This window comes from Fusicatenibacter sp., from assembly GCF_977045365.1.
In genome coordinates this window covers 1-57,671 of record NZ_CDRRUH010000010.1, presented here as the reverse complement: position 1 = coordinate 57,671, position 57,671 = coordinate 1, and the positions used below count along the sequence as shown (strand labels likewise).

47 protein-coding genes, 1 tRNA gene, 2 pseudogenes and 1 other annotated feature (1 of these 51 running past the window's edge) are annotated in these 57,671 nt (G+C 47.1%); of the genes and pseudogenes, 41 read left to right on the top strand and 9 right to left on the bottom strand.

Annotation, left to right across the window (positions count from 1 at the left end; all coding sequences use genetic code 11):
• The 4 genes from ACY2VW_RS04105 to ACY2VW_RS04090 form a co-directional block, all read left to right on the top strand.
• Positions 1-823, top strand: partial view of a hypothetical protein gene (locus tag ACY2VW_RS04105; protein WP_461877147.1) — the end only. The gene continues 9,515 nt to the left of window position 1, outside the view; only the last 823 of its 10,338 coding nucleotides appear in the window; its start codon lies off the left edge, out of view; it ends in the stop codon at positions 821-823.
• A gap of 140 nt (positions 824-963) precedes the next feature.
• Entirely contained in the window at positions 964-2,127 is a 1,164-nt protein-coding gene (locus ACY2VW_RS04100; RefSeq protein WP_461877146.1) for a hypothetical protein, read from the top strand.
• 37 nt (positions 2,128-2,164) lie between these two features.
• On the top strand, positions 2,165-2,872 hold the full coding sequence (locus ACY2VW_RS04095; RefSeq protein WP_461877145.1) for a hypothetical protein: 708 nt from the start codon (positions 2,165-2,167) through the stop codon (positions 2,870-2,872).
• Between the two features lie 156 nt (positions 2,873-3,028).
• Complete coding sequence (locus ACY2VW_RS04090) at positions 3,029-3,286, top strand: hypothetical protein (RefSeq protein ID WP_461877144.1); 258 nt, start codon at positions 3,029-3,031, stop codon at positions 3,284-3,286.
• A 171-nt stretch (positions 3,287-3,457) separates the two neighbouring features.
• Here ACY2VW_RS04090 and ACY2VW_RS04085 read toward each other — a convergent pair whose 3' ends face one another.
• The 3 genes from ACY2VW_RS04085 to ACY2VW_RS04075 all read right to left on the bottom strand — a co-directional run bounded on the left by ACY2VW_RS04085 (position 3,458) and on the right by ACY2VW_RS04075 (position 8,084).
• Positions 3,458-5,158, bottom strand: a complete 1,701-nt coding sequence (locus ACY2VW_RS04085) for an ABC-ATPase domain-containing protein (protein ID WP_461877142.1) — start codon at positions 5,156-5,158, stop codon at positions 3,458-3,460.
• 293 nt (positions 5,159-5,451) lie between these two features.
• On the bottom strand, positions 5,452-6,795 hold the full coding sequence (locus ACY2VW_RS04080) for an MATE family efflux transporter (RefSeq protein WP_461877141.1): 1,344 nt from the start codon (positions 6,793-6,795) through the stop codon (positions 5,452-5,454).
• A gap of 275 nt (positions 6,796-7,070) precedes the next feature.
• Positions 7,071-8,084 carry a LacI family DNA-binding transcriptional regulator gene (locus ACY2VW_RS04075; protein ID WP_461877140.1) on the bottom strand — a complete coding sequence of 338 codons (1,014 nt, stop codon included), beginning with the start codon at positions 8,082-8,084 and terminating at the stop codon, positions 7,071-7,073.
• Positions 8,085-8,434: 350 nt separating this feature from the next.
• Here ACY2VW_RS04075 and ACY2VW_RS04070 point away from each other — a divergent pair, with 350 nt between their 5' ends.
• From ACY2VW_RS04070 to ACY2VW_RS04005, 14 genes and pseudogenes are all read left to right on the top strand, one after another.
• The gene (locus tag ACY2VW_RS04070) at positions 8,435-9,835 is read left to right on the top strand and encodes an L-fucose/L-arabinose isomerase family protein (RefSeq protein ID WP_461877139.1); all 1,401 of its coding nucleotides are present in this window, start codon (positions 8,435-8,437) and stop codon (positions 9,833-9,835) included.
• Between the two features lie 5 nt (positions 9,836-9,840).
• Positions 9,841-10,674, top strand: a complete 834-nt coding sequence (locus ACY2VW_RS04065) for a transketolase (RefSeq protein WP_461877138.1) — start codon at positions 9,841-9,843, stop codon at positions 10,672-10,674.
• On the top strand, positions 10,671-11,603 hold the full coding sequence (locus ACY2VW_RS04060) for a transketolase family protein (protein WP_461877137.1): 933 nt from the start codon (positions 10,671-10,673) through the stop codon (positions 11,601-11,603). The genes ACY2VW_RS04065 and ACY2VW_RS04060 overlap by 4 nt, the downstream gene beginning before the upstream one ends.
• Positions 11,604-11,922: 319 nt before the next feature.
• Complete coding sequence (locus ACY2VW_RS04055) at positions 11,923-13,410, top strand: FGGY-family carbohydrate kinase (RefSeq protein ID WP_461877135.1); 1,488 nt, start codon at positions 11,923-11,925, stop codon at positions 13,408-13,410.
• A 527-nt stretch (positions 13,411-13,937) separates the two neighbouring features.
• Positions 13,938-14,330, top strand: coding sequence for a response regulator (locus ACY2VW_RS04050; protein WP_177269185.1), 393 nt, complete (start codon positions 13,938-13,940; stop codon positions 14,328-14,330).
• Between the two features lie 151 nt (positions 14,331-14,481).
• Positions 14,482-15,171: a hypothetical protein gene (locus ACY2VW_RS04045; protein WP_461877133.1), complete on the top strand. Its 690-nt coding sequence runs from the start codon at positions 14,482-14,484 to the stop codon at positions 15,169-15,171.
• A gap of 72 nt (positions 15,172-15,243) precedes the next feature.
• Positions 15,244-15,843: a metallophosphoesterase gene (locus tag ACY2VW_RS04040; protein WP_349142068.1), complete on the top strand. Its 600-nt coding sequence runs from the start codon at positions 15,244-15,246 to the stop codon at positions 15,841-15,843.
• An 84-nt stretch (positions 15,844-15,927) separates the two neighbouring features.
• Positions 15,928-16,047, top strand: a tRNA-Phe gene (locus ACY2VW_RS04035).
• Positions 16,048-16,084: 37 nt separating this feature from the next.
• Entirely contained in the window at positions 16,085-17,554 is a 1,470-nt protein-coding gene (locus ACY2VW_RS04030) for a DUF2828 family protein (RefSeq protein WP_461877132.1), read from the top strand.
• A gap of 90 nt (positions 17,555-17,644) precedes the next feature.
• On the top strand, positions 17,645-17,959 hold the full coding sequence (gene tnpA, locus ACY2VW_RS04025) for an IS66 family insertion sequence element accessory protein TnpA (protein WP_461877131.1): 315 nt from the start codon (positions 17,645-17,647) through the stop codon (positions 17,957-17,959).
• Positions 17,952-18,305, top strand: a complete 354-nt coding sequence (gene tnpB, locus ACY2VW_RS04020) for an IS66 family insertion sequence element accessory protein TnpB (RefSeq protein WP_287486114.1) — start codon at positions 17,952-17,954, stop codon at positions 18,303-18,305. The genes tnpA and tnpB overlap by 8 nt, the downstream gene beginning before the upstream one ends.
• 152 nt (positions 18,306-18,457) lie before the next feature.
• Positions 18,458-20,103: pseudogene (gene tnpC / locus ACY2VW_RS04015) on the top strand (IS66 family transposase).
• Between the two features lie 64 nt (positions 20,104-20,167).
• Positions 20,168-21,811: an AAA family ATPase gene (locus ACY2VW_RS04010; protein WP_461877130.1), complete on the top strand. Its 1,644-nt coding sequence runs from the start codon at positions 20,168-20,170 to the stop codon at positions 21,809-21,811.
• Positions 21,812-21,819: 8 nt separating this feature from the next.
• Positions 21,820-22,232: pseudogene (locus ACY2VW_RS04005) on the top strand (transposase); the annotation flags it as partial.
• Positions 22,233-22,462: 230 nt separating this feature from the next.
• Here ACY2VW_RS04005 and ACY2VW_RS04000 read toward each other — a convergent pair.
• Together ACY2VW_RS04000 and ACY2VW_RS03995 are read right to left on the bottom strand one after the other, a co-directional pair.
• The gene (locus ACY2VW_RS04000) at positions 22,463-24,169 is read right to left on the bottom strand and encodes a sensor histidine kinase (RefSeq protein ID WP_461877129.1); all 1,707 of its coding nucleotides are present in this window, start codon (positions 24,167-24,169) and stop codon (positions 22,463-22,465) included.
• A complete protein-coding gene (locus ACY2VW_RS03995; protein ID WP_461877127.1) occupies positions 24,166-25,275 on the bottom strand; it encodes a response regulator in 1,110 nt (369 codons plus the stop codon). Before ACY2VW_RS03995 ends, ACY2VW_RS04000 begins: the two co-directional genes overlap by 4 nt.
• A gap of 195 nt (positions 25,276-25,470) precedes the next feature.
• On the opposite strand from ACY2VW_RS03995, the gene ACY2VW_RS03990 reads away from it, so the two are divergent.
• The 4 genes from ACY2VW_RS03990 to ACY2VW_RS03975 all read left to right on the top strand — a co-directional run bounded on the left by ACY2VW_RS03990 (position 25,471) and on the right by ACY2VW_RS03975 (position 31,576).
• Entirely contained in the window at positions 25,471-26,388 is a 918-nt protein-coding gene (locus ACY2VW_RS03990; protein ID WP_461877125.1) for an ABC transporter permease, read from the top strand.
• 12 nt (positions 26,389-26,400) lie between these two features.
• The gene (locus ACY2VW_RS03985; protein WP_461877124.1) at positions 26,401-27,294 is read left to right on the top strand and encodes a carbohydrate ABC transporter permease; all 894 of its coding nucleotides are present in this window, start codon (positions 26,401-26,403) and stop codon (positions 27,292-27,294) included.
• Between the two features lie 131 nt (positions 27,295-27,425).
• Positions 27,426-29,102 carry an extracellular solute-binding protein gene (locus tag ACY2VW_RS03980; protein WP_461877122.1) on the top strand — a complete coding sequence of 559 codons (1,677 nt, stop codon included), beginning with the start codon at positions 27,426-27,428 and terminating at the stop codon, positions 29,100-29,102.
• 68 nt (positions 29,103-29,170) lie between these two features.
• Entirely contained in the window at positions 29,171-31,576 is a 2,406-nt protein-coding gene (locus ACY2VW_RS03975) for a glycoside hydrolase family 31 protein (RefSeq protein ID WP_461877121.1), read from the top strand.
• Between the two features lie 215 nt (positions 31,577-31,791).
• On the opposite strand, the gene ACY2VW_RS03970 is transcribed toward ACY2VW_RS03975, so the two are convergent.
• The 3 genes from ACY2VW_RS03970 to ACY2VW_RS03960 form a co-directional block, all read right to left on the bottom strand.
• Positions 31,792-32,979 carry a pyridoxal phosphate-dependent aminotransferase gene (locus ACY2VW_RS03970; protein ID WP_461877119.1) on the bottom strand — a complete coding sequence of 396 codons (1,188 nt, stop codon included), beginning with the start codon at positions 32,977-32,979 and terminating at the stop codon, positions 31,792-31,794.
• Positions 32,980-33,181: 202 nt separating this feature from the next.
• A complete protein-coding gene (locus ACY2VW_RS03965) occupies positions 33,182-33,838 on the bottom strand; it encodes a glycerol-3-phosphate acyltransferase (RefSeq protein WP_461877118.1) in 657 nt (218 codons plus the stop codon).
• 5 nt (positions 33,839-33,843) lie between these two features.
• Positions 33,844-34,959, bottom strand: coding sequence for an MGDG synthase family glycosyltransferase (locus ACY2VW_RS03960; RefSeq protein WP_173816361.1), 1,116 nt, complete (start codon positions 34,957-34,959; stop codon positions 33,844-33,846).
• A gap of 315 nt (positions 34,960-35,274) precedes the next feature.
• Here ACY2VW_RS03960 and ACY2VW_RS03955 point away from each other — a divergent pair, with 315 nt between their 5' ends.
• Positions 35,275-37,704, top strand: a complete 2,430-nt coding sequence (locus ACY2VW_RS03955; protein ID WP_461877116.1) for a glycoside hydrolase family 3 protein — start codon at positions 35,275-35,277, stop codon at positions 37,702-37,704.
• A 200-nt stretch (positions 37,705-37,904) separates the two neighbouring features.
• On the opposite strand, the gene ACY2VW_RS03950 is transcribed toward ACY2VW_RS03955, so the two are convergent.
• A complete protein-coding gene (locus ACY2VW_RS03950) occupies positions 37,905-39,278 on the bottom strand; it encodes an MATE family efflux transporter (protein ID WP_118719722.1) in 1,374 nt (457 codons plus the stop codon).
• Between the two features lie 278 nt (positions 39,279-39,556).
• On the opposite strand from ACY2VW_RS03950, the gene ACY2VW_RS03945 reads away from it, so the two are divergent.
• The 18 genes from ACY2VW_RS03945 (at position 39,557) to ACY2VW_RS03860 (ending at position 57,423) form a co-directional block, all read left to right on the top strand.
• Positions 39,557-40,117 (top strand): biotin transporter BioY, encoded by a 561-nt coding sequence (locus tag ACY2VW_RS03945; protein ID WP_461877115.1) that lies wholly within the window; start codon positions 39,557-39,559, stop codon positions 40,115-40,117.
• A gap of 292 nt (positions 40,118-40,409) precedes the next feature.
• A complete protein-coding gene (locus ACY2VW_RS03940; protein WP_070103231.1) occupies positions 40,410-41,165 on the top strand; it encodes a transglycosylase domain-containing protein in 756 nt (251 codons plus the stop codon).
• Between the two features lie 22 nt (positions 41,166-41,187).
• On the top strand, positions 41,188-41,325 hold the full coding sequence (locus tag ACY2VW_RS03935; protein ID WP_156327580.1) for a hypothetical protein: 138 nt from the start codon (positions 41,188-41,190) through the stop codon (positions 41,323-41,325).
• A gap of 156 nt (positions 41,326-41,481) precedes the next feature.
• Positions 41,482-42,054 carry a M48 family metallopeptidase gene (locus ACY2VW_RS03930; RefSeq protein WP_461877113.1) on the top strand — a complete coding sequence of 191 codons (573 nt, stop codon included), beginning with the start codon at positions 41,482-41,484 and terminating at the stop codon, positions 42,052-42,054.
• A 17-nt stretch (positions 42,055-42,071) separates the two neighbouring features.
• On the top strand, positions 42,072-43,031 hold the full coding sequence (locus ACY2VW_RS03925) for a hypothetical protein (protein WP_461877112.1): 960 nt from the start codon (positions 42,072-42,074) through the stop codon (positions 43,029-43,031).
• 83 nt (positions 43,032-43,114) lie between these two features.
• Entirely contained in the window at positions 43,115-43,555 is a 441-nt protein-coding gene (locus ACY2VW_RS03920) for an SseB family protein (protein ID WP_461877110.1), read from the top strand.
• Between the two features lie 147 nt (positions 43,556-43,702).
• On the top strand, positions 43,703-44,047 hold the full coding sequence (locus tag ACY2VW_RS03915; RefSeq protein WP_117509828.1) for a putative signal transducing protein: 345 nt from the start codon (positions 43,703-43,705) through the stop codon (positions 44,045-44,047).
• A gap of 21 nt (positions 44,048-44,068) precedes the next feature.
• The gene (locus ACY2VW_RS03910) at positions 44,069-44,869 is read left to right on the top strand and encodes an MBL fold metallo-hydrolase (protein ID WP_461877109.1); all 801 of its coding nucleotides are present in this window, start codon (positions 44,069-44,071) and stop codon (positions 44,867-44,869) included.
• Positions 44,870-44,979: 110 nt separating this feature from the next.
• Positions 44,980-45,200, top strand: a binding site (T-box leader).
• A gap of 95 nt (positions 45,201-45,295) precedes the next feature.
• Positions 45,296-47,947, top strand: a complete 2,652-nt coding sequence (locus ACY2VW_RS03905; protein ID WP_055220009.1) for a valine--tRNA ligase — start codon at positions 45,296-45,298, stop codon at positions 47,945-47,947.
• A complete protein-coding gene (locus ACY2VW_RS03900) occupies positions 47,948-50,164 on the top strand; it encodes an LTA synthase family protein (RefSeq protein ID WP_461877107.1) in 2,217 nt (738 codons plus the stop codon). It abuts the gene before it with no gap.
• A 182-nt stretch (positions 50,165-50,346) separates the two neighbouring features.
• The gene (locus ACY2VW_RS03895; RefSeq protein ID WP_461877106.1) at positions 50,347-51,642 is read left to right on the top strand and encodes a bifunctional folylpolyglutamate synthase/dihydrofolate synthase; all 1,296 of its coding nucleotides are present in this window, start codon (positions 50,347-50,349) and stop codon (positions 51,640-51,642) included.
• Between the two features lie 26 nt (positions 51,643-51,668).
• Positions 51,669-51,842, top strand: coding sequence for a hypothetical protein (locus tag ACY2VW_RS03890; RefSeq protein WP_022461761.1), 174 nt, complete (start codon positions 51,669-51,671; stop codon positions 51,840-51,842).
• 9 nt (positions 51,843-51,851) lie between these two features.
• Positions 51,852-53,267 (top strand): tetratricopeptide repeat protein, encoded by a 1,416-nt coding sequence (locus ACY2VW_RS03885; RefSeq protein WP_461877104.1) that lies wholly within the window; start codon positions 51,852-51,854, stop codon positions 53,265-53,267.
• 154 nt (positions 53,268-53,421) lie between these two features.
• Positions 53,422-53,745, top strand: coding sequence for an anti-sigma factor antagonist (locus ACY2VW_RS03880; protein ID WP_461873772.1), 324 nt, complete (start codon positions 53,422-53,424; stop codon positions 53,743-53,745).
• A gap of 38 nt (positions 53,746-53,783) precedes the next feature.
• A complete protein-coding gene (gene spoIIAB / locus ACY2VW_RS03875; RefSeq protein ID WP_461877150.1) occupies positions 53,784-54,251 on the top strand; it encodes an anti-sigma F factor in 468 nt (155 codons plus the stop codon).
• Positions 54,252-54,267: 16 nt separating this feature from the next.
• A complete protein-coding gene (locus tag ACY2VW_RS03870; protein ID WP_055220004.1) occupies positions 54,268-54,984 on the top strand; it encodes a SigB/SigF/SigG family RNA polymerase sigma factor in 717 nt (238 codons plus the stop codon).
• A 193-nt stretch (positions 54,985-55,177) separates the two neighbouring features.
• Entirely contained in the window at positions 55,178-55,732 is a 555-nt protein-coding gene (locus ACY2VW_RS03865; RefSeq protein WP_461877103.1) for a helix-turn-helix domain-containing protein, read from the top strand.
• Positions 55,733-56,205: 473 nt separating this feature from the next.
• On the top strand, positions 56,206-57,423 hold the full coding sequence (locus ACY2VW_RS03860; protein ID WP_461877102.1) for an aspartate aminotransferase family protein: 1,218 nt from the start codon (positions 56,206-56,208) through the stop codon (positions 57,421-57,423).
• The last annotated feature ends 248 nt before the right edge of the window (positions 57,424-57,671 follow it).

The following is a 57,671-nucleotide window of genomic DNA, read 5'->3' as shown; positions in this document are numbered from 1 at the left end:
TGAAACGATGTCGCTTCGATATGGAAGCAGCAAGTTGAAAAGTGCATTGGAAAAGGCCGACAGTGAGAAGAATGCGATAACGGTTACAGCTGAAATCATGCTTACTTATGATGGCGTGGATGATTTTCCGGTGAGGGGAATCGCAGATACAGATAGTGGTACATCCGTTGTTGGTGTGTCACGGATTGCCAATACATCCACGCAGCTGCCGATTACAGAAAATAAAAAAACGGCAGACGATAAAAATCGTTATTACATTACAAACCCATCCAAAGCCATCCTCAGATATTCCAGCGTAGATGGAACCGGAATCGGAGATACGACGCAGCAGCTTGGAGTCAACCCGAGTGATGCAGCAAAGAACCGTTCCGACATGATCTATACAAGAGCAGATTATGATTATTCCAATGTGGATGCAGAAACTCTTTCCAAGGCTGCAGCCATCCGCTATAAAATGGAATTGTTCCAGAAAAATGAGAATGGAACTTATGATGAAACAAACCCGTTGGAAATTGGAGCTTATCTCCAGAATATTGTCAAAGATGCAAAATCAGATGATGCTTCCGGAAATGGTGATAAAGCATATCAGTGGAAGAACGATTTTGTCTCGGACGATACGAAGCACCAGTTTGCGCAATTTACCTTTACGCCATTGACCGGCGAGAAATTTGAACAAAATAGCTATACTTATGCAAATTACAGAGTGCGCCTGACTGCGGTTCTGCTCGATAAAAACGGAAATGAACTGGATGGTACGAAAGCAACGGATTATATCATCTATACCAATGCCCGGATCTATCAGGACATGATAGACCATAATTAAGATACCAGGGTCAAAAGGTCAAAAAGCCTTTTGCCCCCAACATCTAATTAAGCGATCTGGCAACAGACAAAATGTTGCCGTTCGCCGGAAAGTGGCGGACGGTAACGATAAAAAATGGGACAGAAGCGAGGTAAAAAGGGATGCACTGGAAAAGAGAAAAAGAAGAGCTGACGGCAGAAGAATACCGGCAGAAAGCGCAGAAACAGATAGAACTTCTGAAAAACCAGTGGAAAATCTTTTTCCGGACGGGAATCATTGTTGTTGCAGCTTTCATTGTGATGATCGTTGCAAGTATTGCATGGTTTGTCAGCAATACCAGGGTCGATGCGACTGGCGTTGCTATCCGGCCTGCGGATATGCCCTTCGATCTTGCCGCGGCAGGGACAAAAAGTGATGCATCTGCAGATCGAGGCAGGTATGACGAACTGCTGACAGTATCCCCTGGAGCCTCAAGAGAGATATACGGGAAAAAATACTGGTCTACCGATGGAAGCCACACTTCCATCTGCTGGGCTGTTACATCGGAAAGCAATATGAACAATACGGGTGAGGATGGAAAGCCGACAGGGATTGAGCCGGGGTCTTATGGAAAAATGACATTTTACATCATTCCCAATAAGGATGGTCCGCTTAAAGTAACGTTAGATCTGGTTCTGACCGGATATCAGATAGCGGATAACAAAAAGAATGAGGAGAATGTGACAAAAAATGATTTAACGGAAGTTACGGATCCGTCGCTGCAGCAATTGCTGGAAGGACACGTTCTTTTGTTTGCGGGATACAATGAAGCGGCGGGTTGCTATAAAGGCTGGATATCCCGGGATGCAGGAGAGTGGAGTATGAAGTCTGACAGTGAAACGGAAGCGGCTGTCCTTGAAGTAAAGAGTGGAAAGCTGACCTGGAACAATGCGAATGCCAAAAAAAACACTGCTTATCCGGTTACGATATACTGGATCTGGCCGGAAAGGCTGGAGTCGTATCTGAGAAAAGCAGATGGCTATAGCGGAAAGAATCCGCTGCTGTTTCCGGAAGATCCATCAAGTGAGGAGAATGCACTTTCTGCATTGCCGGAGAACCTGTTTGAGACGATGGGCAAAGTGGAGGAGAATTCATCGTCGAACCGTTATTTCCGGTGGGAAGATTCTGCAAAATTTCAGGAGAATGTTACAAAAGATACGCTTTCACAGATACGGGAGAAATTCAATCCGGCTCTCTATTCTATGGTCGCGGCTTATTATGATTCGGCAGACCAGTACCTTGGGAAAAATGTCCAGTATGTACAGCTGAAACTGGATGCGCAGTAAAACCGGACAAAAACGTGGCAAAGAAGGAGGTGCTTCCATGAAGGAGCAGACAGAGAGACAGCAGGATGAGGGCAGGCAGGGGAAGCACAGGATGCGGCTGACGCGGAAAAAACGGGTTGTCATATCTGTGATTCTGGCGTTTTCTGCCCTTCTGGCGCTGCCGGTTTTTGCCTGGCTGTATATGCATCGAAGCATGGAGACGATAACGAAAGTAAATATGCCAAACGCATTGCTGATCGGAGCCGGAGATGCAAAACCGATCCAGCAGCTGGAGCTGAGCAATATTGACGTTTCCGGGGCGCAGAAGTATAAAGATGTTGTATTCTGTGTGTACAGCACAAAGCCGGGACTGGATTATCATCTTCAGCTGGCACATACTACGAATATTGGATTTTCGTATGAAATTGATAAGGCATCTATAGAAACGGAGGCAATGGATGGAAGCATTTTTTATCTGGGGGATTACTATAGAAAAGATAGTGAGTTGGCAGGAAACTATTTAAATAAAGAGACAACAAATAACTATGCAACAAAAGATTATCATAGGAAAACGTATGGAGAATATAGTAATGTTCAGGTGTCAGCAGAGCCTCTTTATTGGAAGACAACCAGTCAGGAAAAACTTCCGGATGAAATACCAGATAAAAATGGGAATTATGTGAACTATTATATTCTGCATATCACCTGGGATGAAACGGTGCAGAACAACAAAGAAACGGATATGATTTATATTATGGCGGGCTGAGTAACAGCAAAATCTCTGCATGAAATGATGGAGTGGCCGGATGTCCACTTATAGCAATCCCCGAAAATAATGCAAAAAATTCAGCACCGCAGAGCGTGAATTTTTTGCATTATTTTCGGGGATTGCTATAAGGATAAGAAAAAGCTGAGAAAGCTTGTGGAAAATAATCCACGGATGACCATGGAGATAAACGCGGCGAGAGTCATTCAGGCGGTGACAGGAACAAAATTCAGAATTTCAGAAGAAACGGAGGTAGTAGACATGTGTCAGGCAATTGATGAAATGATGGCAGACAGCAGAGAAGACGGGATGAAAGAAGGCATGGAAAAAGGCAGGATTGAAGCACTATCCAACTTATTAAAAAAGGAACGATCAGCATTCAGGATGCCGCCGATTGCATGGCAATGTCTGTAACGGAATTTAAAAAGCTGGTCAATACGTATGCTGTCTGATTCTGAAAAACCAGCTGACAAAAAAAGCGTGTTATAGCAAAAATTGAAACGATTCAGAGCCACATCGAGATGCCGCTGTGTTGCATCTCGATGTGGCTTTTTGACATAAAAAATGGAATGGTTACAAATTTTCTCAGAACCGCAGCTCCCTGCACCGGTTCAGGCATGCAAAGATCTCCTGCCGTCTCGGCCGTGCCAGGTCGCCTGGCATTCCCGGAGCGAGAAGAGAAGCAAGGCCTTTTTCGTCCATCTGTTTTTCCAGCAGATCCACCACCTGCACCAGTGTTTTCTTACCGTCCATTTTGTGTCCGGCGGCTTCTAAAAGGAGCGCAGCCAGCCCGTTCAGCTGTTCACTGTCCGTGAGCTGTTCCACGGCGCGCAGATCCGTCAGAGACTTGTTGATGAGAATGGATTCCCGTCCCATCACTTTGACTTTCGTGCGGTCACTTCCCGTCAGGCCTTTGCCCGGCTGCGGGCGGCGTTGGAGGGATGGAACGGAAAAAGGGCGCACGGAGGCAGTAAACGGCGGAAACTCTGCGGCTGTGGTTTTCGCGCGATCCGTAATGTCATAAGGAACGTATTCTTTCATCTGAATGACAGTGTCCGCCACGTGGAAGTAGGAACCGGAGCTTCCGGCAACGAGAATCGACGAGATGCCGAGCTTCTCATACAGATCCCGCACGCGGCTGATAAACGGTGTGATCGGTTCCTCGCTGTCTGCAACGACGCGCTGCATCAGCTCATCGCGCACCATAAAGTTGGTGGCGGACGTGTCCTCATCGATCAGAAAGAGGCTCGTGCCGGATTCGATGCCCTCGATGACATTGGCAGCCTGTGAGGTGCTTCCGCTGGCATCGGCAGTCGAAAATGAGGTGGTGTCGCTCTTTCCGGGAAGATCGTGGATGAAGAGGGAGATATCGACATTGCTGATGCTTCTGGAGTCCTCGGAACGGAGCTTTATGGCGCTTGCATCGGTGATGACGTATTCGCGGCCGTCCCCGGCGATATGGTTGTATACGCCGCGCTCAAGAGCCTGCAGCAGGGTGGATTTTCCATGGAAGCCTCCGCCGACGATCAGGGTGACACCGAGTGGAATTCCCATGCCGGAAACAGGTCCGCGGTTCGGAAGATCGAGGGTAACACGCAGGGATTCCGGTGAGGTGAACGGAACGGCGTGCTTCATCGGCAGATCGGAAACACCGGTCTCGCGCGGGAGAATGGAGCCGTCGGCGATGAAGGCAGTAAGCCCTTTTTCTTTTAATGCGGAACGGATCGCCTGCTGGTCCTCACAGAGACGGGCGACATTGGCGCATGCTTTCGGATCCAGAGCGCGGTAGAACAGCGATTTTTCCACGCAGCCGGGCAGAAAGTCGAAAAGAATGCGGATCAGCTCCTGCGAGGCGATGGTGCGGCCGTTGGCCGGAAAGCCGATCTCCATGTTGACGACAAGACTGCCGTCGGAAGCATTCAAAACGCAGGCTGTGCGTTCCAGAATCTCCTGGCCGCAGCGGCTTATCCCCAGCAGACCGCTTTTGCCGGAACCCTTTGCGCGGAACGAATACGGTGCGATGGCGCGCGCAAACTGGCGCAGCAGGTAATCCTGGAGGGCGACGCGCTTTTCATACGTGTCGTAGAGAAAAGCAGGAAACGCAGCGGTTTTGCCGCTGACATGAACGCTGACCCGCGACGGAGCGGCGAACGGATCGCCCTGCACGTGGTCGATGGAGAGTGTGTAGCGCGGAAACTGATAGGTACCGCGGGTGGTTTTATAGGCAGGATAGCTTTTGTGATTGATACTGAATAAAAGCTGTTTCAGGTCATTTGCAGACTGCATGAGAAAAACTCCTTTCGAAAACAGACGATGACAGAAAGTGCTGACTTGCGGCACAGCCTGAAGGGCTTCTGCCATCTGATTTTTGAGAACAGACGGAACATTGCAACTGGGGTCCAGACATTTGGAACAGAATATATGGTTCACATCCATGCGTGTAAGATTACTATAGCACAGCAGAAGGAAGAAATGCAAAAAAAAGAGCAGAGAGACGAACCAGAAAATCACAGTCCGCAGGGAACCTGTGAAACAGGATGTCTTTCTGCTTTTTAGGCAGATGAAAAAAACAATCTGCGTTATGCCGTCTGCTTTGCACGCCGCGTGCGCTCAAAGTGGATCAGGTAAACGATATTCAGAATAATACCGAACAGCGTCGCCAGCGGTGTTGCAAAACCGATCTGGAACAGCGTAACACCGGCGATTTTACTCATACAATACGAAACCGGAATGCGCACCAGGAATGTACTCAAAATTCCCTGCAGTGCCACAAAAAACGTTTTTCCGTTTCCATTCAGATATCCCATCATCGAGAAGTTGATGCCGACGATTACGCAGTCCACCGCGTAGGAGCGGAGATAATCGGCTGCGGCCGCGATGACTTCTTTGTCATCCGAGAAGAGGCGGGCAAGAAGCGCACCGTGGGTGAAGCTGAACAAAAAGACGGCAAGCCCCACAGCGACAGTCCAGATCATGCCAAGGTACATCGCTGAGCGGGCGCGTTTGTATTCTCCGGCACCGATATTCTGTGCGGAGAACGTGGAGACAGCGGCCATCGCAGCTCCGGGGATCAGGAACATCAGTGCACAGATCTTCTCGGCAACGCCGACTCCCGCGGATGCGACAAGCCCGAAGCCGTTCAGGATGGCAAGAATCACCATAAAGGAAACGCCGGTCAGCGCCTCCTGTGCGGCGATCGGCAGGCCATAGCGCAGGATAAAGGTGGACTCCATCCGGTCAATACCAAAATTTTTCCGGCCAAAAGGAAATCCGAGACCATTGTTCAGAATCATCGGAATTGCAAAGGCAACGCTGACCGCCTGTGCAAGTACCGTCGCGAGCGCCGCACCTGCAGCACCCATGTGAAACGGTCCGACGAGAACGAGATCGCCGATGATGTTGATGATACAGGCAATCAGCATCAGGAGAAGCGGCGTTCTGGAATCGCCGATGCCGCGGAAGATACCGCTAGAGGCATTAAACAGGACAATCGCGAGAATGCCGATGCCGCAGATGCGGATATAGCTTACCGTTGCTGGAAAAGCGTCGGCAGGCGCATTCATAACGGAGGCGAGTGGCCCTGCAAAAATACAGATCAGGACAGCAAGCAGAATACCGAGGCCGAGAAAAAGTGAAAGTGTGGTTCCAACAGTATAAGCGGCCTTTTCCTTGTTTTTCTGGCCGATCAGGTGGCCGATGCGGACGGTACAGCCCATCGTAAGGCCGGTAATGATACCGGTGATGGTCTGCATGGTCATGCTGCCTGTGGAAACAGCGGAAACATCTGCTGTGGAGGCAAACTGGCCGACGACCATCAGATCGACGGTTCCATACAGTGCCTGAAGCAGATTGGCGCCGAATACGGGAAGCATGAAAAGCAGAAGCTTTTTCCATACCGGGCCGGTTGTCATGTCATGATTCATAAGAAAAACCTCCCATATGTAAATGTATGTAAAAGAAGCGGAGCAGCAGAAGAACTCAGATCTGCACATCGATCTGTGAAATTTCAGAAGAAAACACGCATGTAAACAGGATTTGTGTTCTTTTCGGAACTTTCGCATGGATCTGAAAAAACAAAAAGCCGGATAAGAAATACAGGAATTTCACCTGACTTCTTATCCGGCAGACCTATCATGATTGTTTCATGTATTCTTGCCCTCCGACAGCAATGCTATCATACAGGATTTTTGTGAAAATGTCAACGTCTGGAAACACTCTGGCGCTTCACCAGCTTGGTTGCCATGCACATTTTCAGACACTCGCGTTTCGGATCGGCTACGCGGTCAAGCAGACGCTGGACGGCAGTGGCGCCAAGCTCGCGTTTTCGGACCTTCATGGTGGAAAGCGGAGGAACCATCATATCGCACATCGGAACGTCATCAAAGCCGATGATGGAGACATCCTCCGGGATACGGTAGCCGTTTTCACGCAGCGCACGCATGGCGGCCGCAGCGATGATGTCATTATCGGCAAAGTAAGCATCTGCGATCGGAGCTTTCGACTCGAGAAGGCGCAGCATGTCGCGGTAGCCCTCGTCCGAGGTAGGGGAAACCGGGTGGACATATGGATGCGAGGTGCTGATACCGTTTGCACGGAGCGCTTTGTAGTAGCCGTCGGCGCGTTCGGAGAAGTTGCTGATGTCGAGGTTCGAATGAAAGTAGCCCACGTTTTTGTGTCCGCACTGAATCAGATAATTCGTGGCATTGAACGCACCCTGAATGTTGTTGATCAGAACGCAGTCGTAATCAAGCTCATCGTAATAGCAGTCCACGACAACGATCGGAACAGAAAAATCGCGGAACTTGCGGAAATCGGACGGAGCCATTTCGGTTGCAAGAAGCAGAATGCCCTCACAGTCCACAGCGCGGAGTGCATCGAGCTGGCTGTCAATATCCATGGTCTCATAAAAATAGGAGATATGAAGCGCACAGCCCTGGCGGGTGCATTCGGTGGAAATTCCTTCGGTCAGCTGGGAGAAAAACGGTGTGTCGGCAGCAACCTTTCCGTGCTTTTTGTAATTGACCAGCTGAATAATGCGGGAGGAAGCGCCGGAGGATTCATTTTTTTTCGGCGCATAGCCATACTCGGCTGCGGTTTTTAAAACCAGCTCTCTTGTGGCATCGCTGATGCCGGGTTTGTTATTGAAAACCATAGAAACCGTGGCAGGCGATACGTTGATCAGCTTTGCCAGTTCTTTCGCAGAAATATTCATAAAATTTCAGCTCCTGTTCGATAAAATCAGCCCGCACGCTGCTTTCGTGTGTTTTTACATGCGGGATGTTGAAATTTATTTCAGTATTTATCTGAAAAATATTAAACTTATGCATTGATTTTAATATGAATTAAAAAAGAAGTCAACTTCTGAGCTGTAAAAAAATGAAATATGAAGAAATGCATAAAAACAGCCATTCTTTTTTGTATAAATTACTAAAAAAGATTTAATAAAGTTGAATTGATATTGACAAATTCAAAAGAATTTAGTAATATAAGAGCCATAGAAAGCAGGAAAATTTAGAATAAAGTTTAACAAAATTTAAAAACAATTAAGTGGAGGAAAAGAATATGAAATCAGTTAAGATCGGATTTGCACCTACAAGAAGAAGTATTTTCAGCGCTCCGGATGCTGTAAAATACGCCAACCTGACGAGAGAGCGTTTAAAAGAGCTCGGCGTTGAATTTGTTGATATCACAGACATCAACGAGGAGGGGCTGTTTTACGATGAGGCGGATCGTGAGAAAATCCAGGAGAAATTCCGCCGTGAGAACGTAAAGGGAATTTTCTTCCCGCACGGAAACTTCGGCACGGAATATGTCTGTGCAAGACTGGCAAAAGAAATGGGTCTTCCGGTACTCCTCTGGGGACCGCGCGATGAGAGACCGGATGAGAACGGTGTGCGTCTCCGCGACAGCCAGTGCGGCCTGTTTGCAACCGGAAAAGTGCTGCGCCGTTTTGGCGTTCCGTTCACCTACATGACAAACTGTCGTCTGACCGATCCGGAATTTGAGCGCGGCATCAAGGATTTCCTCGCCGTATGTAATGTGGTAGATACCTTCCGTCACACCAGAATCCTTCAGATCGGACCGCGTCCGTTCGACTTCTGGTCCACGATGTGCAACGAGGGCGAGCTGCTGGAAAAATTCAATATTCAGCTTTCCCCGATTCCGCTTCCGGAGCTGACCGAAGAGATGAAGAAAGTAAAAGCAGAGGGCACCGAGGTAGAGAAAGTCGTTGCTTACTGCAATACCAATATGTGTGTAAAAATCAAACCGGAAGAGCTGGAAAATGTAGCAGCTCTGAAGGTTGCGATGAAGAACCTGGCTGCCAAATATTCCTGCAATGCCATTGCGATCCAGTGCTGGAACGCACTGCAGGGCGAGATCGGCATTATGCCGTGTGCGGCAAACTCCCTGCTGAACGAAGAGGGAATTCCGGTTGTCTGTGAGACCGATATCCACGGTGCCATCACCGCTCTGATGGTAGAGGCTGCCGGCAGAAACGACAAGAGAAGCTTCTTTGCTGACTGGACGGTACGTCACCCGGACAACGAGAACGGCGAGCTGCTGCAGCACTGCGGACCGTGGCCGATCTCTGTTGCACAGGAAAAACCGACGATCGGTTATCCTCTGGCATTCAGCCATCCGGGCGCTGTAGAGGCACAGGCAAAATTAGGTGAAATGACACTGGCGCGTTTCGATGGAGACAACGGAGAGTACTCCCTGCTGCTTGGAAATGCAAAAGGTGTAAAGGGGCCTTACACGAAGGGAACTTACGTATGGGTTGAGGTACAGAACCTGAAACGCCTCGAGGCAAAAATCGTGGAGGGACCGTACATCCACCACTGTGTCGGTATCCACGAGAACGTTGTGCCGGTTCTGTATGAAGCATGCAAATACATCGGCATTGCCCCGGATTTATATGATCCGATCGAGGAAGATGTCAAAGCATATTTAAGAGGAGAATGAAAATCATGAGTGAATACAAGGAATTGAGTTGTCTGGCGTATGATCTGCGGAAGAAAGTAGTGGAAATGGTAGTTTCCGGCAAGGGCGGCCACATCGGCGGCGACATGAGTGTCATCGATGTGCTTGTAGCGCTGTATTTTAAAGAGATGAACATCAGTCCTGAGAACATGGACGACCCGGACCGCGACCGTTTTGTGATGAGTAAAGGTCATTCCGTTGAGGCATATTATGCGGTACTTGCAGCAAAGGGATTTTTCCCGATGGAAGAAGTCATCGAAAAATTCTCCAAATTCGGCAGCCCGTACATCGGCCATCCGAACAATAAACTGCCGGGCATCGAGATGAACTCCGGTTCTCTCGGCCACGGACTTCCGGTCTGCGTGGGAATGGCACTGGCAGGAAAAATGGATAAAAAAGATTACCGTGTTTACACCGTTATGGGTGACGGCGAACTGGCAGAAGGCTCTGTCTGGGAGGGCGCAATGTCCGCAGGAAACTACAAGCTGGACAACCTCTGTGCGATCGTAGACCGCAACCGTCTGCAGATCTCCGGAAATACCGAGGATGTCATGAAACAGGACAGCCAGGAGGAAAGATGGGCAGTGTTCGGATGGAATGTTCTTTCCGTACCGGGCAACGATATGGACGCGCTCGTTCATGCGTTTGAACTGGCAAAACACTGCAAGGGAAAACCGACGGTTATTATTGCAAATACAACGAAGGGCTGTGGTTCTTCTGTCATGGAAAATAAGGCGGAGTGGCATCATAAAGTGCCGACACCGGAGGAAGTAGAGCAGATCATGAAGGATCTGGATGAGAGAAAGGAGGCACTGTCATGAACAAGATTCCAAACAGACATGCCATTTGTGAGGTTTTAATGAAACATGCCGAAACGGATAAAGATATCGTGGTACTCTGCAGCGATTCCAGAGGAAGTGCTTCCCTGACACCGTTTGCAAATGCGTATCCGGAGCAGTTTGTGGAGATGGGTATCGCGGAGCAGGATCTGGTCAGCGTTTCTGCCGGTCTTGCAAAATGCGGCAAGAAAGCATTTGCGGCATCTCCGGCGTGCTTCCTTTCTACAAGAAGCTATGAGCAGGCGAAGATTGACTGTGCATACTCTAACACCAATGTAAAGCTGATCGGTATCAGCGGCGGTGTGAGCTACGGTGCACTCGGCATGAGCCATCATTCTGCACAGGATATCGCAGCAATGGCAGCCATTCCGAACATGCGCGTTTATCTGCCGAGCGACCGTTTCCAGACAGCAAAACTGGTTGAGGCGCTTCTTACCGATGAAAAACCGGCTTATATCCGTGTGGGAAGAAATGCCGTTGCGGATATTTACAGCGAAGAAAATACACCATTTGAGATGGATAAGGCAACGGTTCTGTCGGAAGGCACCGATGTTTTACTGGTAGCCTGCGGTGAGATGGTCCGTCCGGCGCTGGATGCAGTTGCCATGCTGAAAGAAGAGGGAATCAGCGCAGGACTGCTCGATATGTACTGTGTGAAGCCGTTGGACAAAGAGGGCCTGGTAGAGGCTGCAAAGAAGGCAAAAGTTGTCATTTCGATCGAAGAGCACGCTCCATTCGGCGGTCTTGGATCGATGGTGAGCCAGGTGGTCGGCGCAGAGTGCCCGCGTAAGGTAGTCAACATGTCTCTGCCGGATGCACCGGTGATCACGGGAACTTCTAAAGAAGTCTTTGACTATTATGGACTGAATGCCGAGGGCATTGCAAAAAAAGCGAAAGAATTACTGGCTTAACCAGAAATGGAATCAGCGGTGAATGTGATAGCCCGCAGGGAACTGTAAACTGCCGCAGGTCTGCGTATGCCATGTTCCTGCGTGCCCGGGCGGAAGAAAATCCGGGAACGCAGGAACTTTTTCTATATAATTAGGAATAAATCGTTCTGCGGAAGATTTTGGAATGTGTGGTAATCGCCAAAGATCTTGCCTATAGGGGCAGGGTGAATGCCGCGACGATAGAAAATGACGCATGGTGTGTTGAAAAACAGGGTGTATTCAGCGTTATTCGAGATGGGGATCTGGATATTTATAAAATTTTAGGAACGGAGCTGGAAAAATGGAGAAAAGGTATATCATTGGAATTGACCAGAGCACGCAGGGAACGAAAGCGCTGCTCTTTGACGGGGAGGGACATTTACTCCGCCGTACCGACCTGCCGCACCGGCAGATTGTCAATGAAAAGGGATGGGTGTCCCATGATCTGAATGAGATTTACCGAAATACCGTACAGACGGTAAAAACGCTGGTGGCAGAGTCCGGTGTTGCACCGGAAACAATCGCCGGAATCGGCATCAGCAATCAGCGTGAGACGACGGCGATCTGGGATAAGGCGACCGGGGAACCACTGGAAGAGGCCATTGTATGGCAATGCGGCCGCGCAAGCGGGATTGCGCAGGAGATTGCGGAGCAGGGGCACGCAGAGGAGATCCGCGAGGCGACGGGTCTGCAGCTTTCGGCTTATTTTCCTGCTGCAAAGATGGCGTGGCTGCTTCGAAACGGCGGAGAAGAAAGACAGAAACGTGCTGCAGACGGGAAACTCTGCCTGGGTACGATTGACAGCTGGCTGGTTTACAAACTGACGGGGGATCATGCATTTAAGACGGATTTTTCAAATGCGTCGAGAACGCAGTTGTTTAATCTGAAAACGCTGGCGTGGGATGAGAAGATCTGTGAGATGTTCGGGATTCCGGTCTGTGCGCTGGCCAGGGTGTGCGATTCCGATGCGGTGTATGGAACCACGACGATGGAAGGATTGTTTTCCGAGCCGGTTCCGATCTGTGGTGTATTAGGTGACTCGCATGCGGCGCTGTTTGGACAGGGCTGCTTAAAACCGGGTATGATCAAGGCAACGTACGGAACGGGTTCTTCGCTGATGATGAACATTGGAGACAAGCCGATTCAGAGCAGCCACGGCGTTGTGACTTCGCTTGCGTGGGGAAGAGGCGGCAAGGTGGACTATGTGCTGGAAGGCAACCTGAACTACACCGGAGCTGTGATTACCTGGCTGAAGGATGACCTGAAGCTGATTTCTTCGGCAAAAGAGACGGAAGGACTGGCAAGGGAGGCAAATCCGGCAGACCGCACGTATCTGGTTCCGGCATTTACCGGGCTTGGCGCGCCGTACTGGGATGAGAAAGCAACGGCATCGATCAGCGGAATTACCCGCACCACAGGAAAAGCTGAGGTGGTAAAAGCGGCACTCGATTGCATTGCCTACCAGATCACCGACCTTGTCCGTGCGATGGAGCAGGATACCGGCATGCGGATCGAGGAACTCCGTGTAGACGGCGGCCCGACACGAAACGGATATCTGATGCAGTTCCAGAGTGATATTACGAATAAACGCGTAAATATTCCGGACGCGGAGGAGCTTTCCGGCATCGGGGCGGCTTATATGGCCGGTATTTCAGCCGGGGTCTACGATCTGGAAAAACTCGAGGGAAATATGAAACGAAGTGTGTATGAACCGAAGATGGACGATGAAATCCGGGAGAAAAAATATGCCGGATGGAAAGCGGCGGTCGACGGGGTATTAAGTAAATAGGGGACGGACGGTGTAAAAGGCCTCCCGCCCCACAGAGCACAAGTCCCCGGACAGGCACTGTTTCGGAAGGCAAGAGGCTCTAAGAAACTTGAATTTTGCTAAAAGCGTCGCAGAAAAAGGCAAACTCGCTGTCACTCAAACAGTGCCTTTTTCTGTGACAACGCAAAATCCAACTTTCTAAGATCCTTAGCCCTCCTGCAAATGTGCCTGCCCGGGGATTTGTGCTCTGTGCGGCGGGAGGGTTTTTGCGCCTGATGATGAGGAATCTCTTAGAGAGAACCATTAAGAACCATTGCCAAAGCAAATAAAACCCGTTAAAATAGAGAGCAGATTATAAGCACAGCCGCTGGTGCCAAAAGCCGCAAATGTTGGAAAGGATGGCTTCAAGATGAGAAAATCAAAACTCCCGACAGGTACTTGGGAGAAAATGGAATCTAAACTGTGATTGGAGAGAACACAAAAGCGAACGGAAGATAGGGCTGTATGAAAGATACAAACAACAGAAATGAGAGAGGAGACTGCGGAATATGAAGGTTCTGAACTTTGAGGATAGTGTTTATAAAGCAAATGCAATTCGAAAAATATTAGGTAACCGCTGTAGTGTGGCATCGGTTGAGCAGGTGTCTAATGTAGAAGATGGTCTGAAGATGTTGAAAGATGCAGAAAACGCAGGAGAGCCGTTCAATCTGATCATAACAGATATGCATTTTCCAATGAGTTCAGGAGCTATCAGCGATACAGAAGCGGGAGAAAAGTTAGTTCAGATTCTGCAGGAGCAGGGAAATCAAATCAAGATTATCGTATGTTCCTCAAGAAATATGAAACTTTCAGGTGTGTATGGATGCATCTGGTATTCGGAAATCAGCGACTGGGAAGAAGAACTTTGTGATCTTGTAAGAGAGATGGAAAAAAGTAAATGATTTACGCGGTGCGTGATCCGTACGAACCCTGCTACACTGAAGTTGCAAAGGCTTCCGGCTTTCGTTGTGAGTGTCTTTGATTTTATACAGAAACGGTGCTGGGTAATGTAAGAGGAAACATGCGGATATTTTGTTTAGAAAAGAGGACACTATGGCATCAAGCATGATTCACTTGGCAATTGTACAGGAGATGAGAAAGGAAGTCTCGTTTCGAGATATCAACCGCCTGTTCCTTGGGGTGATTCTGCCGGATGGGGCGGTGGCGGGAAATAGCCATTTAAAGAAGAAAATCTGCGAAAATACCAGATACACATACGATCTCGAATGTTTCCGCGACAGATACGGGAAATACATGGAGAAGGATGATTTATATCTCGGCTATTATCTTCATCTGATCCAGGATATGCTATATCGGAGATTTATGTATGGGGAGCATGGCTGGAATTCGAGCGTTCCTGGAAATGTAGAAAAACTGCATCGGGACTACGAGATATTAAATGAATATGTTTCGAAAAAATATGGCCTTTTCCAGGAAATGATCCAGGAGCTGGATCTTACAGAAGAGCCATTGGCACAGCTTGCTGAATTCGATGTGAAAGGTCTTATAAAAGAAGTCCGCGGGGAATTCGTCCAGAGAAAAGAAGAGAAATTGTCCATCCTTACCAGACAAATGGCCAACGAGTACATCGTACGCGCGACGGAATTCTGCGTGGAAGAGCTAAAGGCACTGTCCAAAGGGAAATCAGGTCTGGACAGTACTGTGTGGAGCTGGGAAAAACCAGAAAACATATCACATGAAAAATTAAACCAGAAGTTAAATGCAAAAATCGAAAATATGTAATATAGTATATACAGAGCAAAGCACGGACATTCACAAAAAGAACAGAGACGTGCAGAAAGGAGAATCGGAGAAATGAATTACTACATCAGCGATCTGCACTTACTGCATAAAAACTGCATTGGTTTTGACGAGCGTCCCTTCGCGGATCTGGAGGAGATGCATGAGACAATTCTTGCAAACTGGAATCGGAAAGTAACGAACAGCGACACCGTTTACATTCTCGGGGATGCCACCTTATATGGAAAGAAAGAGGATGCTATTGCACTGGTTGCAAGAATGAAGGGGAAAAAGGTTCTGGTAAGAGGAAATCATGATCACATCGATGATTACCGGTATCAGCAGCTATACGAAGAGATCTGCGATTACAAGGAAATTCAGGACGGAATCGACGGAAAACAGTATCATCTGGTTCTCTTTCATTATCCGATTTTCAGCTGGAAAAATATGGGACATGGAACCATCCTTTTATATGGCCATACACACGACAGCATGGAGGATACGTATTATCAGGAGTGCCTGAGAAAAATGGCGGAGGAGGAATGCAGCAGACACATTTATGAGTGCAGACCGCAGGCATACAATGTGGGATGCATGAAGCCATGGATGAATTATGAACCAAGATCCCTGAAGGAAATCCTGAGCTTTAAAGAGACGGCAGAGACAGAAAAATAGAATCTCAACCGATGATATAAAGCAAGTCAGAGTGGAACAGCATTTGATACACATCAGTATCCACAAAAAAATGTGGCTGAAAATAAGGCGGTAGTTTAACGGGTAAAACCTGTGCAGAAAAATGTTTCATGTTTGTGGAACGTACAGCAAATTTTTTCTTAGAGGATAAGGCACAGAATGCAGGTTCAAGTCCTGCCCGCCTTACGCGAGTAAGATAGCTCAAAAGAAAGGAGCGGCAGCGATGAGTTTTGCAGAACAGATGCGGGAGCAGACAACAAAAACCTATACGGAAAACGGAGCAGCAGCACGGAACACAAGCGGCGATGCGCGACTGGAGCTGTTTGCATCGATTGGATCCCTGCGCAGTGCGGATCCGGAAAGAATCGAGCTTCTGTTTGCGGAAGTGTACCGGGCAGACCCGCTGTTCGCGTTAAAAATCCTGTTTTATGCACGTGATATCCGGGAAGGTCTCGGTGAGAGACGGGTCTTTCGGATTCTGCTGCAGTACCTTGCCAAATATCATCCGCAGGATGTTATTGCGAATCTCGATCTGATTGGCGTTTACGGCCGGTTCGATGACTGGTACTGTCTGGTTGGAACCAGAGTCGAAGACGAGATGTGGAAAGCCATGAAGCAGCAGCTGGAAGCAGATCTGAAAAATTTTCGGGAGGGAAAAAGCGTTTCCCTGCTTGCCAAATGGATCAAGACGGCAGATTCGAAAAGGGAAGAGACGAGAAAGCTCGGCATTCTGACGGCGCAGAAGCTCGGCTATCCGGTTTACAACTTCAAAAGAATCGTCCGTTCCCTGCGGAAATACATCGGCGTGCTGGAAGTAAAAATGTCAGAAGGAAAGTGGGAGGAGATCGTATACCCGGAGGTTTCCGGAAGAGCTATGATGATTTACCGGAACGCATTCCTGAGACATGACATGGAGCGTTTTGACCGGTATCTGATGAACGCACTGGAGGGAAAAGAAAAGATTCATGCGGAGACGCTGTATCCGTACGATCTTGTAGAAAAAATACTGCATTTCAATCCGTGGGACGAGATAATGGAAGCACAGTGGCGCCAGCTGCCGGACTATGTGGCGAAGGAAACGAATGCGATTGTCGTTGCAGATGTTTCCGGTTCTATGTGGATAAGACCCATGGCGACAGCGATTGGCCTTGCCATTTACTTTGCAGAGCGGAACCGGGGTGCTTACCACAATCTTTTCATGGCATTCAGTGAGAAGTCGGAATTTGTTTCCCTGAAGGGGGAAACGCTGGAGCAGAAAGTCCAATGTGTTAAGAGTGTTGGCTGGGGAATGAATACGAATCTGCAGGCTGCATTTGAACACGTTCTGGAAACAGCACGGGATCACGAGGTTCCACCGGAAGAAATGCCGAAAGCACTGATCGTTGTCTCGGATATGGAGATTGATGCCTGCGTGGACGAGAACTGGATGTTTTATGATCATATGAAAGAAAAGTACGAGTACAGCGGCTATCGGCTGCCGAACGTTGTTTTCTGGAATGTGAACAGCCGCCATGACCTTTTCCATGTCGACAGCAAAAGAAAAGGGGTTCAGCTGTACAGCGGAGAGTCGGTTACGACATTCCGGAATCTCCTGGGTAACATCGACACCACGCCGGCGGAAGCGATGGAACAGATCATCGAAAGCGAGCGGTATGCGTGTGTCAGAACGGGGGATGCGGAAGAAAAGATGTAACGTTGGTAAGTAGGTAATCATCCGTATCTGTTTTTTCATTTTTTATTCTGCTACAATCTCCTTAAAACTTAGGAGGTATTCTATATCACTATGAACAAAGAAGAAAAAGCAAAACTCTGGTCTGACCGTATCCAGCAATGTCAGACCAGTGGGAAAACATGTAAACAATGGTGTGCAGAAAACGGTATCCCTTTATCTACGATGGGATACTGGGTCCGTAGACTTGCAAAAGAAGAGCCGGCATCCGAATCTGAACAGGATATGGTCTTTGTCAGACTTCCGTCTGAACAGGAAGCTTCACCGGTGCGTATTTTTATCTCAGACAGTATCCGTATTGAAATATCTGATTCCTGCAGACCGGAACTGATGGAATCTATACTGGGATTCCTGCAGCGCCATGCTTGACCTGGCAGGAGGAACAACGGTATATCTTTCCTGCGGAGCCACTGATCTGAGAAAAAGTTACAATGGTCTGGCCGCTATCATCAAATTAAAATTTCACCTCGACCCATACTCACGCTGCATGTTTGCGTTCTGTAACCGTCGGCGTACTTCTATAAAGATCCTCCAATGGGACGGATCCGGATTCTGGATCCTGATGAAACGGCTCGACCGTAATGCCTTCCACTGGCCGGATACTCCGGACGAACTCCGTCAGGTGACTCTGAAAGAGATCCACTGGCTGTGTGACGGACTTTCCTTAAATCCCAGGGGTGCATTTGAGGAACACCATCCAAAGATCATTCTGTAAGCATAAGACAGCGGAGCTGTCAATCCCGTAAAAATCATGAAAAATACCACATCTTCCTGCATATTTCCTATATCCGGAAACGCAGTTTTCCATAGGAAAACAGCTGGGATCATGGTATACTTTTAATAATGATAAAGCAGGGAGGACAGGACATGGAACCAATCTTTACAGATAAACAGCTGAATAACATGAGCCGTGAAGATCTGATCTCATTGATGAAGATCGTACAGGAACAGACAAAGAAGAAGGATACGGAGATCCAGCTGCTGAAGGATAAACAGAAAGAACTCGAATTCTTAAATGCCATGCTCTCTGACCGTCTTACCCTTGCACAGAGAAAACAGTTTGGGGCATCCAGTGAAAAATATGCCGAAGGCTATGAACAGATGAACCTGTTCAATGAGGCAGAAGCCAGTGCGGATGCGGAAACAGAAGAACTTTTTGAAGAGATCCGGCCATCCTCTTATAAACGTAAAAAAGGAAAGGAAAGAAGGAAGAAGATCTTTCCAATTTTGAGACCGTTGAGACCAGGACCTATAAACTGGAAGGGGAAGCCCGTTACTGTCCGGAATGCGGAAAAAAATACAGCGTAGTAACAAAGGAGACCGTAAAACGTCTGCGTTTTATACCTGCAAAGTTTGAGGTTGAAGAAGAGATCACTTATGTATACAGCTGTCCGGAATGCGGATCCATGAAACGTCCGGAAAAAGAACCTTCCCTGATCCGTGGGAGCATTGTTACGCCTTCCCTTGTCGCCGGTATCATGAACGCTAAATATGTAAACGGGATGCCTCTGGCACGCCAGGAAAGAGAGTTTGCCAGATATGATCTTGATCTTTCCACAAAGACTATGGCAAACTGGATCATAAACTGTGCAGACCGATACCTGAAACCGCTGTATCAGCTGATGAAAGAGGAACTTCTGGAAAGCAGATATATCCATTGTGACGAAAGCCGGATCCAGGTACTCGGAGAACCGGATCAGAAAGGGACGACCCAGAACTGGATGTGGGTATATCTCACGGATGAATTCAGTGGTTCCCCGCAGATGGTACTCTTCGATTATGAAAGGACCCGTGCGGGATATCATACTGTAAACTTTTTAGGGGACAGGTTTCATGGGTATCTGACCTGTGATGGATATCAGGCTTATCACAGTTTAGGGTAAGGTATCATAGTAAGCGGATGCCTTACCCATGCAAGACGACGTTTTGATGCAGCCCTCACAGCATTGAAAAAAGACTTTACAAAAGAACAGCTGAAAGAGACCGTTGCATATCAGGCGATGTCAAGGATCGGGATCCTCTATAAGATCGAGAAAATGATCCACAATAAAACACCGGAAGAAAAATATGAGGAGCGCCAGAAACAGTCCCGTCCGGTTATGGATGCCCTGTTTGAATGGCTGCATACGATGGAAGATTCTGTAGACAGGTCTTCCCTTATTGGTGATGCCATTTTGTATACGCTTAATCAGGAAGCATATCTGAAACGCTATCTGGAAGATGGCCATCTCAGTATAGACAACAACAGTGCAGAACGTGCGTTGAAAAACTTTGCAGTGGGACGCCGCAACTGGCTGTTTGCCAAAAGTGTACGGGGAGCTGATGCCAGTGCCCTTGTTTACAGCATTACAGAAACGGCACTTCTTAACCATCTGAAACCATACGCATATCTGACTTATATATTGGATGAACTCAGAAAAATGGGAGCTTTTCCTAAAGAGAAAGAGTTAAAGAAACTGCTTCCATGGTCAGAAGATCTTCCGGAATACTGCCGTACTAAACTAAAAAAATAATACTAAGCCATCTGATAGAGAATCTGGCAGACAGCCAGGAACAGTATCAGATGGCTTTTATAAAATGTCATATACAGATGATTACCTACTTACGATAGAGCAGCTTCTGCAAAACTGGGGCGAAGTGAACCTTTTTACCAGACCGCGGCGTTTTGGAAAAACCTTAAACATGAGTATGCTGAAGTGCTTTTTTGAAATCGGAACAGATGTTACATTATTTGACGATCTTTATATTTCGGGGAAAAAAGAACTGTGTGAAAAGTACATGGGAAAATATCCAGTTATCTTTCTTTCACTAAAAGACGTCGATGGGCTGAGTTATGAGGAAGCAGAAAATGCGTTTGTACAATTGATTGGAAGGGAAGCAGCAAGGTTTTCTTTTTTGCGGGAAAGTACGAAACTTTCTGATGTTGAGAAGAAACAGTATGATGCTTTTACCATAATAAAAAATGGAAAATACTGGATGGATAAGGGATTTCTGGTTTCCTCATTGAGAGTTTTATCGCAGCTTTTATGTCGTTTCTATGGTCAGAAAACGCTGATTCTGATAGATGAATATGATGTACCGCTGGACAAGGCATTCCAGCATGGATATTATCCTCAAATGGTATCCCTGATTCGGGGCATATTTGGACAGGCCCTGAAAACAAATGAGTTCCTGCAGTTCGCAGTCCTGACAGGGTGCCTTCGAATTTCAAAAGAAAGTATCTTTACCGGATTGAATAATTTTAAAGTATATGCTGCAGATGATGTCCGGTATGAGGAAGCGTTTGGATTTACAAAGGAAGAGGTAGAAAAACTTCTGGCGGATTACAGACTGCAGAATCATTTTGGGGAAGTGAAGGAATGGTACGACGGTTATCGCTTTGGAAATGCGGACATTTACTGCCCCTGGGATGTTATGAATTATGTGGATGACTTATCAGGAAATGATAAAGCACAGCCGAAGGCCTACTGGATCAACAGTAGCGGAAATGATCTTGTAAAACGGTTGATTGAAAAGGCCGATACAACGACCAGAGATGAGATTGAGCAGCTGATCACCGGAAATGCAGTAGAAAAGAGAATTCGTCTGGATCTGACGTATGATGAGATCGATCAGCGAATCGAAAATATGTGGAGTGTATTGTTTACGACAGGATATCTTACACAGACCGGCAGTGAAACGGATGGAAGATACAGACTGGTCATTCCGAATAAAGAAGTGCGTGAGGTCTTTATTCTCCAGATCAGAGAATGGTTTGAACAGGTGATTGCAAATGACAGGGCATCTACGGAGAAAATCAACCGTGGATTTCTTGAGGGTAAAACCGAGGATATTCAGCAGGAACTGACTATGTTTCTCAGCGAAACAATCAGTATTCTTGATACCAAGGCGAGAAACGAAGAAAAAGAAATCTTTTATCATGGCATTTTACTTGGCATTCTGAAAAATAATTCCGGCTGGGCAGTCAAATCAAACAGGGAATCAGGAAATGGTTTTGCGGATATTATGATCAAGCCGAAAAATCCAGATACCGGAATTATTCTGGAGCTAAAATATGCACGCTCCATCAACGATCTTGACCAGGCATGCGAAAGAGCGCTGAACCAGATCAAAGATCGTGGATACGATCAGGAACTCAGGGAAGATGGGCGCAATGACATTTTGGCGTATGGGATTGCGTTTTGGAAAAAGCGGTGTAGGGTTGTGGTGGAAAAAATGTAAAAGATGGATTTGTTTTAGAAAAAGACAGGAAAGCGTTTGCAACGGAGCTGAAGATCATCTACCAGACTACAGACGAAAAGAAAGCCCTGGCAGCTCTGAACTGGGTGACGGAAAAATGGACACCTAAATACCCGAATTCCATGAAACTCTGGAAAGATAACAGGGATGCGATCTCCCTGATCTTCAAATTTTCAGCGAATGTCAGAAAGGTCATTTATACGACCAATGTGATCGAATTGCTAAATTAACCTACCGCAAGCTAAAACGTCAGAGAAGCGTATTTCCAAGTGACACCTCACTTCTGAAAGCTTTGTATCTGGCTACTTTCGAGGCGACAAAAAAATGGACGACCACAATCCGAAACTGGGCACAAGTGTACGGAGAACTGAGTATTATGTATGAAGGGCGTTTACCGGAATAAACGGTTTGGCCCGGTCTGAGACGGGCGGGATTCCCGCCTGCTCTTGACATGCCATTTTTTAACTGTTATATATAAAGCAAGGGCAAAAAGCTCTATCCATAAACTTTTTGCCCTTCACATCATAGAAGAATCTTATTTACAGACTTTTTCTCATAGTCTCAAGAAATCCTCCAATAGCTGCGTCTGCCTGTACAATCATAAAAATACATTTTTAGAGTAACAAATATGTATCAGTCATTTACTACAATTTTTTTGCCAAATTTTAATAAGACATATGTTCCCATATCTTTTGTACTGTGAATCGTAAGTCCATATTCCGGCCCGTAATATAAACGTATTCTTTGATGAACATTTTTAACGCCATATCCCTTGCTGTCTTGGGTAAGAATCTGAACGCATTGCTCATCAGACATTCCGCATCCATTGTCCATAACTTTAAAAACAATATCCTCTTTTTCCTGATAACAGGAAATGGACAAAATTGCTTTGCCGGAACATTCACGATGATCTAAACCGTGAATGATTGCATTTTCTACAATTGGCTGAAGAACTAAATTCGGTATCTGATATTCGAGTACACGGTTATCAATGTCATACACAACATCAAAGGATTGTGAATGCATGATCTGCTGAATGGAAATATAAGATTTTGTGTTTTCTAATTCAGATGCAATTGTGGTAATTGGCTGACCTTTATTGAGCATAGTTCGATAAAAAGTTGAAAGTAATCTTGCCATTTGGCTGATATCATTTTGGCCGGCAATAATTGCCTTACTATTGATTAAGGAAAGACTATTGTAAAGAAAATGAGGATTGATTTGGAATTGAAGAATAGCAATCTCATATTTCTGCTGTTTGATTTTGGACAGAAGAACCTCGTTTATCAAATTGTTTATTGTGGATACCATTTTTTTAAAAGACGAGATCAGTTGTCCCACTTCATCGGTAGTATTATAACTAATTTCAATTTCGTAATTTCCCTGCTCAACCTGTTCCATATTAGCAGATAATTTTTCAAGGGGTGAGACAATAACTTTGGATAACAGTGAACTTACCAGAAAAATAAGTATGAGGCATAATAAAATCATCGCCAAAACAACATAAGTGATATTTATAGCAGCTGCAGATATAGAATTGGTGGGTCGGTATAAAGCAACCGTCCAGTCAAGACCGGGAAGTTTTTCAGTTTCTGCAATGTAGTCTGAAAAATCATGATTAAGATCTTGAGAGGATATTTCAGAAATGGAATATTTATCAGATATGTTGCTATATTGGTACATGATTTCTCCAGAGGCATCTGACAGCAAAAATCCATAGTTATCACTAAAGAGATTTTTAGCGGAAAGCAAGGGAGATTGAAAGTTGATAGCCATGCAGATAATACTGGTATATGGTACATAGTTATAATGCATCTGACCTAGGAGATACAGTGTCTTTTTATCTTGAGATAAAGAAAAAAACGGTACAGTTGAAGTGCAGGCTTTCTCAAACCATACCTCATTTTTTGCATCTGTAAGTGGACGAAGGATATTACCATGAGGATAGATAGAAACATCGGTATAAATCGTAATTGCTGTAATGTCTGTGTTGAGAGAGCGAATTGTTAAAAATAAAGGATCAATGGTATCGCGGTAGGTGATATACATTTTAGAATTAGAATCATATTTTTGCGAAAGAGCAAGACGGATATTTTCGTTCCATGTGATCAGATCCATGGTGGAAAGGTAGGAATCAATTTTATGATTTAACTGTGTTGCTTCCTGGTGAAGCGTTTCCTGAATGGCTGTTTTTTCGCGCTCCATTAAGAGAGACCGCATTCTTGTATAAGAAAACAGTCCCAGTAATAAGAGTGGAATTAAGCTGATTACTACGCTAATTCCAATGATTTTTTTCTGAAATTTTAAATTGAGAAAGAATTGTTTAAGTCTTGTGATCATAACTCTACCCCTTGACGAAATCGTTCAGGTGTTGTTCCGTACAATTTTTGAAAGCTTTTGCAAAAATAAGAAGTATTCGGATAGCCTACTGCCTGACTGATATCAGTAACTTTCATGTTTGTGTTAAGTAATAGTTCTTTTGCTTTTTCCATTCGAAACTGTTTGATATATTTATTTAGAGTACAGCCAGTAACTTGTGCGAACATATTGCTTAGATAATTAGGATTTAAATATACCAAATCAGCCAGTACATTTAACGATAAGTCTTCTTTATAATGCGTATGAATGTATTGTTCTACCTGATATATGGCATAACTGGAAGCATTCTGTTCCTGTTGAAAGCTATCTATCACTTGAGACAGATAGCTTTCGATCATTTTTACAATATCTGAGAAATGGCGAAAACTATATACATCTTTTGCAATATTTTGCAGAGTTTCATACGATTGCGCAGGAAGTACACTAAGAAGCATTTTCAGCAGAGTAGTGCAGGTATGCCGAATATAGATGTGTGATAAATTAGGAATATCTGCATAGATATCTAATAGTTCGTGTACTTGTTGGGAAAGTAGTTCTGATTGTTTCGATTTGATAGTCATTTCAATATTTTGCAGCAACAGGTTTGTGGTTGCATCAATGGAAGCATGGCTGATTTTACTATGATGTATTTCGTGTGTAACATCATGGAAATGTGCTTCAATGTATTGTTCGGAATTTGTAAATTCTATTTTGTGGGAGTCCAGATGCTCCACAATATCTGTCAATAGTTTATGAAATTCATCTGGGTCAATTGGTTTTAGAATATAATTCACGGCTTTTAGGGAAAGGGCAGCTTTTACATAAGAGAAGTCGTCATAGCCACTGAAAAATAATACTTCTATATCAGGATTCTTTTCTTTAACCTGGCTGACCAGTTCAATGCCATTTAGAAAAGGCATCTGAATATCGGACAGTAGAACGTCTACATGGTGTTCCGTTATGAATTTCAGAGCATCTCGTCCATTTGAGGATTCTAATATACAAAAAACATTCTTAAAATCGTTTAATAAAAAACGAATCAAAGCGCGCTCGTCTGCTTCATCATCCACAATTAATAATGTATACATAAAGTAACCTGTCTTTCAAATGTATTATTTTGACTAAAAAAATTATAACATAATTAATTTGAAATAACAATTAAATCAAATATAACAACTGTAAAATGTTTCATGAATCTGTAAAGTGTTATATTTACCAAAAGGAATCTAAAAAATATACTAAATATATAGCCAATGAAACAAATAGAAAGGAAGGAGCTACTTATGAAAAAAAAGAATAGTGGGGAAAAAATAGCCATAAGGCGGGCAGAGATTTTTTATCATTTAATGGTATGGCCTGGATTGTTATTTCTGATCGTGTTCAACTATATTCCCATGAGTGGAGTTATTATGGCATTTCAGAATTTTGTGCCAGCTAAGGGATTATTAGGCTCAGAATTTGTTGGATTGAAGCATTTCATCTACATGCTTCAATTGCCAGACATAGAAAAGATCATTAGAAATACACTGGTGATTGCTCTTGGAAAAATGATATTTGGAATGATTTTTTCCATAGCGTTTGCGATTTTGTTAAATGAAATCCGGCAGAAATTTATGAAGAAAACGGTCCAGACCATTGTGTATCTTCCTCATTTTTTGTCGTGGGTTGTGTTAGCATCGGTTGTGACCAATATGTTTGGACTTGATGGTTCTGTCAACCAGTTTTTTACTTCTGTAGGGCTTGATAAGATTAATTTTCTTGGAAATAGCAAAGTCTTTCCAGGATTGATTATTGGAACGGACGTGTGGAAAGAATTTGGCTATAATTCCGTCATATATCTGGCAGCAATCACAGCTATTGATCCGGGACTGCATGAAGCAGCAACGATGGATGGTGCTTCGTGGTGGAAAAGAGTGTGGAATGTAACAATACCTGGAATGCTTCCCATTATCCTGCTAATGACAGCGATGAATCTAACGAATATACTTAGTGCCGGATTTGATCAGATTTACAATTTATATTCGCCAATTGTATATGAGACGGGAGATGTACTGGATACCTATGTGTATCGTATTGGTCTGGTAGGCAGACAGTATAGTTTTGGTGCCGCAGTGGGCTTGTGTCGTTCGGTAGTTGGAATGATATTGCTGATATCGGCAAATGAATTAACCAAAAAACTGACGGATCAGAAAATTTTTTAGGAGGTGAATTTAATGGTCGAGAATAGAAGTTTTCATTCCAAAATGAGGACAGCTATTATTTATGTGATTGTTTTGATGTTGGGCCTTATATGCCTGTTTCCACTCTTGAATATTCTGGCGATTTCTTTCAGTGGCAGTGCTGCTGTTATGGCAAATAGAGTAGGTGTGCTGCCGGTGGATTTTACATTGACTGCGTATAATAAAATTCTTTTGGATGAGCAGTTCTGGCATTCCTTTATGCTTTCGGTTATCCGGGTTATTCTTACGCTTGCACTTAACCTTGCATTGACAATTCCTATGGCGTATGCGATGACGAAGAGCAAAAAAGATTTTTCTGCCAGAAATATTTATATGAATCTTTTGATTTTTGCCATGTTATTCAATGGAGGAATGATACCGACTTATATTCTAGTAAGAAATCTGGGACTTTTGAATTCTATCTGGTCGCTAGTGCTTCCGGGTGCACTTCCGATCTTCAATGTAATTATGTTAATGAACTTTTTTCTGGGGATTCCAAAATCATTAGAGGAGGCAGCGCTGATCGATGGAGCCAATCCATTTCAGGTGTTGTTAAAAATTATGGTTCCTTGTGCAAAACCAAGTATTGCAACAGTATCGTTGTTTAGTATTGTGGGGAGTTGGAATGACTTTTTCAGCGGATTGATTTATATGCAAAAGGTTAAGGACTATCCGATCATGACATATATCCAATCTCTGAACGTGGATATACAGGAACTGCTGAAAAGTGGTGTTACAAGCACTACATTAGAAAATGCCACAGAGCTTTCTAATAAAAATCTGAATGCAGCTAAAATTGTTGTAGCAGTAATCCCGCTTTTGATGATTTACCCTGTACTGCAAAAATATTTGATTTCTGGAATGGTCATGGGATCTGTAAAAGAATAGGAACTGGAAAATAAGAACTGTAAAATGTTTCATGAATATGTAATTTGTTATATTTACACAAATTGTTGTTGAAATATATACTAAATACATCAATATTATGATACATAAATACATTTATGGAGGGAAGTTTTATGAAGAGAGACTATTTAACAAAGTTGATAAGCGTTGCAGCAGTAATGTCGTTAGTATTATCGACAACGGCGTGTTCTAACAACACACCATCGGAAAAGAGTAGTACAGACAATGCATCATCCAATCGTTCGGATGATCCAATTCAGGTATCAATGGGTAGACAGACATTGCAGAATGTTACATTTCCAGATGGGGATTCCTATGAAGATAATGCCTACGTAAGAATGACAGAGAAAGAATTAAATATCGATATCACAGATGAATTTGAAGCAACGGGTGATGATTATGACAGACAGGTTTCTTTGGCATTATCAGCAGGAGAAATTCCAGATATGATGAAAATCAACAGTCTGGATACATTAAAGGAATTATATGAAAACGATATGATTGCTGATTTGACAGAAGTTTATGACGAATACGCAAGTGATTATATCAAATCGCTTTATGATTCTTATGATGGCAGAGCACTGAAGAATGTAACTTTTGATGGAAAGATGATGGCATTACCAGCAACAAACGGAGATAACGGTCCAAGCATGGCATGGATTCGGAGTGACTGGCTGGATCAGATAGGGCTGGACATCGATGAAGATAAAGATGGTATTATTAAAATAGAAGATTTGGAGACTGTGGCAAAAGCTTTTATGAAGGAAAATCCTGCAGGCGTAGAGAATGTAGTTGGCATGGCTTTTGCACCATGGTTGACAAGTAATGATCCGGATGGAACATTTAGCATGAATTCCATAGCATATGCAATGGGAGCATTTCCAAAGACATGGATGGAAAAAGATGGAAATGTAATTTATGGATCTACTACAGAGGAAATGAAACAGGCTCTTTCTGTAGTCTCCGGCTGGTTTCAGGAAGGAATTCTTGATCCGCAGGTCGGAACAAGAACCTGGGATGATATTACAGCTCTTCTGGTAAATGGACAGTGCGGTATTGCCTTTGGTGTATGGCATATGCCAGGCTGGCTGTTAAGTAATGTATATGCTTTAAATGATCAGGTGACATTTGAGCCATATGTTGTGGAAGATGCAAATGAAATGATTAATTGTAAACACAATGATGCAACAAATGGTTATATCGTTGTGAGAAAGGATTTTTCTAATCCGGAATTAGCAATTCAGATTGCAAATCTGTTTTATGATTCCTTGGTAAATGATCCTTCACTTCTTGAAAAGTACCCAGAGGTGGAAGAATATGTTACGAGTGGTGTTGACGGTTCCACCAGACCATTTAACATTGAAATCAATGCATATACATCGCTTTTAGATGATTATGATGAAATGATGAAAGGTATCAATAATGAACTGGCATTAGAAGATGTAAGTAATTTGGAAACCCGCACAAATATTCCTGCTATTCAGAGATATCTGGAAGGTGATGTAGATGCCGATAACTGGTCGAGATATGAGTGCCGTTTTAAGGGTGTGGGTCTGATCAAGTCTATTACAGAGAACAATAAATATGAGTGGATCACTCCTATTTTCCCGCAAACGACTTCTACCATGGAGACGAACTGGGCAAATCTGGAAAAGTTGGAAGAGGAGACATTTATTAAAATTGTGACAGGTGATATGGAAGTCGAAAGTGGTTTTGAGCAATTCGTAAAAGACTGGAATGCACAGGGCGGAGACCAGATCATAAAAGAGATTTCAGAACAGCTGCAGTAAAGTTATATTCATACAGCCATGCCAGAGCGGCATGGCTGTATGAATTCTTATACAAAAATAGAAAGGGTATGCTAAAAGTGAAAAAATATTATCAAATACAGACAAAGTCTAAATGCAGAAAAGAAAATATGGTAGAAGGTGAGTGTTATCGTATCAGTGTTTTAACATCAGGGCTTGTTCGATTGGAATATTCAGAACAGGGAATCTTTGAAGATAGCCCAACGCAGAGTATCTGGAACAGAGATTTGGGATTATGTGAATATCAGGTGGTAGATTCAGAGAATCAGTTGGAAATTATCACGGACAGAATCCATCTGTATTATGATAAACAGCGTTTCAGCCGTAATGGCCTTTTTATCCATGTAAAAGGAAGTGCAGTACCATTTGGAAATGTATGGCATTATGGAGATACGGAATATTCATTTGGGGAAGGAAATTTCAAAGGAACAGCCAGAACATTGGATGGTGCAAATGGGGAAGTGCCATTGGAAGATGGACTAAATGCTATAACAGGCTATGCAGTGCTGGATGATAGTAAATCTTTATTGATCAGAGAAGATGGCTGGGTGGAAACACGGAAGAATCCAGAAGAAGATCTGTATTTTTGGGGATACGGAATGGATTATCTGACGTGTATACAGGATTTTTACAGACTTTGCGGAGCAACACCAATGGTTCCACGATATGCATTTGGCAATTGGTGGAGCCGATATCACAAATATACGGAGAAAAGTTATCGCGGACTGATGGAACGGTTCAAGCGGGAAAATATTCCGTTTTCCGTTGCAGTAATTGATATGGATTGGCATCTGGTAGAGGTAGATGCGCGTTATGGAAGCGGCTGGACAGGATATACATGGAATCGGGAATTATTTCCAGATCCAGATGCTTTTCTGAAATGGCTTCATGAACAGGGACTTCATGTGACACTAAATGTACATCCGGCAGAAGGGGTACGGGCCTATGAGGAGGGGTATAAAGAAATGGCCAGGGCGATGCAGATGGATGATGATAGTATTGATAAAGAATTGCCAATTCCTTTTGATATAGCGGATGAAAAATTTGTGGAGGCATATTTTACCTGTCTGCATCATCCGCAGGAAAAAGCCGGGGTTGATTTTTGGTGGATAGACTGGCAACAGGGCAGTTTATCTAAGGTAGAAGGTCTGGATCCCCTCTGGATGCTAAACCACTATCATTTTCTGGATAATGGACGGGACGGAAAGCGTCCAATGACATTTTCAAGATATGCGGGACCAGGAAGTCATCGTTATCCAGTTGGATTTTCAGGGGATACCATCATATCGTGGAAATCACTTGATTTTCAGCCTTATTTTACAGCGACAGCGTCAAATATAGGGTATGGAATGTGGAGTCACGATATTGGAGGGCATATATCAGGAAGCAGAAACGATGAACTGAGTGGAAGATGGGTGCAGTTTGGTGTATTTTCTCCCATTATGCGTCTGCATTCCTCGGACAATCAATTTAATTCCAAGGAACCATGGCACTACAGACCAGAGATCCGCATGGTGATGGAAAAATTCTTAAGATTTCGACATAGAATGATTCCATATTTATATACCATGAATTACAGGCAGTATGCAGAGGGAATCCCTATGGTATTACCGATGTATTATTGGTATCCGAAAGAACAGGAAGCCTATAAGGTGCCAAATCAATATGCATTTGGAAGTGAAATGATGGTGGCAGCAGTGACTTCTCCTTGTATTAAGACGTTGTACATGGCGAAGACAACCGTATGGATTCCACAAGGGGAATGGTATGATATATTCACAGGATTGCGTTACCACGGTGGCAGAAAAATGAATTTGTATCGTGATATAACATCCATTCCGGTGTTGGCTAAGACAGGGGCAATTATTCCGTTTCAGGACGATTACATGGAAAATGCGAATGAAAATCCTAAGCAGTTGCATCTTTATGTATATACTGGAGCAGATGGTTCGTTTACTTTGTATGAGGATGACAATATAACAAATGCTTATCAAGAAGGGATTTGTGTGAGAACCAGTTATGAATGGCATGAAGAGGAGGGGTGTCTGTATATATCCAGTGCAAAAGGAGAGAAATCTTTGATTCCTGAAAACAGAGAGTATGCAGTTACTTTTTGTGGTATAAGGGAGGCAAAGGCTACATGCAAGGTTTCATCTGCTGGCGGAAGAATAGAAACCGAAATAAAGAAGGAGGATGACGTAACAGTCTTATTAAAGAATGTGCCGTTGGATCAGGATATTGTGTTGGAGTTGAGGGAAAGAGTGTACAGGGATAACGATATTGTGAATCGCTGTTATCAAATTTTAGATCGTGCAGAAATTGAGTATGATCAAAAAGAACGTGCATTTAATATGATCAAAGCGGAACAGGACAAAACATGTTTGTTAGGAAAACTACTGGTGCTAGAACTGGAAAGTGATTTGTATCATGCATTAGCAGAAATAATCATCGCATGATAGAAGATTCAAGCGAAAAGTAATGATTCAGAAAAGGACTCCGTTCATGGGATTTGAAGAGAATACCTTTTGTCAGAGATTTCTCTGGCATTGGAAAATGCTTCAAGCAGATCCCGTGGACGGAGTTTTTTTCTAAGAAAAGATCGGATTTTTCAACAGAAGATCTTTTCTTTTTCATAAACTTAAACAACACAGTGCGTTTGAAAAATCCGTCCCTATGCGAAATATTTTTTCGCCAGCTTCTCAAACGCCGGCAGTGCCCGCTCAATCTGTGCGGTTGTCACGCAGTACGCGATCCGCACAAATCCCGGCGCGCCGAAATCATCGCCCGGAACGAGAAGCAGTTCGTATTTCTTTGCTTTTTCGCAGAAAGCGTACGCATCCGTTTCCGGGGATTTCATGAAAAGATAGAAAGCGCCGTCCGGGTGAACGCAGGTAAAGCCGTAGGAGCTTAACGAATCATACAGTAGATCGCGGTTCTTTTTGTAAACAGACAGATCAGAAACCTGTCCGGCACATTTTGCAATGACATGCTGGATGAGGCTCGGTGCGCAGACGAAACCGAGGGCGCGTCCGGCTCCGCAGACAGCGGCGTAAACGGTTCTGGCATTTTCTACTTCATCCGGTACAAGAACATAGCCGATACGTTCGCCCGGCAGAGACAGCGATTTACTGTAGGAGTAGCAGACCAGCGTGTTTTTATAATATTTGGTTAGACAAGGAACTTCCACGTCCCCATAGACGAGTTCGCGGTACGGTTCATCGGCAATCAGATAGATCGGATGGCCGTAGGCGGCGGATTTTTCTTCCAGAAAAGCGGCAAGCTGACGGATGCTTTCTTCAGTATAAACAACGCCGGACGGATTGTTCGGGGAGTTGACGAAGACACCTTTTGTGTGCTCATTGACAGAAGCAGCAAGCTGGTCAAAGTCGATCTGGAAGGTGTCCGGGTTGGCCGGAGTTTCTGCCATCGTTGCACTGGCAGATTCGATGAAGACGCGGTATTCCGGAAAATATGGAGTGAAGACCACATATTCATCGCCCGGAAGGGTCAGTGCGCCAAGGACAATGCGGAGGGAAGCGGCAGCACCGCAGGTCATGTAAAAGTTATCGGCGCCAAAAGAAGTGCCAAAGCGTTCATTCAGGTTCGCTGCAATGGCAGCGCGGGTGTCGGCATCTCCCTGTGCGGAAGTGTAACCGAACAGATAGTAGTCATCCCGGGAATCAAGCAGTTCTTTAATTGTCTCATGAATGGAAGCCGGAGCCGGGACGTTTGGATTTCCGATGCTGAAATCGAAAACATTTTCCGCACCGATTTCGGCGGCACGTTTTTTACTGTATTCAAAGATTTCACGGATGACCGATTTTTTGGTACCAAGAGTTACCATTTTTTCTGAAAGCATATGAAAGATCCTCCTGAAGTTGTTCTGGCGGGTTTTCTGCAGATTTACAAGAAGTTCCCCTTCTGTTTCCCATGTGTTTGCGATGCATGTGCCATTTGGGTGTGCATGGACAGCCGAGGGGTCTTTTTGCATAAAAGATATTTAAAAATGTTTTCCGAATTTCACAGGAAAAGATAAAAAATGCGGAAAATCCGGGAGAATGTTAATGTTTTTTCTGTCTGTCCCTTATTTTAGCAGACAGAGACTGAATTGTAAATGAAACATTTTCGGATTCGTACCGTCGGAAGCTGAAAAAGTGGCGGTAGCAGACGACCAGTGACACGAGCAGACTTCCGAGCCGTACGGACGGCAGAAAGCGGGAAAGCTGAGCGGCGGCTGCGAAGCCTGCGAAGGAAGCAATTGAGCGCAGATTGTGCGGCTGGATAATCAGAATCAGCGAAAAGGTAAGGTAAAACGCTGCCAGCAGAAGTGCCGGCCGCAGGTCCGGCAGGAGACCGAGCAGTACGCCGAACGAGACAGAGATCGCCTTTCCACCTTTCGCCGGCTGCAGAAACGGCCATGCATGACCCGCCACCGGGGCGAGCAGAATCAAAGCGAAAAGCCACGAACCCATCGAAACCGCAGAGCTGTGTACTGCCAGAAACACCGGCAGAAAGCCCTTCCAAATATCGCACAGAACGCAGAACAGTCCGACGCGCGGTCCAGCCGCAGAAAATGCGTTGAATGCGCCGGGATTCTGGTCCTCATTCGCGGTTCGGACATCCACATGGCAGAAGTGCTTTGGAATCAGATACGAGTACAGCACACTGCCGGAGAGATAGCCGAATAAAAGATAAAACAGATAAATCGTCATCCTCATAAGTATTACTCCGAAACTAATTTTTCTAACAGATGCGTAATCGCCGTTCCTGCCTGCGGATGGCTGTTTTCCCGCTGTGCATCGCGCATCGCAATCTGACGCGCATCATCCTTTGCAAGTGAAATACCGGCATCTGCCAGTTCTTTCTGATGCGTGCCGGTCACGGACATTCCGCGGGAGACAAAGAAGGCGCGGTTTTTCGTCTCGCACCCGGGAATCGGATCGGTATGGACAAGCGGAACGCGCCGTACAGCCGCCTCTGTACTGCTTAAGCCACCGGGCTTTGTAAAAAGAACGTCAGCGGCCGCCATATATTCCGCGACATGGCGCGTAAAGCCGACGACATGGACATTTGAATTTTTATGGAACTGCAGCCGGAGAGAACGCGCCCGTTTCTTGTTATTTCCACAGATAATCACAACCTGTTCGCCGTTTTTCAGGCGGGAAACGAGCTCATGCGCGAGCAAATGCACCTTGCCGAATCCCATGCTGCCGCTCATGACGAGAAAAAGAGGAGCATCCTCGGGAAGGCCGAGATGGCGGCGCACATCTTCTTTCGACGCCGGACGCGAAAATGCGGGCCGGACCGGAATGCCAAGCGGGAGCAGTTTTTCCTTTGAAATGCCGTACGATGCAAATTCCGGAATCAGATCTTTGTGCGGAATGACATAATCATCGCAGTTTGTCTCCTCCCAGAACGGAATGCAGGCATAATCTGTGGCGATGGCGACACATGGAATGGTCAGCAGCCCTTTCTGTTTCATCCAGGTCAGTGTCTCCGCCGGATAAAGGTGCGTTGTGACGACACCATCAAAATGATTTTGAACGATATAATCGGCGAGTGCATTTCCAAGCCGCGCATTCGCATAATAAACCGGTGATTTCCCCGGGACGCGGCGCACCAGCTCGCCGAGCTGATAGGCAGCGCCGAATCCGGCCGGAAAAACGGAGACGAGTTTTACATAAGCTCCGCCGACCAGCGCGGACGTATGTTTTCGCCCGAGACGCATCAGGTCCAGCACTTCAGCTTCGTGGTGATGAAATTCCAGACTCTCTTTCAATGCGAAGGCCGCCGCATTGTGGCCGCCTCCGGTATTGCACGATAAAATCAGTATTTTCATAAAAACAGACTCCATTCCTAACGAGATCAAAAGCAGAGCAAAAGAGCTACTGCCCTTATGAAGTAAAGTATAAAACGCCGTTATTTTCCGGACAAGCCCCAAAAGCAGGAAAATGTCCGAGCGCGTGCCTGAAAGAGAGCAACATCACAAAAAGTTGGTAAAAATACAGCAAAATTGAAAGAAGAAAAGAAAAAATATGGTAATTCTGCTGATAAACCAATTGACATCCCATCAAAAACTTCGTATCATAAAGACAGAATGGGGCGCGTTCGGAAAGCGATCTGCGCACCGAAAAATACAGGAGGTAAGCTTAAAATGGGTAAATGGCAGAGAAGTCTTTACCAGCCGGTTCTGCCGCTGGGAAAAGACGGAAAAAGGGTAACAGGAAGCGCGGAACATATCGCACTTTCCAGAAAAGCAGCAGGCGAGGGTATGGTTCTGGTAAAAAACGAGAACGACACACTGCCGCTCGCAAAAGGCACAAAGGTAGCCTTATTCGGAAAAGGAACGATTGATTACGTAAAAGGCGGCGGCGGAAGCGGTGACGTTACGGTCGAGTATATCCGCAACTTCTACGAAGGCATGAAGATCAAAGAAGCCGAGGGGGAGGTTTCTCTGTTCCATGAGCTGCCGGAATTCTATGAGAAAAATGTAAAAGAGCAGTATGCTGCAGGCGCTGTACCGGGCATGACAAGAGAGCCGGAAGTACCGGATGAGCTGGTAGAAAAAGCAAGAGCATATACCGATACCGCAATCATCACCATCTGCCGTTTCTCCGGCGAGGGCTGGGACCGCAAATGCCAGATCAACGATGAAGGCTATGAGCTGTTTGAGGATGAGAAAAAACAGATCGAGCTGAGCGCCAGCATCTTCGAAAACGGCGACTTCTGCCTGACAAACGGCGAAGCAGCCATGGTAGAAAAAGTAAAAGCAAACTTTAAAAATGTCATCGTTGTCATGAATGTCGGCGGTATGGTTGATACCAGCTGGTTCAAAGACTGCAAAGAGATTCCGGCGGTGCTGATGGCATGGCAGGGCGGTATGGAAGGCGGCCTCGCGGCAGCGGACGTTGTAACAGGCGACGTCAACCCATCCGGTAAACTGGTTGATACCTACGCAGCAACCCTCGAGGATTATCCATCCACCGAGAACTTCCATAAATCCGTTTATTACGTGGATTACAACGAGGATATCTACGTTGGTTACCGTTATTTCGAGACGATTCCGGGCGCAGCGGAGAAGGTCAATTATCCGTTCGGCTTCGGTCTTTCCTACACCAGCTTTGAGACAGAAGTTCTGGGGGCAGAAGAGAAGGATGGAAAGATTGTTGTAAAAGCAGCTGTTACCAACACCGGAAAACGTGCCGGAAAAGAAGTTGTACAGCTCTACTATGGCGCACCGCAGGGCAAGCTTGGCAAACCGGCCAAAGAGCTCGGCGCTTACCGGAAAACAAGACTGCTGCAGCCAGGCGAGACACAGAGAGTCGTTCTTTCCTTTACAGTGGAAGATATGGCATCTTTTGATGACCTTGGAAAGGTTGCAAAATCTGCCTATATTCTTGAGGCAGGAAGCTACGTCTTCTACGTTGGAAACAATGTAAGAGATGCGAAGAAACTGGACTTCACCTACGATCTGGCAGAGGCAAAAGTGACTGCACAGTACACCAGCCTTGCCGCTCCGCATAAGCTGGAAAAACGTCTCCTTGCGGATGGAACCTACGAAGCGCTTCCGACCGATAACGGCCCTGTCGAGGAAGAAGGACTGGAGCGTCAGGATAAGCTGACTCTGGAAGGTTTCCTCCCGGCAGTCAAAGCACAGGAGAGAAAGAGCTTTGGCGAGCTTATGGAAGCAGCAAAGACGAATCCGAACCTGATGAATGTGGTCGAAGGAAAAGAAACGCTCGACGAGTTTGTAGATAAGCTTCCGACAGAAGCACTTATTCATCTGCTCGGCGGTCAGCCGAACACAGGAGTTGCCAATACGTTTGGCATGGGAAATCTGCCTGAGTACGGCATCCCGAATATCATGACCGCAGACGGACCGGCAGGCCTTCGCATTCAGCCGCAGTGTGGCGTCAACACGACCGCATGGCCGTGTGCAACATTGCTTGCCTGCACCTGGGATCCGGAGCTGATCGAAGAGATCGGTAAAGCCGGCGGAGAGGAAGTCAAAGAAAACAACATCGGCATCTGGCTGACCCCGGCTGTCAACATTCACAGAAGTCCGCTCTGCGGAAGAAACTTTGAGTATTATTCCGAGGATCCGCTTGTAGCCGGAAAATCCGGTGCGGCAATGGTACGCGGTATGCAGTCCGAGCATATCGGGGCAAGTGTGAAACACTTCTGCTGCAACAACAAAGAAACAAACCGAAAAGACAGCGATTCCCGCGTTTCCGAGCGTGCGCTGCGTGAGATTTACCTGAAAGCCTTCGAGATCATCGTAAAAGAGGCAGATCCATACACAATCATGTCGTCCTACAACCTGATCAACGGCGTTCAGGCATCTGAGAACAAGGATCTTTTGACCGGTATTCTGCGCGGTGAGTGGGACTTTAAGGGAATGGTAACGACCGACTGGTGGACACACGGCGAGCATTACCGCGAGACAAAAGCCGGAAATGATATCAAGATGGCAAACGGATACGAGGAGCGCGTACAGGAGGCATTTGAGAAGGGATACATCACCCGCGACGAAATCGCTCTTTGTGCAAAACGAATCCTGACCATGATTCTTCGCATGGACTGATGTGGATGCATGTGAATAAATAAAGAAAAGTGTGGATAACACATAAAAAAATCGTATGCTGTTGTGGAAAAAGCAACAGCATACGATTTTTTACTTTCCGGACAGGATTCATTCCTGTTTACACGGCAATGATCTGTAGCAAGACTCTGGCGACCGCAGCGCAGTAAAAACGAGCGGAAACTACAGGAAAAAAACTGTTTTCAGGCAGTAGCCTTCTGTAGCTCTGCCATAATCTTAAATTCCCGCACGACCATAACGATGCTGACTGATGCGGCTGCAAGGTCTGCAATCGGTGCAGTGTACATCACGCCGTCAATGCCGAAGAGATACGGAAAAATCAGCAGCAGCGGAAGCAGGAAAATAATCTGTCTCGTCAGCGAAAGAAAAATACCCTTCTTCGGTGCTCCGATGGAGGTAAAGAAGTTCGAGCTGACCGGCTGGATACCGTTCAGGAATGTGAAAAACAGGAAAATGCGGAAGTACCGCTCTGCAAAATGCAGGTACTCTTCTGAACCAGAACCAAAAATGCCGATAATCTGGCGCGGAAAGAGCTGGAAGCAGAGGAAGGCGACGATGGAAATGGCAGTCGCCGCAAAAACTGCTTTTTTATAGGCGTCCTTCACGCGGTCATATTTCTGTGCACCGAAGTTGAAGCTGACAATCGGCTGAAGTCCCTGCGAAATGCCGATGACAAAGGAAAAGAACAGCATATTCACCTTTGAAATAATACCGGCGCATGCAAGCGGAATGTCGCTTCCATAGACGGAATTGGAGCCGTAGTAGGTCAGTGTGTTGTTCATAACGATCTGAACAACCATCATTGCCACCTGGTTGAACGCAGGAGTTGCACCAAGCGCAGCAATCCGTGCCCAGCAGGCCATGTTCGGTTTCAGATCGGAAAGAGAGAGCGGCAGCGTCTTAAAACCGCGCAGATAGAAGACAACGAGCGCGAACGATAAAATCTGTCCGGTGATCGTGGCGAGCGCTGCACCTGCCATGCCCATGTGGAAAACGAAGATGAACAGCGGGTCGAGAATCGTGTTGACGATCGCGCCGACCAGGTTGCACAGCATGGAAAATTTCGGGCTGCCATCCGCGCGGATCAGGTTGGAGCCGCCGATTGTGACGATCAGAAACGGGAAGCCGATGGAGGTGATTCTGGTGTAAGTACAGGCGTAATCAATGACGTCCGGTGTTGCACCAAAGAGAAGCATCATCGGGCGCAGAAAAAGCTGAACGGCAACGCAGAGAATCACACCGAGGATTGCCAGCATGGAGATGGCACTTCCAACATAAGATTTCGCGTGCTCCGGCTCTCGTCTGCCCATGCAGAGATTGAAGTTTGCAGCACCGCCGATGCCGCAGAGCAGACCGATGGATGTGCAGACCATGCTGAGTGGGAACGCTACGTTGGTCGCTGCGTTTCCGAGCACGCCGATGCTGTGACCGATAAAGAGCTGGTCTACCATGTTATAGAGGGCGCTGACGAGCATCGCGATGACGCTCGGAATCGCAAAACGCCGCAAAAGAGAGCTGACCGGTTCCGAGCCGAGAGGATTTTCGGAAGGTTTCATAGAGGGTATCTCCTTTCAAATGGAATAAAAATTCATCGTTTGTATCGGGTGAACATTCCCGGAAAAACTCCGAGACTATATAGTATACCATAGAAAGAAAACAGAAAACAAGAGGGTGACCGCTGTTTTCAGAAAGTGTAACAGAATCGTAGCAGAACTCTCTGCATTTTTAAAAAAGGGATTGACAAAAATGAAATATTAACCTATATTGAAACAAGGTTAACAATTCAAAAGCAGAAAGAATTGGATACAAAAACCTGCGAGGAGGATTTACATTCATGAAAAAATCAAAACTTACAACAAAACAGATTGTACTGACCGGCATGATGACGGCAGTGCTTGCGGTACTGTCCATTGTGACGATTCCGCTTCCGACCGGCGTTCCGGTGACGCTGCAGACCTTTGCAATGGCATTTTGCGGCTACGTGCTTGGCTGGAAATTGGGAGGTGCATCGTCCGCTCTTTATCTGATCCTCGGCGCGATCGGCGTTCCGGTTTATGCCGGCATGAGCGGTGGCTTCGGCGCTCTTCTCGGACCGGCCGGCGGCTTTATTTTCGGATTTATTCCGATGGCAATGCTCTGCGGTGCCGGAATTAAAAAAGGCTTCCCGGGCAAACCATTCGTTCTTGGAATCGCAGGTCTTGCGGTATGTCACGCATTCGGTGTGGTACAGTTTTCTATTGTAACAGGAAACACGATCCCGGCTTCGTTCCTTGCAGTTTCCGTTCCGTACATCGTAAAAGATGTGATTTCCGTTGTAGCAGCTGAAATTCTCGGTGTAGCCGTTCGAAAAGCACTGTCAGCAGCTCATGTAATGAACTACGGAACCGTAGCATAATCACAGAGCGTTTCTGAAAAACCAAAAGATAAAAACAAGAGACAGGCATCCTGACAATCTGCCAGGTGTCTGTCTTTTTCTGTTTTGTCAAGCGGATATTCGCAATCCGCTTCGCTACTTGCCTGATTCGGTTAAAGTATTCCGCAGCAGCAGCGGTTATTTGAAAAAACGTGCAAAATGCATTTCATACAGTTTCAAAATTTTAATGAATTCCTAAGAAAGAGGCAAGAAGGCGTTAAGGGAGATATGGTAGGATAGAAAGCAGGAAAGAACAACAAAGGGGTTTGAAACTATGAGAAAAAGAACACGAAAACACCGGGGAACAGCGGGAAAAATGGTTGGAGGTTTTCTGGCATTTTTCTGCCTGATCCTGCTGACGGCCGGAATGTTCTGGGCAATCCAGGGATATGTTTCCTATCAGAAGGCAGTGAAGGAAAAGCCGCTCGCGCAGGCAGTAGAGGAAGCCAGAAGCGGAGCACAGTGGGCTTCTCTTGAACAGGTGCCGGATCTGTACAAAAAAGCGGTGCTTGCTGTTGAGGATCATCGGTATTACACACATCACGGGATAGACTGGATCAGCATGGCGCGGGCCGTTGTACATGATATCCGCGTGATGAAACCGGAGCAGGGAGGCAGTACCATCACACAGCAGCTGGTAAAAAACATGTATTACGATCAGAATAAGACATTTGCCAGGAAAGCGGCAGAGGCGTGGACGGCACTCTATGTGGAACGGCAGCTCTCGAAAGAAGAAATTCTGGAATTGTACATCAATACCATCTATTTCGGGGATGGCTATTACGGACTGAAAGAAGCATCGCTTGGCTACTTCGGGAAAGAACCGCAGGAGCTGACCGACAGCGAAGCCGTTCTCCTCGCCGGAATCCCGAATGCACCGTCCGCCTACGCGCCGTCGCGCCACGCGGATCTGGCGCTGCAGCGGGAAAAGCAGGTGCTGGCGGCAATGGTAAAATATGGATACCTGGAACAAAGTGAGACGGACAGCCTGCTGTGGGATGCGGCAGCCGATCCGGTTCTGGCACGATAGAAAGAAAAGTGAGGAAAAAAGAATGGGAAAACTGATCAGACTGGGGGCAACAGCGCTGTCCATGATTGGAATTTTGGTGATGATTCTCTGTGTGCAGGCGGCGATTTTATTTGTGAGGCTGTGCATCCGAAGAAAGCAGAAAAAAATTGAGCTGAAATAAGAGAAAGAAAAATGCGAGCAGAATTGCCGGAAGAAAAACGGTGATTCTGCTCGCGTTTTTTTCTGTGAGCAATCCGATTGCGTTTCCGCCGGGAAAAAGGTATAATGAAAAAAAGGCAAAAAAATGGTAAAACAGACAGCTTTTGAGGAAAAATAAATGGAACAAAAAGGCAGCGCAGAACGGATTTTAAAACAGATTCCCTATGAGATCGTGTATTCCGCCCGTAAAACGCTCGCCGTCCAGGTCAAAGCGGATGGAAGCGTGGTGGTGCGCGCACCGAAACGGATGGCAAAATACAAAATCGAAGCATTCTTAAAAGAAAAACAGGATTGGATTCACACACACCGGGAAAAAGCGCTGGCGGCCGCAGAGCAGAAAGCAGCGAACCATCTGACGGAAGCAGAACGAAAAGCGGCGGTTAAACGTGCGGCGCAGATGCTGGCGGAAAAGACGGCACATTTTGCAAAAGAGATGGGCGTAACGTATGGCAGAATCACAATTCGTGAGCAGAAAACCCGCTGGGGCAGCTGCAGCAGCGCCGGAAACCTGAACTACAACTGGAAACTGGTGCTGATGCCGGAGCGCGTGATGGATTACGTCGTTATCCACGAGCTGGCGCACCAGAAAGAGATGAACCATTCCGCGCGGTTTTACGCGGTGGTGGCACAGCAGATGCCCGATTACAAAGTGTGGCAGAGCTGGCTGAAGGAGCATGGAAGAGAGTACTGAAAAGAGAGGCAAAACAAATGATACTGACCGAAGAAAAAACATATATCATCAATGTGACGGAGGTTGATACCGACGCAGAGTTTGGCTTAAATAAGAAAGATATTATGATCGAATACACAAACCTGGAGCTGCTGCATGCGATTCTTGTAAGCACAATGCCATACAGCAGACTGTCGGCACTATACCGCGGAAAACGGAAGGCGGAGCTGCAGTCCCGGATTGCGATGGTGGAGAGTGTGCTCGAAACACGCGGCGACCAGCTGGCAAAAGCGGAGCAGATTATGTATCTCGACACGGCGGAGCGCAGTGCAATCTGTCATTATCTCGGCATCATCTACACGCGGCTGATTGCGCAGAAGCTGTACGGAATTGACTGTATGGTACCGCTGAACCTGATCGAGCAGCCGGGGGAGAAAAAATTTGTAAAATACAACGGTGCATACCGCCAGGATCTGATCGGATACGGAAAGCAGAACGCATGGAGCGTCTGGGAGCCGGTCGGCAGGAGCGAGAACAGCCAGGCGGCCTTTGGAAACGGATGCCGGGCGGCGTCGGAGATCGAGAAGATCAATGAAAATCCGCTGGCGAAGAGCGCGGCGTGCATGACGTATTACGAGAGAGGCTATCTGAATGCCGTTGTAAAAGAGCCGGAGCGGACCGGGGACGGGACACTTTGGTTTCCAGAGGAGAATTATTTCAAAGCATATTATCAGCCGCTTTTCGAGCTGTTTGCGGACGAACAGCCGGGTGAGCTGTACGGAAGCAGCGGCGGCTTTGAACTGGAGCTGACTCTGCCGTGGACGGAGGAAGGAAAACGCGGCTTCCGCCATCTGCAGATCGGAACGGATCAGGTGACGATTGCATTGATGCGGGAAGGGAAGTACGATCAGATCTTAAAGCGGATGGAAAACGTTTTGGATTTATCAAAAGAGTGCAGATTCTGCGGGGAAGATGGCATCTGGGTAGGCGCAGAGTAAAGGTCATCGGAAGTGCCGAAGCTGCCGGGGATGATGGTATACAGATTCTGTGTGGGAAAAGCGAAAAAGAAAGGACAAGAGCAATGGCAAAAGAAATGGAAACTCCAAAGGACGAAGGGCTGCAGGGGAATGAAACGATAGAGGAAGCAATTCTGGGACTGCAAAAGGAGCCGACGCCGGAAATGCTGGCACATGTGCTGACGGTGATCCGCCGCAGAATGAAAGAGGGCGGACAGGCGATTCTTTCCGTGGAACCGCCATCCGGCGACGATCAGATCCGGATCGGAACGGTAAAGAGCGCAGACGGAAAAGTCTGGTGGGCCGCGTTTACGAGCTTTGATGAGGAATTAAAGGGGAGCAGCAGCGTGAAATCTACGTTTCTCGTGAGTCTGGAACAGCTGATCCACATGGCATCCGAAACAAAGGAGATCAGCGGTGTGATTCTCAATCCGTGGAACCGCACGATCATGCTGGATCATACGCTGCTTTCGATTATCATCGGAGAAGAGAATGCGGGGCATTGATATCATATTTCACTTGGCCAGATTACGATGCTGCTCACAATCAACTTCGATTACGGATTGCGTGGGTGATGATGCTGAGAGAAAAAAAGAAAATAGCATAAAATAGCGGAAGGTGGATCTAAGGCACAAAGCACAGGAGGGAAAGATATGGGGTATCGAAAGGTGTATCGTACGGTAGATGAACAGACTACAAAAAAGATGGTAAAGATGCTGCAGCGTCATGGAATCATGGCTTATGGAAAAAGCGAAGGAGCCGGAGAAATTCTGCAGATTACAACTGGAATACCGTATCAGGGACGCGTTGTTTATGTGAAGGAAGAACAGGCAGAGGAGGCAAAAAAACGGATTGCCGACTGGGAGAAAAAAGGGGAATTTCCTGAGCCGCTCCGAACACAGTCCCATACGCCAAAAGCAAGAATTGCAGCTCTGATCTGGGTTATTATTATTGTTATGGGGATTTTATTCAACATAGGGTTCAGTATGTTCCGGTGAACAAAAGGGAGGTTTTACAAAATGGAAGGTTTTCAGGTAACAGAAATCGGAGAAAAAATTTACTGTATTCTTGACGCGGGAAATTCGTCGTTCTATGTAGTAGAAGGTGAAGAAAAAGCGGCTGTCATTGATACCGGCATTACGGCAGGCGCAAAGATTCTGCCGGTGATAAGGGAGCTGACAGATAAGCCTCTGCTGCTGGTTATCACGCATGCGCACCCGGATCACATGTATCACATCGATGAATTCGACGAAGTTTACATGTGCCACGAGGAAAAGAAAATGGACCCGGAGACGCTCGTGATGCTGACGGCGGGAAAACTAAAACCGTGGGAAGAGATTCATGATATCCGTACCGATTCCGTGATTCCGCTCGGCGGCACAGAGCTGGCCGTCTGTCAGGCTCCGGGCCATACGCCGGGCAGTGTTGTCGTGCTGGAGACGAAACAGAATTACCTGTTCACCGGAGATGCGATCGGAAGCGGCTGCGGTGTCTGGATGCAGGTGCCGGGCGGAACGAGCCTGGAAGAGTATTACGATGGTCTGGTTGGTCTGATGGCGTGGCTGGTGAAAAAGGGCGGCCGCATGAAATTCTTCGGCGGTCATCACACGCAGGTGTTTGAATCGACGGCGCATCCGGTTTACAATCCGCTCAGCCTCGGCGTTCTCGCAGATCTCATCGACCTTGTGGATCAGGTGATCCACGGCGAAAACCTGGGACGGCCAAGCAATGCGAAGCCGTTTTCGAAAGAACAGGTCCGCTACGCGTCGTACGGCCGCGCAGAAATGCAGTACTGTGCATCGCGGATTCACCGAAAATAAGCGCGTGAAATCTTAAAACTTCCATAAGAAGAAAGGTTTTTGCCCGCGGCGGCTTGACAAAATAAAAAAACGCGATTATGATAAATGCAGTTTCTATTCCAACAGAAAAAGAAAAGGTTATGAGGAAGAGGAGTACATGGCAGGCCCCAAAAGAGAGGACGGTTCACCGGCTGAAAGGCTGTCCGGGAAGGTGGTCATGGAAGGTAGCTTCTGAACCGGAGAGCTGAAAAGCACAGAAGATGTGATGATTAGGTTCTCACGCATGAGTCACGTTACAGACTCCGAAACGAGATACAAATTAAGGTGGTACCGCGGAATTTTCGCCCTTTGCATGCATGTTATGTGTATGTGAAGGGCGTTTTTGATTTAAGACAAGCCTCTGCGGGAATAAATACCACAATACACCAAACATAAAAGGAGGATCTCATGAGCAAAGAACTCGCAAAGACCTACGATCCGAAAGGACTCGAGGACAGACTGTATCAGAAATGGCTGGATAAAGGATATTTCCACGCCACTGTAAACCCGAACAAAAAACCGTTTACCATTATGATGCCGCCTCCGAACGTAACCGGACAGCTTCACATGGGCCATGCACTCGACAACACCATGCAGGATATTCTCTGCCGTTTCAAACGGATGGAGGGATATGAAGTCCTCTGGCAGCCGGGAACCGACCATGCGGCGATTGCAACCGAGGTAAAGGTTACCAATATGCTCAAAGAGCAGGGCATCGACAAAGATGAAATCGGACGCGAAAAATTCCTGGAGCACTGCTGGGAGTGGAAGAAAGAATACGGCGGACGCATCAACAGCCAGTTAAGAAAGATCGGCTCCTCCGCAGACTGGGAGAGAGAACGCTTCACCATGGACGAGGGATGCTCCAAAGCCGTAGAAGAAGTATTCTGCCGTCTGTATGAAAAAGGATGGATCTACAAAGGAAGCCGCATCATCAACTGGTGCCCGGTATGCCAGACTTCCATCTCCGATGCAGAGGTTGAATATCAGGAGCAGGCAGGCCACTTCTGGCACATCAACTACCCGGTAGTTGGAGAAGAAGGCCGCTTCGTAGAAATCGCAACGACCCGTCCGGAGACTCTGCTCGGCGATACTGCCGTAGCTGTCAATCCGGAGGATGAAAGATACACCGATATTGTAGGAAAAATGCTGAAACTGCCGCTGACCGACCGTGAAATCCCGGTTATCGCAGATGCTTACGTAGACAAAGAGTTCGGAACCGGATGCGTAAAAATCACACCGGCACACGACCCGAACGATTTTGAGGTAGGAAAACGCCACAACCTCGAAGAGATCAACATCTTAAACGATGACGGAACCATGAACAACAAGTGCGGCAAATACGCCGGCATGGACCGCTACGAGGCAAGAAAAGCCATGGTAGAGGATCTCGAGAAGCTTGGCCTTCTTGTAAAAGTAGTGGATCACGTTCACAACGTAGGAACCCACGACAGATGTAAGACAACCGTAGAGCCGATGATCAAACCGCAGTGGTTTGTAAAAATGGCGGATATGGCTGCCGCTGCCAGCGAAGCGGAGAAGAACGGGGAAGTAAACTTCATCCCGGATCGTTTCAGCAAGATTTATCAGAACTGGCTGAACAATATCCACGACTGGTGTATTTCCCGTCAGCTCTGGTGGGGTCATCGTATCCCGGCCTATACCTGTGATGACTGTGGCGAGATCACGGTTGTAAGAGGCGGAATGCCGGAAAAATGCCCGAAATGCGGCAGCACCCATCTCACCCAGGACCCGGATACCCTGGACACCTGGTTCAGCTCAGCGCTGTGGCCGTTCTCCACGTTAGGATGGCCGGAGAAAACACCGGAATTTGATTATTTTTATCCGACAGATGTACTCGTAACCGGATACGACATCATCTTCTTCTGGGTTATCCGTATGGTATTCTCCGCACTGGAGCAGACTAAACAGGTTCCGTTCCACCACGTACTGATCCACGGACTCGTTCGTGATTCCCAGGGACGCAAGATGAGTAAATCCCTCGGAAACGGTATCGATCCGCTCGAAGTCATTGACAAATACGGTGCAGATGCTCTCCGTCTGACTTTGATGACCGGTAATGCACCTGGAAACGATATGCGTTTCTACTGGGAGCGTGTAGAAGCCAGCCGTAACTTCGCAAACAAAGTATGGAACGCTTCCCGTTTCATCATGATGAACCTGGAAAAAGCAGAAGTTCCGTCTGAAATGCCAAAAGACAAACTGACACTGGCAGATAAATGGATTCTTTCTAAGGTAAACACGCTGGCAACGGAAGTAACGGACAACATGGACCGCTACGAGCTCGGTATCGCCGTACAGAAGGTTTACGACTTTATCTGGGAGGAGTTCTGCGACTGGTACATCGAGATGGTAAAACCGCGTCTGTACAGCGAGACCGACGAGACGAAGGGCGCTGCACTGTGGACCTTAAAAACCGTTCTTGGCAATGCATTAAAGCTGTTGCATCCGTTTATGCCGTTCATCACAGAGGAAATCTACTGCACACTGAATCCGGACGAGGATTCCATCATGATCGCCGCATGGCCGAAAGAGACCGAAGACTTTGCATACGCAGAGGATGAGGCAGCCGTTGAGATGATGAAAGAGGCGGTAAGAAGCATCCGTGGTGTCCGCACCAGTATGAACGTACCGCCGTCAAAGAAAGCAAGCGTATTCGTTGTAACGGAAGATGCTGCTGTACAGGAAACCTTCAAAAACGGTGCTGTATTCTTCGGAACTCTGGCAGGAGCAAGCGAAGTTCACGTACAGGCAGACAAAGCCGGCATCGCAGACGATGCGGTATCCGCAGTGATCCCGCAGGCAACGATCTACATTCCGTTTGCCGAGCTGGTTGACCTGGAAAAAGAGATCGCCCGCCTTACGAAAGAGGAAGAGCGTCTGACAAAAGAGATCGCACGTTCCAACGGCATGCTTGGCAACCCGAACTTTATCAACAAAGCTCCGGAAGCAAAAGTTCAGGCAGAGAAAGAAAAACTGGCGAACTATCAGCAGATGATGGAGCAGGTTCAGACAAGATTGGAGCAGCTGAAAAAATAAATGAAAAAAGGAAAAAAACTGCATGGAAACAAGGAAACCGTAGTGAAAGTCTGCAACTGGCTCTCTTTGCCGCTGCAGGCCCTGGGATGCTGTATTCTGTATCTGGTGATTGAAGCATTTTCCCGCCATTCGCTGGCATCTGCATGGAGCTACATGGTGGAAAGCCCATGGGTCTTTTTGTACAATGCATTTTTGATCTTCACTACTTTTATGGTAGTTTATCTGTTCCGCAGACGTGTGCTGGTACGGCTGGTGATGAGCTGTTTCTGGCTGCTGCTCGGCATCATTAACGGTGTGATTCTGGCAAACCGCGTCACGCCGTTTACCGGACCGGACTTGCGGAATTTAAGCGACGGCGCAAAGGTCGTGACGAAGTATCTGTCGAAAGGTACCATGATCCTCGTCGTAGCAGCCCTTGTGGCATTATTGGCATTTTTTGTATGGGTCTGGATCAAAGGACCGAAATTTCAGGGGAAAATCCGCTGGTATCTGAATGTGCCGTTGATTGCTCTGGTAATTGTACTCTTTACGGGAGCAACAAATCTGGCGCTTGCAAAGCGTGTGCTTTCCAGCTATTTCGTCAACATCGCATTTGCCTACCAGGATTACGGCTATCCGTACTGTCTGGCAGTCACCCTGTTTGATACGGGAATTTCAGAGCCGAACGGCTATTCCGAACAGCTCGTGAAACAGATTGAGACGAGTGAAGGCAAACAAAAAGAGGATGATACGGTAAAACCGAATATTATCTTTTTGCAGCTGGAGTCCTTTTTCGATCCGGAGCTGGTTAATTTCCTCAACATTTCCGAGGATCCGATCCCGTATTACCGGCAGCTGATGAAGGATTATTCTTCCGGTTATCTCCGCGTGCCGGTGGTGGGAGCCGGAACAGCAAACACAGAGTTTGAAACTATTTCCGGCATGAGCCTCCGGTATTTCGGAGCGGGTGAGTATCCGTACAAATCGGTGCTTTCAGAGGAGACGTGTGAGAGTGCGCCGTATGTTTTAAAGAATCTTGGCTATGCGACCCATGCGATCCACAACAATGAAGCAAACTTCTATTCCAGAAGAAGTGTGTTCTCACGTCTTGGTTTTGATACCTTTACCTCGGAGGAATATATGCCGGATATCTCGGATGTGACGGCGACAGGATGGGTAAAAGACCATATTCTGACAAAAGAGATCATAAAAACGCTCGATGCGACAGACGAACCGGACTATATCTATACGATTTCGGTACAGGGCCACGGTGATTATCCGACAGAGCCGGTGCTTGACGATCCGGAGATTACAGTGACAGGCGCAGAAGACCGGGAAAAAAATAATTACTCCTGGGAATATTATGTAAATCAGATTCATGAGATGGACATATTTGTCAAAGAGCTGACGACAAAGCTTGCGGATTATCCGGAGCCGGTGGTACTTGTGATGTACGGGGACCATCTGCCAACGATGGGACTGAAAGTAGAAGATCTGGAGAACCGCTATCTGTATCAGACCGAATACGTGATCTGGGATAACATGGGATTGAAAAGGAAACAGGAAAACATTGCTTCCTACCAGATTGCAGCAGAGGTTATGAACCGTGTGGGAATTCATGACGGAACCATTTTCCGGTATCATCAGACGAGACGGAATACGAAGAATTATCAGGTGGATCTCGAGGTGCTGCAGTATGATATGCTGTATGGAAAACGGTACGTTTACGGAGAAGACGGAGAGACACCGTATGAGCGTGTGAAGCTGCAGATGGGTGCTCTGCCGGTAACACTGGAACGAATCGAAAAATCCGGAGAAGATACCTGGTATTTTTACGGAGAAAACTTTACGGCATCGAGCCGTGTGGAAGTCAACGAGGAGATACAGGATACCGTTTATGTCAGCCCGTCGATTCTGATGGTGCATAGTCTGACCCTGGAAGACGGTGATCAGATTACAATCGCGCAGCAGAGCAACAGCTCGACGAAGAAGGTGCTGACAAGGACAGAGCCGATGATGTATGAAGAGCCAAAAACGGTATCTACACCGACGCCGACGCCGAACCCGGACAGCACGAAAACAGATGTGACGCAGGAAAATGCCAATACGAGCACTGCGCCGCAGGATGAACTGACGGCAGCGCCGTCCGGTGCGCCGGAGGGCGAAGGCGACAAGATTGAGCCGTCAAAAACAGAAAACAGCGATAAACCGGCCGAAGACGGCGGTCTGCAGAATTAAAAAGAGTGTCCGAAAGATCATACAGTGGGGCGGATTTTGACGTCCCACTGTATCTTTTTACGGGGAAAGTCGAAAAGTCGGGACAAAATTTTGAAAATTGCTATGGACATATCCGGTCACTCGATTATAATGATACTAGGGTTTGAAAGCAGCCCTAAAATACTGAAGAATGGTGAAATAAAGTGAATTATACAGAAGCAGTTGATTATATCGAAACAATACCGAAATTTACGGTGAAGCATCCGCCGGAACATACGAGGGAGCTTCTTTCGCGCCTTGGGAATCCGCAGGAAGGGATCAAAATTATCCATGTGGCGGGCACGAACGGAAAGGGAAGCGTCTGCGCGTACTTGAATGCGATGCTGCTTGCAGGCGGCAAAAAGACAGGACTTTTTACCTCCCCGCACCTTGTACGCATCAACGAGCGGTTTCAGATCAACGGGGAAGATGTGTCGGATGAGCAGTTTCTCGACGCATTTCTCAAAGTGGAAAAAGCAGCCAAAGAATACGAGGCGGAGGGCGAAGGCCATCCGAGCTATTTTGAGACGCTGTTCCTGATGGGAATGCTGATTTTCAAAGAAGCCGGCGTGGAATACCTGGTCATGGAGACCGGCCTTGGCGGACGGCTGGATGCGACAAATGTGGTCGAAAAGCCGCTGGCATGCATCATCACGTCCATCAGCCGCGACCACACCGAGTATCTCGGCGACACCCTCGAGGCGATTGCGGGAGAGAAAGCCGGCATCATCAAAGCCGGTGTCCCGGTAATCTACGATGCCAGCCAGCCAGGTCCGGCTTCTGTCATTGCCGCAAAGGCGAAAGAGATGGGAAGCCCGGCATGGCCGATGGAGCCGTCGTTCTATGAGATGAAAACACAGAGCCGCGAGGGTATCACCTTTACCTTTGCATATCCGGGCGGCGAAAAAGCAGAGCTTGCGATTCCGTACGTGGCAAAATACCAGATGATGAATGCAAGCCTTGCGTTCTACATGATGCATATTCTGCAGGACGTGCACGACATTCCTAAGAACGTGCTTGCGGAAGGCCTTTCGAAGATCAAATGGCCGTGCCGTATGGAAATGGCTGCGCCGGGCGTCATCATCGACGGCGCGCACAACGAGGACGGCATTGCACAGTTTGTCAGCACGGCAGGCTATTTTGCGAAAGAAAACGAGATCACGATTCTGTTCACGGCAGTTGCAGACAAGCACTATCATGAGATGATCGGTGAAATCTGCGAGGGAATTCATCCGTCCCATGTTGTTGCAACGCAGATCGACGGAAGCCGCGTCGTACCGGCGGAAGTGCTTGCAGAGGACTTCAGAAAAGCAGGATGCACGGATGTCTGTGCGGAACCGGAGATCGGGGCAGCGTATGAGAAGGCACTGGACAAAAAGGGCAGCGGCATGCTGTTCTGCGTGGGTTCTCTGTATCTGGCGGGCGAACTGAAAGCATATCTTGCAAAGCGGAATGGTTAGCGAATACAGGAAGGAATTTTTTGTTTATGTTAAATTACGAAGAAGAACTGAAGAAGTTTAAACCGTGTCTCGATGTGGACGAGGTGGAGGATGCGATTTACAGCCGTGATCTGACGGATGTGATCGACATTTTGAAAGAAATGATGAAAAACGACAAGCCGGAACAGGAAAACGAGACAGAAGCGGAAAAGGAAGAGTAAGGTGCCGGAATGAACTGTATGAATTGTAAAGCAGTTGTGGATGTCGGAATGGAGATTTGTCCCAACTGTGGTTTTAATCTGAGAGTACAGAGAAAATGTTTTTCTCTTTCGAACATGTACTATAATCTGGGCCTCGACAAGGCAGAGATCCGGGATCTTTCCGGAGCGATCGATATGCTGCGGCGGAGCCTGAAGTTTAACAAATACAATATCCATGCGCGGAACTTGTTAGGCCTTGTCTATTTTGAGACGGGTGAAGCGGTTGCGGCGTTAAGTGAGTGGATCATCAGCAAGAATATTATGCCGGAGAATAATGTGGCGACGGAGTATATTGCGACGCTGCAGGCGGAGCAGGCGAAGCTGGATATGATCAATCAGACGATCAAGAAATACAACAGTGCGCTGAAATGCTGCCGCGAGAACAATGAGGATGTGGCTGCGATCCAGCTGCGCAAGATCTTAAACCAGAATCCGAAGCTGATCAAGGGATATCATCTGCTGGCGCTGATTTATATTCACAAGGGTGAGTATGAGAAAGCGCGGAAGATTCTGAAAAAGGCGGCGAAAATTGACAAGACGAACTCGACGACGCTTCGTTTCCTGAAGGAGGTTGATTTCCAGACGGGTACGCAGACGTCGCTGGAGCCGCGGCGGTTCGGGCGCAGGGAGCGCACGGAGGAGCAGCGTGAGGACGAGCGTGAGCGTGTGGTAAGCGGGGATACGGTGATTATTCCGCCGACGTTCCGCGAGACGTCTACAGCGGCAACGATGCTGAATATCGGTATTGGACTGGTGCTTGGTGCGCTGGTTGTGTGGTTCCTTGTGGGGCCTGCGAATACGCAGAGGATTAACCGGCAGGCGGATGAGAAGGTTGTGGAATACAGCGGCAAGATGGCGAGCCAGGAGGCACAGCTGAACCAGCTTCAGAGCCAGGTGGATTCGCTGAATGAGACGACGGCTTCTGCACAGCAGCAGATTCAGACGGCACAGGATACGGCGGCTTCTTATGAAAACCTGTTAAAGGCTGTGGAGGCACAGCAGCAGGGCAATACGAGCAACGCTACAAACGCATTGACGGAGGTCAACCCGGAGGTGCTTTCGGTGGATGCGAAGGCGGTTTATGATACGATTTATAAGAGTATGCAGTCTACGATGTTTCAGGAGCTCTCGGAGTCGGGAGTGAATGCGTTTGATGATGCGAATTATACGGAGGCGATTGATAAGCTTTCGAAGGCTAAGAATATTAATGACAGTGATTATACGGTGCTGAATTATCTGGCGCATGCGTATCGGCTGAGTGGGGATACGGATAATGCGGTTTCGGTGTTCCAGGAGATTGTTGATAAGTTTCCGGGAACCCAGAAGGCTGCAAAGGCGGAGCAGCAGATTGAGGCGCTGGGGGGGACTGTGAAGACGGAGGAATAGTGGGCTGATACCACTGCCTACGCGGAGGGTGCGTGGGACGAAGGGCAAAAAGTATAAAAGTGAGAAGATAAAACACAAAAGATGAAATTCGTTTTAGGGCGAAAAAGATCTTTTGTGTTTTTTATTTTATGACGGGAAAGAAGGAGGATGGGAAATGGGTAATCGGGTTTGGGTGAAGGATGCGGTGATGACGATTCGGCTTCCGGAGGAGGTGGATCATTTTGTGGCTGACCGGCTTCGGGAGGAGGCGGGGGAGATTTTGGTGGAGAGGAATGTGAGGGAGGTGGTGTTTGATTTTCGGAAGACGGTGTTTATGGACAGTTCGGGGATTGGGCTGGTGATGGGGAGGTTTCGGGAGATGGAGCTGATTGGCGGGAAGGTGAGAGCGGTGCATGTGGGGGAGCGGATGCGGAGGATTCTGGTGATGTCGGGGGTGACGAGGGTGATTGAGGTGGAAGAAGAGAAAACGTGGAAGTAGGTTTTGGACGGGGAGTGGGTAGAAAGGGGAATGGGATGATGCAGGAAAGGATGAAAACGGAAGAGAAGATGCGGTGGAATACGATGATGCTGGAGTTTGAGAGCCGTCCCTGCAATGAGAGTTTTGCGCGGGTGTCTGCGGCGGCGTTTCTGGCGCAGCTGAATCCGACGGTGGAGGAAGTGGCGGATGTGAAGACTGCGATTTCGGAGGCGGTTACGAATGCCATGATTCATGGGTACCGGCAGGAAAAAGGGAAAATTCAGATGAAATGTGTGCTGGATCTGGAGGAGAAAGTGTTTCAGGTGACGGTAAAGGATACCGGTGTCGGTATTGAAAATGTGGAGAAAGCGATGGAGCCGATGTTTACGACCTGCCCGGAGCTGGAGCGCTCGGGGATGGGGTTTTCGTTTATGGAGGCGTTTATGGATGAGCTGGAGGTGCGGTCGCATCCGGGATGGGGGACGGAAGTGGTGATGAAACGGAAAATCGGCGTGGATCGGAAGTAAAGAGGAGTCAGAATGCATGGAACATACGCTTGCCCTGATCGAAAAGGCACACGAAGGGGATAAAGCGGCAAGGGATACACTGGCAGAGGAAAATATGGGACTGGTCTGGAGCATGGTAAGAAGGTTTGCAAACCGCGGGGTGGAGATGGAGGATCTGTGCCAGATCGGGAGCATTGGGCTGTTGAAGGCGATTGATAAATTTGATCCTTCGTTTGAAGTCTGTTTTTCGACGTATGCGGTTCCGATGATTGCGGGGGAGATCCGGCGGTTTCTGCGGTCGGAGGGGATGGTGAAGGTGAGCCGCCCGATCCGGGAACTGGCGTGGAAAGCGTATGCGGTGCGGGAGCGGCTGGAGCGGGAGAACGGGCGTGATCCGACGCTGGCGGAGATAGCGGGGGAGCTTGATGTTACCGTGGAGGAAATCGTGGAGGCGATGGAGTCCGGCGCGGAGGTGGAATCGCTGCAGAAGACCATCTATCAGGGGGAAAACCACGATATTTCTCTGATGGACCGCATTCCGGAAAAAGAGAACGGGCAGGAAAAGCTGCTGAACCGGATTTTTCTGGAAGAACTGCTCGGCAGACTGCCCGCAAAGGAGCGCCAGCTCATCTACATGCGATACTTTCAGGACATGACACAGGCGCAGATTGCCGGAAAACTGGGGATTTCGCAGGTGCAGGTGTCGCGGATGGAAAAGAAGATTCTGCGGCAGATGCGGATGGAAAAGGTCTGACAAAAATACAAATCCGGCAGAAGGGCGCTTTTTCTGGAAAAGGCAGAGAAAAGCGCCTGAAACCCGGGCGGATAAAGGAAGAAAAGAAAGGCGGAGCGGGGAAAGGCGGCAGAAGGTTTGAAAATATTCACTGGAATATCGGGGGAAGGTGTGCTACAATGAGCGAAATACGAAGAAAGGCAGGTGGAAGAACATGGATTATCTGACAGAAAATGTAGCACTCAATCTGAAACGGATCCGGCAGTCGAAAGGGATGAGCCTCGACCAGGCCTCAGAGCAGACCGGGGTCAGCAAGAGTATGCTCTCGCAGATAGAAAAGGGAACGGCGAACCCGTCGCTCGGCGTGCTCGGGAAGATTACGAGCGGCCTGCGGATTGAATTTCAGGAGCTGATTGCAACGCCGCTGGTGGATAGTTATCTTGTGACACCGGAGGATCTGGTTCCGACGAAAGAGCTGGAGGGGCAGTACACTGTGTGGACGTGCTTTCCGTATGAGGACACGCGGCTTGTGGAAATCTACCGCATCGACATCGAACCGGGCGGAACGTATGTGAGCGGCGGCCACGGAGAGAAAACAAGAGAGTACCTGGTGGTGACAGACGGCGTGATGACCGTGGAGTGCAATGGAAAAGAGCATGAGATCCACCGGAAGCAGGCATTCCGTTTCGAGACAGACCAGACCCACATCTACCGCAACAGAGGGACGGAGAAGACGAGCTGCATGTGTTTCTTTCTCGACTATCACTAAAAGCCGCAGAATAACAGGCTTTCTTTTTTTGAATGAACTGTTCAATATAATGGACAGAAATCCGCTGGAACATCAGAATAAAAAACAACGGATATGAAAAAAATACGGCGGAAGACGAAAAAACATCAAAAAAGAATAGAAAAAGCGGGTGTTAAACAAAAATAAAAAACTTTTTAAAAAAGTAATTGACAAATATAGGGAGTGGTGCTATTGTATGGTTGTACAAAATAATAAACGAAAAACAAAGCAAAGACGCTTACCAACGAGTAGTCTTTGCTTTTTTGTTTTTTATTTAGTAACAACTCAGAGCCACATCTCGATTCCGCTGCGCTGCATCTCGATGTTGCTGGTCGCCATATGAAATTGCATGAAAAAGTACTCATTCATGCAAGCATGATTCGCACTTTTCCCTGCAATTTCGCATGGCTCTGAGTTGTTACAAAATCTTTTCAACGCTATGGGAGGATAACACTATGAGATTAAAAGACACAGGATTAACGGTTCAGGACATCAAGGACAAAGTAAACAAGTACATGATCGAGACCTACGAGCGTTTCGATTTCCTCGCAGAAACCGCAGAGGGCATGTACATGTACGACGAAAACGGAACGCCGTATCTTGACTTTTACGCAGGAATCGCCGTAAACAACGCCGGAAACAGAAACCCGAAAGTTGTTGCAGCAGCAAAAGAGCAGCTCGACGATATCATGCATACCTTCAACTATCCATACACCATCCCGCAGGCACTGCTTGCTGAGAAAGTCTGCGAGACCATCGGCATGGACAAGATCTTCTATCAGAACTCCGGTACCGAGGCGAACGAGGCCATGATCAAAATGGCAAGAAAGTACGGCATCGAGAAATACGGCCCGAACCGTTACCACATCGTAACCGCAAAGATGGGCTTCCATGGAAGAACCTTCGGTGCCATGTCTGCAACCGGTCAGCCGGGCAACGGATGCCAGGTTGGATTCGGACCGATGACCTACGGTTTCTCCTATGCACCGTACAATGATCTGCAGGCCTTCAAAGATGCATGTACCGAAAACACCATCGCCATCATGGTTGAGCCGGTACAGGGCGAGGGCGGTGTTCATCCGGCAACGAAAGAGTTCATGCAGGGACTCCGGAAGTTCTGTGATGAGAACGACCTGCTGCTTCTGATCGATGAAGTACAGACCGGCTGGTGCAGAACCGGTGCGGTAATGTCTTATATGAACTACGGCATCAAACCGGATATCGTATCCATGGCCAAAGGTCTTGGCGGCGGAATGCCGATCGGCGCAATCTGCGCAACAGCTGAAGTAGCAAAAGCCTTTACCCCGGGATCTCACGGAACCACCTTCGGCGGCCATCCGGTCAGCTGTGCAGCAGCACTGGCAGAAGTCAACGAACTGATTGACCGCGACCTTGCCGGAAATGCAAAGAAAGTCGGTGATTACTTCGCAGAAAAATTAGCAAAACTGCCGCATGTCAAAGAAGTCAGACATCAGGGACTGCTGGTCGGCGTAGAATTTGATGATACGATCAGCGGCGTAGAAGTAAAACATGGCTGCCTCGACCGTCATCTGCTGATCACAGCCATCGGAGCGCACATCATTCGTCTGATTCCTCCGCTTATCGTAACCGAGGAGGACTGCGACAAGGCAGTTGCTATCATCGAAGAAACCGTAAAAGCTCTGGAAAAATAAAGAATTCTTATAGAAACAAAGAAAATCTCATAGCGTGAAAAGAACAGAACAAGGACGTCAAAAAGCAAAGAACCATGCTTCGCCCCTGTCCTGTTTTTCTTTTCATTCTGTGAATCGGAAGCAACAGGTAAAACAGAGAAATTAAATGTGAGAGGAAAACGGTATGGGACATCTGGTTATCACAATCGGCTGCGAGTACGGAGCCAAAGGAAATGCCATCGGCAGGAAAATTGCGGAGGATCTCGGAA

Excerpts from the sequence above, each read along its gene's own strand:
- ACY2VW_RS03960 (WP_173816361.1), bottom strand. The coding sequence starts at position 34,959 with ATGAAAATACTGATTTTATCGTGCAATACCGGAGGCGGCCACAATGCG.
- ACY2VW_RS04045 (WP_461877133.1), top strand. The coding sequence starts at position 14,482 with ATGGCATCAAGCATGATTCACTTGGCAATTGTACAGGAGATGAGAAAG.
- spoIIAB (WP_461877150.1), top strand. The coding sequence starts at position 53,784 with ATGCAGGAAAGGATGAAAACGGAAGAGAAGATGCGGTGGAATACGATG.
- ACY2VW_RS04085 (WP_461877142.1), bottom strand. The coding sequence starts at position 5,158 with ATGCAGTCTGCAAATGACCTGAAACAGCTTTTATTCAGTATCAATCAC.
- ACY2VW_RS03965 (WP_461877118.1), bottom strand. The coding sequence starts at position 33,838 with ATGAGGATGACGATTTATCTGTTTTATCTTTTATTCGGCTATCTCTCC.
- ACY2VW_RS04070 (WP_461877139.1), top strand. The coding sequence starts at position 8,435 with ATGAAATCAGTTAAGATCGGATTTGCACCTACAAGAAGAAGTATTTTC.
- ACY2VW_RS04040 (WP_349142068.1), top strand. The coding sequence starts at position 15,244 with ATGAATTACTACATCAGCGATCTGCACTTACTGCATAAAAACTGCATT.
- ACY2VW_RS03885 (WP_461877104.1), top strand. The coding sequence starts at position 51,852 with ATGAACTGTATGAATTGTAAAGCAGTTGTGGATGTCGGAATGGAGATT.
- ACY2VW_RS03995 (WP_461877127.1), bottom strand. The coding sequence starts at position 25,275 with ATGTATACATTATTAATTGTGGATGATGAAGCAGACGAGCGCGCTTTG.
- ACY2VW_RS03865 (WP_461877103.1), top strand. The coding sequence starts at position 55,178 with ATGGATTATCTGACAGAAAATGTAGCACTCAATCTGAAACGGATCCGG.
- ACY2VW_RS03970 (WP_461877119.1), bottom strand. The coding sequence starts at position 32,979 with ATGCTTTCAGAAAAAATGGTAACTCTTGGTACCAAAAAATCGGTCATC.
- ACY2VW_RS04050 (WP_177269185.1), top strand. The coding sequence starts at position 13,938 with ATGAAGGTTCTGAACTTTGAGGATAGTGTTTATAAAGCAAATGCAATT.
- ACY2VW_RS04100 (WP_461877146.1), top strand. The coding sequence starts at position 964 with ATGCACTGGAAAAGAGAAAAAGAAGAGCTGACGGCAGAAGAATACCGG.
- ACY2VW_RS03935 (WP_156327580.1), top strand. The coding sequence starts at position 41,188 with ATGGGAAAACTGATCAGACTGGGGGCAACAGCGCTGTCCATGATTGGA.
- ACY2VW_RS03860 (WP_461877102.1), top strand. The coding sequence starts at position 56,206 with ATGAGATTAAAAGACACAGGATTAACGGTTCAGGACATCAAGGACAAA.
- ACY2VW_RS03890 (WP_022461761.1), top strand. The coding sequence starts at position 51,669 with ATGTTAAATTACGAAGAAGAACTGAAGAAGTTTAAACCGTGTCTCGAT.
- ACY2VW_RS03950 (WP_118719722.1), bottom strand. The coding sequence starts at position 39,278 with ATGAAACCTTCCGAAAATCCTCTCGGCTCGGAACCGGTCAGCTCTCTT.
- ACY2VW_RS04065 (WP_461877138.1), top strand. The coding sequence starts at position 9,841 with ATGAGTGAATACAAGGAATTGAGTTGTCTGGCGTATGATCTGCGGAAG.
- ACY2VW_RS03940 (WP_070103231.1), top strand. The coding sequence starts at position 40,410 with ATGAGAAAAAGAACACGAAAACACCGGGGAACAGCGGGAAAAATGGTT.
- ACY2VW_RS03905 (WP_055220009.1), top strand. The coding sequence starts at position 45,296 with ATGAGCAAAGAACTCGCAAAGACCTACGATCCGAAAGGACTCGAGGAC.
- ACY2VW_RS04010 (WP_461877130.1), top strand. The coding sequence starts at position 20,168 with ATGTCATATACAGATGATTACCTACTTACGATAGAGCAGCTTCTGCAA.
- ACY2VW_RS03990 (WP_461877125.1), top strand. The coding sequence starts at position 25,471 with ATGAAAAAAAAGAATAGTGGGGAAAAAATAGCCATAAGGCGGGCAGAG.
- ACY2VW_RS04055 (WP_461877135.1), top strand. The coding sequence starts at position 11,923 with ATGGAGAAAAGGTATATCATTGGAATTGACCAGAGCACGCAGGGAACG.
- ACY2VW_RS03925 (WP_461877112.1), top strand. The coding sequence starts at position 42,072 with ATGATACTGACCGAAGAAAAAACATATATCATCAATGTGACGGAGGTT.
- ACY2VW_RS03920 (WP_461877110.1), top strand. The coding sequence starts at position 43,115 with ATGGCAAAAGAAATGGAAACTCCAAAGGACGAAGGGCTGCAGGGGAAT.
- ACY2VW_RS03945 (WP_461877115.1), top strand. The coding sequence starts at position 39,557 with ATGAAAAAATCAAAACTTACAACAAAACAGATTGTACTGACCGGCATG.
- ACY2VW_RS03985 (WP_461877124.1), top strand. The coding sequence starts at position 26,401 with ATGGTCGAGAATAGAAGTTTTCATTCCAAAATGAGGACAGCTATTATT.
- tnpB (WP_287486114.1), top strand. The coding sequence starts at position 17,952 with ATGCTTGACCTGGCAGGAGGAACAACGGTATATCTTTCCTGCGGAGCC.
- ACY2VW_RS03980 (WP_461877122.1), top strand. The coding sequence starts at position 27,426 with ATGAAGAGAGACTATTTAACAAAGTTGATAAGCGTTGCAGCAGTAATG.
- ACY2VW_RS03955 (WP_461877116.1), top strand. The coding sequence starts at position 35,275 with ATGGGTAAATGGCAGAGAAGTCTTTACCAGCCGGTTCTGCCGCTGGGA.
- ACY2VW_RS03910 (WP_461877109.1), top strand. The coding sequence starts at position 44,069 with ATGGAAGGTTTTCAGGTAACAGAAATCGGAGAAAAAATTTACTGTATT.
- ACY2VW_RS04080 (WP_461877141.1), bottom strand. The coding sequence starts at position 6,795 with ATGAATCATGACATGACAACCGGCCCGGTATGGAAAAAGCTTCTGCTT.
- ACY2VW_RS03930 (WP_461877113.1), top strand. The coding sequence starts at position 41,482 with ATGGAACAAAAAGGCAGCGCAGAACGGATTTTAAAACAGATTCCCTAT.
- ACY2VW_RS03870 (WP_055220004.1), top strand. The coding sequence starts at position 54,268 with ATGGAACATACGCTTGCCCTGATCGAAAAGGCACACGAAGGGGATAAA.
- tnpA (WP_461877131.1), top strand. The coding sequence starts at position 17,645 with ATGAACAAAGAAGAAAAAGCAAAACTCTGGTCTGACCGTATCCAGCAA.
- ACY2VW_RS03900 (WP_461877107.1), top strand. The coding sequence starts at position 47,948 with ATGAAAAAAGGAAAAAAACTGCATGGAAACAAGGAAACCGTAGTGAAA.
- ACY2VW_RS04075 (WP_461877140.1), bottom strand. The coding sequence starts at position 8,084 with ATGAATATTTCTGCGAAAGAACTGGCAAAGCTGATCAACGTATCGCCT.
- ACY2VW_RS03880 (WP_461873772.1), top strand. The coding sequence starts at position 53,422 with ATGGGTAATCGGGTTTGGGTGAAGGATGCGGTGATGACGATTCGGCTT.
- ACY2VW_RS04000 (WP_461877129.1), bottom strand. The coding sequence starts at position 24,169 with ATGATCACAAGACTTAAACAATTCTTTCTCAATTTAAAATTTCAGAAA.
- ACY2VW_RS04060 (WP_461877137.1), top strand. The coding sequence starts at position 10,671 with ATGAACAAGATTCCAAACAGACATGCCATTTGTGAGGTTTTAATGAAA.
- ACY2VW_RS04030 (WP_461877132.1), top strand. The coding sequence starts at position 16,085 with ATGAGTTTTGCAGAACAGATGCGGGAGCAGACAACAAAAACCTATACG.
- ACY2VW_RS03975 (WP_461877121.1), top strand. The coding sequence starts at position 29,171 with ATGCTAAAAGTGAAAAAATATTATCAAATACAGACAAAGTCTAAATGC.
- ACY2VW_RS03915 (WP_117509828.1), top strand. The coding sequence starts at position 43,703 with ATGGGGTATCGAAAGGTGTATCGTACGGTAGATGAACAGACTACAAAA.
- ACY2VW_RS04095 (WP_461877145.1), top strand. The coding sequence starts at position 2,165 with ATGAAGGAGCAGACAGAGAGACAGCAGGATGAGGGCAGGCAGGGGAAG.